The 56,881-nt window shown below is 57.9% G+C and carries 55 protein-coding genes (2 of these 55 only partly in view); 18 read left to right on the top strand and 37 right to left on the bottom strand.

Annotation, left to right across the window (positions count from 1 at the left end; translation table 11 throughout):
• From AC2FH0_RS19310 to AC2FH0_RS19330, 5 genes are all read right to left on the bottom strand, one after another.
• Positions 1-741: the 5' portion of a pirin family protein gene (locus AC2FH0_RS19310; RefSeq protein WP_496692860.1), read on the bottom strand. Its footprint begins 222 nt before the window's first position; the window shows 741 of its 963 coding nt (coding positions 1-741); the start codon lies at positions 739-741; its stop codon lies off the left edge, out of view.
• Positions 742-1,050: 309 nt separating this feature from the next.
• Positions 1,051-1,392: a 5-carboxymethyl-2-hydroxymuconate Delta-isomerase gene (locus tag AC2FH0_RS19315; protein WP_496790125.1), complete on the bottom strand. Its 342-nt coding sequence runs from the start codon at positions 1,390-1,392 to the stop codon at positions 1,051-1,053.
• Between the two features lie 57 nt (positions 1,393-1,449).
• The gene (argF, locus tag AC2FH0_RS19320) at positions 1,450-2,376 is read right to left on the bottom strand and encodes an ornithine carbamoyltransferase (RefSeq protein WP_271950442.1); all 927 of its coding nucleotides are present in this window, start codon (positions 2,374-2,376) and stop codon (positions 1,450-1,452) included.
• Between the two features lie 28 nt (positions 2,377-2,404).
• A complete protein-coding gene (locus AC2FH0_RS19325) occupies positions 2,405-3,592 on the bottom strand; it encodes an aspartate aminotransferase family protein (protein ID WP_496790126.1) in 1,188 nt (395 codons plus the stop codon).
• A 239-nt stretch (positions 3,593-3,831) separates the two neighbouring features.
• Positions 3,832-4,092, bottom strand: coding sequence for a zinc ribbon domain-containing protein (locus tag AC2FH0_RS19330; protein WP_496790128.1), 261 nt, complete (start codon positions 4,090-4,092; stop codon positions 3,832-3,834).
• A 58-nt stretch (positions 4,093-4,150) separates the two neighbouring features.
• Here AC2FH0_RS19330 and AC2FH0_RS19335 point away from each other — a divergent pair, with 58 nt between their 5' ends.
• Together AC2FH0_RS19335 and AC2FH0_RS19340 are read left to right on the top strand one after the other, a co-directional pair.
• Positions 4,151-4,528 carry a MerR family transcriptional regulator gene (locus tag AC2FH0_RS19335; protein WP_496692864.1) on the top strand — a complete coding sequence of 126 codons (378 nt, stop codon included), beginning with the start codon at positions 4,151-4,153 and terminating at the stop codon, positions 4,526-4,528.
• Positions 4,529-4,575: 47 nt separating this feature from the next.
• A complete protein-coding gene (locus tag AC2FH0_RS19340) occupies positions 4,576-5,469 on the top strand; it encodes a DMT family transporter (protein ID WP_496790130.1) in 894 nt (297 codons plus the stop codon).
• On the opposite strand, the gene AC2FH0_RS19345 is transcribed toward AC2FH0_RS19340, so the two are convergent.
• Entirely contained in the window at positions 5,451-6,254 is an 804-nt protein-coding gene (locus AC2FH0_RS19345; protein ID WP_142638062.1) for an ABC transporter permease, read from the bottom strand. The two genes, AC2FH0_RS19340 and AC2FH0_RS19345, sit on opposite strands and share 19 nt — an antisense overlap.
• Before the next feature lie 126 nt (positions 6,255-6,380).
• Between AC2FH0_RS19345 and AC2FH0_RS19350 the strand changes: the two genes are divergently transcribed.
• Complete coding sequence (locus AC2FH0_RS19350) at positions 6,381-6,956, top strand: GcrA family cell cycle regulator (RefSeq protein WP_142638060.1); 576 nt, start codon at positions 6,381-6,383, stop codon at positions 6,954-6,956.
• Positions 6,957-7,057: 101 nt separating this feature from the next.
• Here AC2FH0_RS19350 and AC2FH0_RS19355 read toward each other — a convergent pair whose 3' ends face one another.
• The 3 genes from AC2FH0_RS19355 to AC2FH0_RS19365 form a co-directional block, all read right to left on the bottom strand.
• A complete protein-coding gene (locus AC2FH0_RS19355; RefSeq protein ID WP_496790131.1) occupies positions 7,058-8,146 on the bottom strand; it encodes a Hint domain-containing protein in 1,089 nt (362 codons plus the stop codon).
• Positions 8,147-8,270: 124 nt separating this feature from the next.
• Complete coding sequence (locus tag AC2FH0_RS19360) at positions 8,271-9,347, bottom strand: T6SS phospholipase effector Tle1-like catalytic domain-containing protein (RefSeq protein ID WP_496790132.1); 1,077 nt, start codon at positions 9,345-9,347, stop codon at positions 8,271-8,273.
• Positions 9,325-11,616 carry a xanthine dehydrogenase family protein molybdopterin-binding subunit gene (locus AC2FH0_RS19365; RefSeq protein WP_496790134.1) on the bottom strand — a complete coding sequence of 764 codons (2,292 nt, stop codon included), beginning with the start codon at positions 11,614-11,616 and terminating at the stop codon, positions 9,325-9,327. Before AC2FH0_RS19365 ends, AC2FH0_RS19360 begins: the two co-directional genes overlap by 23 nt.
• A gap of 142 nt (positions 11,617-11,758) precedes the next feature.
• Here AC2FH0_RS19365 and AC2FH0_RS19370 point away from each other — a divergent pair, with 142 nt between their 5' ends.
• Entirely contained in the window at positions 11,759-14,857 is a 3,099-nt protein-coding gene (locus AC2FH0_RS19370) for a valine--tRNA ligase (protein ID WP_496790135.1), read from the top strand.
• A 143-nt stretch (positions 14,858-15,000) separates the two neighbouring features.
• Complete coding sequence (locus AC2FH0_RS19375) at positions 15,001-16,164, top strand: benzoate/H(+) symporter BenE family transporter (RefSeq protein WP_496790136.1); 1,164 nt, start codon at positions 15,001-15,003, stop codon at positions 16,162-16,164.
• A 205-nt stretch (positions 16,165-16,369) separates the two neighbouring features.
• On the opposite strand, the gene AC2FH0_RS19380 is transcribed toward AC2FH0_RS19375, so the two are convergent.
• Together AC2FH0_RS19380 and AC2FH0_RS19385 are read right to left on the bottom strand one after the other, a co-directional pair.
• The gene (locus AC2FH0_RS19380) at positions 16,370-17,152 is read right to left on the bottom strand and encodes a crotonase/enoyl-CoA hydratase family protein (RefSeq protein WP_142638050.1); all 783 of its coding nucleotides are present in this window, start codon (positions 17,150-17,152) and stop codon (positions 16,370-16,372) included.
• Between the two features lie 66 nt (positions 17,153-17,218).
• Complete coding sequence (locus tag AC2FH0_RS19385) at positions 17,219-18,289, bottom strand: SMP-30/gluconolactonase/LRE family protein (RefSeq protein ID WP_496790138.1); 1,071 nt, start codon at positions 18,287-18,289, stop codon at positions 17,219-17,221.
• A 93-nt stretch (positions 18,290-18,382) separates the two neighbouring features.
• Here AC2FH0_RS19385 and AC2FH0_RS19390 point away from each other — a divergent pair, with 93 nt between their 5' ends.
• On the top strand, positions 18,383-19,498 hold the full coding sequence (locus tag AC2FH0_RS19390) for a pyridoxal phosphate-dependent aminotransferase (RefSeq protein WP_496692872.1): 1,116 nt from the start codon (positions 18,383-18,385) through the stop codon (positions 19,496-19,498).
• 126 nt (positions 19,499-19,624) lie between these two features.
• Here AC2FH0_RS19390 and AC2FH0_RS19395 read toward each other — a convergent pair whose 3' ends face one another.
• The 6 genes from AC2FH0_RS19395 to AC2FH0_RS19420 all read right to left on the bottom strand — a co-directional run bounded on the left by AC2FH0_RS19395 (position 19,625) and on the right by AC2FH0_RS19420 (position 28,424).
• Positions 19,625-20,815, bottom strand: a complete 1,191-nt coding sequence (locus AC2FH0_RS19395; protein WP_496790139.1) for a pyridoxal-phosphate-dependent aminotransferase family protein — start codon at positions 20,813-20,815, stop codon at positions 19,625-19,627.
• A gap of 50 nt (positions 20,816-20,865) precedes the next feature.
• Complete coding sequence (locus AC2FH0_RS19400; RefSeq protein WP_142638043.1) at positions 20,866-21,498, bottom strand: bifunctional 4-hydroxy-2-oxoglutarate aldolase/2-dehydro-3-deoxy-phosphogluconate aldolase; 633 nt, start codon at positions 21,496-21,498, stop codon at positions 20,866-20,868.
• Between the two features lie 5 nt (positions 21,499-21,503).
• Positions 21,504-23,309 carry a phosphogluconate dehydratase gene (edd, locus tag AC2FH0_RS19405; RefSeq protein WP_496692874.1) on the bottom strand — a complete coding sequence of 602 codons (1,806 nt, stop codon included), beginning with the start codon at positions 23,307-23,309 and terminating at the stop codon, positions 21,504-21,506.
• 2 nt (positions 23,310-23,311) lie between these two features.
• Positions 23,312-24,757: a glucose-6-phosphate dehydrogenase gene (gene zwf / locus AC2FH0_RS19410; protein ID WP_496790140.1), complete on the bottom strand. Its 1,446-nt coding sequence runs from the start codon at positions 24,755-24,757 to the stop codon at positions 23,312-23,314.
• Positions 24,758-24,895: 138 nt separating this feature from the next.
• Complete coding sequence (ptsP, locus tag AC2FH0_RS19415; protein ID WP_496692875.1) at positions 24,896-27,139, bottom strand: phosphoenolpyruvate--protein phosphotransferase; 2,244 nt, start codon at positions 27,137-27,139, stop codon at positions 24,896-24,898.
• 46 nt (positions 27,140-27,185) lie between these two features.
• Positions 27,186-28,424 (bottom strand): aspartate kinase, encoded by a 1,239-nt coding sequence (locus tag AC2FH0_RS19420; protein ID WP_496692876.1) that lies wholly within the window; start codon positions 28,422-28,424, stop codon positions 27,186-27,188.
• A gap of 164 nt (positions 28,425-28,588) precedes the next feature.
• On the opposite strand from AC2FH0_RS19420, the gene AC2FH0_RS19425 reads away from it, so the two are divergent.
• Positions 28,589-28,945 (top strand): hypothetical protein, encoded by a 357-nt coding sequence (locus tag AC2FH0_RS19425; protein WP_142638033.1) that lies wholly within the window; start codon positions 28,589-28,591, stop codon positions 28,943-28,945.
• Here AC2FH0_RS19425 and AC2FH0_RS19430 read toward each other — a convergent pair.
• The 5 genes from AC2FH0_RS19430 to AC2FH0_RS19450 all read right to left on the bottom strand — a co-directional run bounded on the left by AC2FH0_RS19430 (position 28,939) and on the right by AC2FH0_RS19450 (position 31,968).
• A complete protein-coding gene (locus AC2FH0_RS19430) occupies positions 28,939-29,577 on the bottom strand; it encodes an SDR family NAD(P)-dependent oxidoreductase (RefSeq protein ID WP_496709770.1) in 639 nt (212 codons plus the stop codon). The genes AC2FH0_RS19425 and AC2FH0_RS19430 overlap by 7 nt on opposite strands.
• A 3-nt stretch (positions 29,578-29,580) precedes the next feature.
• Positions 29,581-30,036, bottom strand: a complete 456-nt coding sequence (locus AC2FH0_RS19435; RefSeq protein WP_271950473.1) for a DUF1178 family protein — start codon at positions 30,034-30,036, stop codon at positions 29,581-29,583.
• A gap of 70 nt (positions 30,037-30,106) precedes the next feature.
• Entirely contained in the window at positions 30,107-30,565 is a 459-nt protein-coding gene (locus AC2FH0_RS19440; protein ID WP_496692878.1) for an NUDIX hydrolase, read from the bottom strand.
• 96 nt (positions 30,566-30,661) lie between these two features.
• Positions 30,662-31,420 carry an EcsC family protein gene (locus tag AC2FH0_RS19445; protein WP_496703329.1) on the bottom strand — a complete coding sequence of 253 codons (759 nt, stop codon included), beginning with the start codon at positions 31,418-31,420 and terminating at the stop codon, positions 30,662-30,664.
• Positions 31,421-31,473: 53 nt separating this feature from the next.
• A complete protein-coding gene (locus tag AC2FH0_RS19450; RefSeq protein ID WP_271950478.1) occupies positions 31,474-31,968 on the bottom strand; it encodes a GNAT family N-acetyltransferase in 495 nt (164 codons plus the stop codon).
• A 71-nt stretch (positions 31,969-32,039) separates the two neighbouring features.
• Between AC2FH0_RS19450 and AC2FH0_RS19455 the strand changes: the two genes are divergently transcribed.
• Together AC2FH0_RS19455 and AC2FH0_RS19460 are read left to right on the top strand one after the other, a co-directional pair.
• Positions 32,040-32,645: a flavin reductase family protein gene (locus tag AC2FH0_RS19455; RefSeq protein WP_142638022.1), complete on the top strand. Its 606-nt coding sequence runs from the start codon at positions 32,040-32,042 to the stop codon at positions 32,643-32,645.
• Positions 32,645-33,283 (top strand): CatB-related O-acetyltransferase, encoded by a 639-nt coding sequence (locus AC2FH0_RS19460; RefSeq protein WP_271950482.1) that lies wholly within the window; start codon positions 32,645-32,647, stop codon positions 33,281-33,283. The genes AC2FH0_RS19455 and AC2FH0_RS19460 overlap by 1 nt, the downstream gene beginning before the upstream one ends.
• Positions 33,284-33,314: 31 nt before the next feature.
• Here AC2FH0_RS19460 and AC2FH0_RS19465 read toward each other — a convergent pair whose 3' ends face one another.
• Positions 33,315-34,949, bottom strand: a complete 1,635-nt coding sequence (locus AC2FH0_RS19465; protein WP_142638018.1) for a SulP family inorganic anion transporter — start codon at positions 34,947-34,949, stop codon at positions 33,315-33,317.
• A 302-nt stretch (positions 34,950-35,251) separates the two neighbouring features.
• Here AC2FH0_RS19465 and AC2FH0_RS19470 point away from each other — a divergent pair, with 302 nt between their 5' ends.
• The 3 genes from AC2FH0_RS19470 (at position 35,252) to AC2FH0_RS19480 (ending at position 37,921) form a co-directional block, all read left to right on the top strand.
• A complete protein-coding gene (locus AC2FH0_RS19470) occupies positions 35,252-36,124 on the top strand; it encodes an S-methyl-5'-thioadenosine phosphorylase (protein ID WP_496790141.1) in 873 nt (290 codons plus the stop codon).
• Positions 36,125-36,223: 99 nt separating this feature from the next.
• Positions 36,224-37,240: a DUF418 domain-containing protein gene (locus tag AC2FH0_RS19475; RefSeq protein WP_496709766.1), complete on the top strand. Its 1,017-nt coding sequence runs from the start codon at positions 36,224-36,226 to the stop codon at positions 37,238-37,240.
• 51 nt (positions 37,241-37,291) lie between these two features.
• On the top strand, positions 37,292-37,921 hold the full coding sequence (locus tag AC2FH0_RS19480) for a LysE family translocator (RefSeq protein WP_496704002.1): 630 nt from the start codon (positions 37,292-37,294) through the stop codon (positions 37,919-37,921).
• Positions 37,922-37,925: 4 nt separating this feature from the next.
• Here AC2FH0_RS19480 and AC2FH0_RS19485 read toward each other — a convergent pair whose 3' ends face one another.
• Positions 37,926-38,099 carry a hypothetical protein gene (locus tag AC2FH0_RS19485; protein WP_281995766.1) on the bottom strand — a complete coding sequence of 58 codons (174 nt, stop codon included), beginning with the start codon at positions 38,097-38,099 and terminating at the stop codon, positions 37,926-37,928.
• A gap of 312 nt (positions 38,100-38,411) precedes the next feature.
• On the opposite strand from AC2FH0_RS19485, the gene AC2FH0_RS19490 reads away from it, so the two are divergent.
• A complete protein-coding gene (locus AC2FH0_RS19490; RefSeq protein ID WP_142638010.1) occupies positions 38,412-38,951 on the top strand; it encodes an adenine phosphoribosyltransferase in 540 nt (179 codons plus the stop codon).
• A 12-nt stretch (positions 38,952-38,963) separates the two neighbouring features.
• Here AC2FH0_RS19490 and AC2FH0_RS19495 read toward each other — a convergent pair whose 3' ends face one another.
• The 12 genes from AC2FH0_RS19495 to coxB form a co-directional block, all read right to left on the bottom strand.
• Complete coding sequence (locus tag AC2FH0_RS19495; RefSeq protein WP_496790143.1) at positions 38,964-40,379, bottom strand: FAD-binding oxidoreductase; 1,416 nt, start codon at positions 40,377-40,379, stop codon at positions 38,964-38,966.
• A 38-nt stretch (positions 40,380-40,417) separates the two neighbouring features.
• The gene (locus AC2FH0_RS19500) at positions 40,418-41,236 is read right to left on the bottom strand and encodes an MBL fold metallo-hydrolase (RefSeq protein WP_496790144.1); all 819 of its coding nucleotides are present in this window, start codon (positions 41,234-41,236) and stop codon (positions 40,418-40,420) included.
• A gap of 75 nt (positions 41,237-41,311) precedes the next feature.
• Positions 41,312-41,938 (bottom strand): imm11 family protein, encoded by a 627-nt coding sequence (locus AC2FH0_RS19505; protein ID WP_496790146.1) that lies wholly within the window; start codon positions 41,936-41,938, stop codon positions 41,312-41,314.
• Between the two features lie 4 nt (positions 41,939-41,942).
• Positions 41,943-42,527: a GNAT family N-acetyltransferase gene (locus AC2FH0_RS19510; RefSeq protein WP_496707621.1), complete on the bottom strand. Its 585-nt coding sequence runs from the start codon at positions 42,525-42,527 to the stop codon at positions 41,943-41,945.
• The gene (locus AC2FH0_RS19515; protein ID WP_142638002.1) at positions 42,527-43,789 is read right to left on the bottom strand and encodes a M16 family metallopeptidase; all 1,263 of its coding nucleotides are present in this window, start codon (positions 43,787-43,789) and stop codon (positions 42,527-42,529) included. The genes AC2FH0_RS19510 and AC2FH0_RS19515 overlap by 1 nt, the downstream gene beginning before the upstream one ends.
• Positions 43,786-45,174 carry a threonine synthase gene (gene thrC, locus AC2FH0_RS19520; protein ID WP_496790147.1) on the bottom strand — a complete coding sequence of 463 codons (1,389 nt, stop codon included), beginning with the start codon at positions 45,172-45,174 and terminating at the stop codon, positions 43,786-43,788. The genes AC2FH0_RS19515 and thrC overlap by 4 nt, the downstream gene beginning before the upstream one ends.
• The gene (locus tag AC2FH0_RS19525) at positions 45,171-45,848 is read right to left on the bottom strand and encodes an SURF1 family protein (RefSeq protein ID WP_496703998.1); all 678 of its coding nucleotides are present in this window, start codon (positions 45,846-45,848) and stop codon (positions 45,171-45,173) included. Before AC2FH0_RS19525 ends, thrC begins: the two co-directional genes overlap by 4 nt.
• Positions 45,849-46,003: 155 nt before the next feature.
• The gene (locus tag AC2FH0_RS19530; RefSeq protein WP_142637996.1) at positions 46,004-46,819 is read right to left on the bottom strand and encodes a cytochrome c oxidase subunit 3; all 816 of its coding nucleotides are present in this window, start codon (positions 46,817-46,819) and stop codon (positions 46,004-46,006) included.
• A gap of 22 nt (positions 46,820-46,841) precedes the next feature.
• Positions 46,842-47,417: a cytochrome c oxidase assembly protein gene (locus tag AC2FH0_RS19535; RefSeq protein ID WP_496703997.1), complete on the bottom strand. Its 576-nt coding sequence runs from the start codon at positions 47,415-47,417 to the stop codon at positions 46,842-46,844.
• The gene (locus AC2FH0_RS19540; RefSeq protein WP_185956706.1) at positions 47,417-47,578 is read right to left on the bottom strand and encodes a cytochrome c oxidase system small membrane protein; all 162 of its coding nucleotides are present in this window, start codon (positions 47,576-47,578) and stop codon (positions 47,417-47,419) included. Before AC2FH0_RS19540 ends, AC2FH0_RS19535 begins: the two co-directional genes overlap by 1 nt.
• Positions 47,575-48,531 carry a heme o synthase gene (gene cyoE, locus AC2FH0_RS19545; RefSeq protein ID WP_496790149.1) on the bottom strand — a complete coding sequence of 319 codons (957 nt, stop codon included), beginning with the start codon at positions 48,529-48,531 and terminating at the stop codon, positions 47,575-47,577. Before cyoE ends, AC2FH0_RS19540 begins: the two co-directional genes overlap by 4 nt.
• An 87-nt stretch (positions 48,532-48,618) precedes the next feature.
• A complete protein-coding gene (coxB, locus tag AC2FH0_RS19550; protein WP_496790150.1) occupies positions 48,619-49,530 on the bottom strand; it encodes a cytochrome c oxidase subunit II in 912 nt (303 codons plus the stop codon).
• A gap of 176 nt (positions 49,531-49,706) precedes the next feature.
• Between coxB and tldD the strand changes: the two genes are divergently transcribed.
• From tldD to AC2FH0_RS19575, 5 genes are all read left to right on the top strand, one after another.
• Complete coding sequence (gene tldD / locus AC2FH0_RS19555; protein WP_142637988.1) at positions 49,707-51,128, top strand: metalloprotease TldD; 1,422 nt, start codon at positions 49,707-49,709, stop codon at positions 51,126-51,128.
• Positions 51,129-51,367: 239 nt separating this feature from the next.
• Entirely contained in the window at positions 51,368-52,498 is a 1,131-nt protein-coding gene (gene dprA, locus AC2FH0_RS19560; protein WP_271950505.1) for a DNA-processing protein DprA, read from the top strand.
• A gap of 150 nt (positions 52,499-52,648) precedes the next feature.
• Complete coding sequence (gene topA, locus AC2FH0_RS19565) at positions 52,649-55,282, top strand: type I DNA topoisomerase (RefSeq protein WP_496790152.1); 2,634 nt, start codon at positions 52,649-52,651, stop codon at positions 55,280-55,282.
• Between the two features lie 91 nt (positions 55,283-55,373).
• On the top strand, positions 55,374-56,078 hold the full coding sequence (locus tag AC2FH0_RS19570) for a CoA transferase subunit A (protein ID WP_496790154.1): 705 nt from the start codon (positions 55,374-55,376) through the stop codon (positions 56,076-56,078).
• Complete coding sequence (locus AC2FH0_RS19575) at positions 56,078-56,704, top strand: 3-oxoacid CoA-transferase subunit B (protein ID WP_142637980.1); 627 nt, start codon at positions 56,078-56,080, stop codon at positions 56,702-56,704. The genes AC2FH0_RS19570 and AC2FH0_RS19575 overlap by 1 nt, the downstream gene beginning before the upstream one ends.
• Before the next feature lie 43 nt (positions 56,705-56,747).
• Here AC2FH0_RS19575 and AC2FH0_RS19580 read toward each other — a convergent pair whose 3' ends face one another.
• Positions 56,748-56,881: the end of a lytic transglycosylase domain-containing protein gene (locus tag AC2FH0_RS19580; RefSeq protein WP_496692894.1), read on the bottom strand. The gene runs 733 nt beyond the window's last position; 134 of the gene's 867 nt are visible here — the last part of the coding sequence; the start codon falls outside the window, past its right edge — the gene reads right to left on this strand; it ends in the stop codon at positions 56,748-56,750.

Raw genomic sequence — 56,881 nt, forward strand, 5'->3', positions numbered from 1 at the left:
TTGCGGCCCTGCCTGAACGGAAAGGCGATCCCTTGGCCGAAACACCATCATACGACCTTGGGTGAACTGATCCCCGGCGATCTCAACCGTTCCTTCCGTCACATAAACACCGCGGTCTTCTTGATCATCAGGCAAAGGAAAAGAGGCCCCAGGGGCAAGCTGCACGTCCAGATAGAAGGTTTCAGACAGTGTCGTGACCGGGCTGCTTTCACCATAAGCCGAGCCAAGGATTAGACGAGCGCTGACCCCAGCATCCTGAATATGGGGTAGCGCAGATTGTTTATGATGTTCGAAGTCCGGTGCAATATCTTCCTGTTCCTCTGGGAGCGCGATCCAGGTCTGAATGCCAAAAAGACTGTGTCTTTTGCTGCGCGTTTCCTTGCTGGTGCGTTCAGAATGGGTTACGCCGCGTCCTGCAATCATCCAGTTGACCTCACCGGGATAGATCATCTGATGGGTGCCCAAACTATCACGATGCTCAAATTCCCCTTTATACAGGTAGGTGACCGTGCCCAACCCGATATGAGGGTGTGGCCGAACGTCTATACCGCCTTCTGTGATGAATTCTGCAGGGCCGACCTGGTCAAAGAAAATGAACGGGCCAACAAGCTGTCGTTTGACCGAGGGTAGCGCGCGGCGCACCTCGAACCCACCCAGATCACGTGCGCGAGGAATGATCAGTGCCTCTAAAGACGGGTTCTCAGTCAAACGATCGGGGTTGTGAGACGGGTTCCAGCTCATTCCAGTTTCTCCCTTTTTCGGCAGGCAACGGTTCGCCCCTGCAAGATGCAGGCCGCTGCACCTGAAAGAAACCTCAATAATTGCACAACTCCGGTGGAATTTTGTCCGTTATGACATATCATTAATGTTATTACATAACAATTCTAACAGAAATTCCACCTGAGAAAAGAACCATCCAAACAGCTCGCTACCCGATCACCTGTTTGACAGGGAATGCAGGGCATTTTTGCTGCCCTGCAAAGGAATGTTGCTTACGACTAAAGAAGGTGTCAGTCGCCGTGCTTCAGATAAACAAATTGCCAAACACAATCACGCCAGGCGTTTGGCATAAGACGCACGGTTCAGTTCGACCTCTTGCACCGTGATGCTGCCAACCTCGGGCATGGCAACAGTCAGAACATCCAAAACGGTAGCGTTCAATTCAGCTCGCGTGGCCTCATCCCGGCCCTGCATCAATAAAAGCGTCGCATGGAGAAAGGTCTGCGGTTCGGTCCCGATCCGAAAATAGGTGACCGGGTTGGCCCGGATCTTAAGGGCCGATGCATCAAACTCAGCATGTTCAGAAAGCACCGCAAACAACTTCTCGCAGACCGCATGGAAATCATGTTTCTCTTCAAGGCCCTGAGAGAATTCGAGGACTATATGGGGCATTGTGCACTCCGGAAATCATGAGAGAGCACGCGGCTCTCTCTTGCCATTTTCATGTGTTCAGACGCCCAGACACCAACGCATAACGGCCTTCTGGGCGTGCAGTCGGTTTTCGGCCTCGTCAAAAATGACCGAGTTCGGCCCATCCATGACATCGGATGTCGCTTCTTCTTCGCGGTGCGCAGGAAGGCAATGCATGAACAGCGCATCGGGTTTGGCATGGGCCATCAATTCGGCGTTTACCTGATAAGGACGCAGCAGGTTGTGGCGCCGTTCCTTCGCGGATTGAGAGTCGTGCATCGAAACCCAGGTATCGGCGACAACCAGATCGGCCCCATCTACAGCCTTGTAGGGGTCCCGTTCCACAACAATCTTGGACCCTTTTTGACGGGCAAAACCCATGAAATCCTCTTCGGGGTCGAATTGCGCCGGGCCCGTAAAAGTCAGATCAAACCCGAACTGGCCCGCCGCGTGAAGGAACGAGGCACACACATTGTTACCATCGCCAGTCCAAACGACTTTCTTCCCAGCGATCGGGCCACGGTGCTCTTCGAACGTCAGAACATCGGCCATGATTTGGCAAGGATGGGTGCGATCGGTCAGGCCGTTGATCACCGGCACGTCCGAGTATTCCGCCATCTCGGTCAGGATGGTTTCGTCAAAGGTCCGGATCATGATCATATCGACATAGCGCGACAGCACGCGGGCAGTGTCAGCGATGGTTTCGCCGTGGCCCAACTGCATGTCCTTGCCCGAAAGGACCATCGTCTGACCACCCATCTGGCGCACGCCCACATCAAAGGACACGCGCGTCCGGGTTGACGGTTTTTCAAAGATCAGGGCGACCATGCGGTCTTTGAGTGCCAATTCGTCATCCGGTGCCGCCTTTGGCTGCCCCAGACGCGCCTGCTTCATGGCAGCAGCCTGGTCGATCATGCCCCGCAAAGCGGCGGCATTGGTTTTGTGAATGTCGAGGAAGTGCTTCATGTCGTTTCGCTTTTCTAATCGGGTGGGCTCAGGCAGACGCCAGATTGCTTTCGACCTGCGCGGCCGTTTTCTCCAGACGAATAACCGCCTGTGCAATGTCGTCCTCTGTGAGGGTCAAAGACGGCAATAGGCGGATCACATTGTCAGCGGCGGGAACGGTGATGAGGCCGTTATCATATCCCGCATTCACCACGTCCAAGTTGGTCGCCTTGCATTTCAGACCCAGCATGAGCCCTGCGCCGCGCACCTCTTCGAACACGTCCGGATGATTTGCAATCAATCCTTCGAGCTTCTGGCGCAACATGCCCGCCTTGCGATTGACCCCGTCCAGAAAGGCGGGGGTTGCAACCTGGTCGATCACCGCGCAGCCCACCGCGCAACCGAGAGGGTTGCCGCCATAGGTCGACCCGTGCGTACCTGCCGTCATGCCGCTGGCCGCGTCTTCGGTGGCCAGCACCGCACCCAGAGGGAACCCTCCACCGATGCCCTTGGCGACCATCATGATGTCAGGCGTGATGCCTGCCCATTCATGGGCAAAAAGTTTACCGGTACGCCCAACGCCGCATTGGACCTCGTCGAGGATCAGCAACAGGCCATTGTCGTCGCAGATTTGACGCAGCGCTTTGAGCTCGGCATCAGGGACGGGGCGAATACCGCCCTCGCCCTGAATGGGTTCGATCAAGATCGCCGCGGTCTTGTCCGAGATCGCATTGGTGACACCGTCAAGATCACCAAATGTCAGGTGTACAAAGCCGGGCAGCAGCGGGCCAAAGCCTTTGGTCATCTTCTCGGACCCCGCAGCGGCGATGCCTGCCGAGGACCGACCGTGAAACGAACCGTCAAAGGTGATGATGTCGACCCGATCGGGCTGATCTTTATCGTAGAAATATTTGCGTGCCATTTTCACAGCTAGCTCGCAGGCTTCCGTGCCTGAATTGGTAAAGAACACCGTGTCGGCAAAGGTATGTTCAACCAGCTTATCAGCCAGCGCCTGCTGCTGAGGGATGTTATAAAGGTTCGACACATGCCACAGCGCGTGGGCCTGTTCCGTCAGCGCGTTCACCAGCGCCGGATGCGCATGGCCCAGTGCATTCACCGCAATCCCCGCGCCCATATCCAGAAAACGTCGGCCATCCGCTTCGGTCAGCCAAGCGCCTTCGCCCTTCACAAAGGTCAGGGGCGCACGATTATAGGTCGGCAGAACGGACGGGATCATCGGATCATCCTTTTCGATATGTTGAGCCCCGTGAGTGATACACGAGAGCCATGTTCGTCAACTGATTTGGTGGGAGATGCGCCGATTTGGGCGGCGCAAAAGGATCAAACGGGCCGGTTACGCGGCAAAGCGTCGGCGTCGAAGTCGCAGGATATCAGCGTGTTTGATCATGGGTGCCGTATAGCGGCGATGCTTTGTGATGAAAAGCGTTTTGTTTCTTTGGTCAGAAGGGCTGGTTTTCAGGCGTCGCTCCACCGGTCCAGCTTGCCCATGCCGCGCGTAAAAGCCCAGGCCAGAATACGGGGCATGCCCTTGTTCACCAGCGCATCCAGACAATGGGACTGAAATTCCTCGAACGAGGCATCGGGATGTCGAAACGCACCGTCCGCATAACAGAGTGAACAATACCGCGTGCTGCGGGTTCCGTCCGCTTCGCTGCCGCCCCCTTCGGTATCCTTGCTAAGAGGCATGCCGCAGCTTTGACATTTGAATCCCATCATCTTTCCCCTTGCAGGCTTTGACCACGAGCCATAAGATCAAAACCATAGAGTATAGTCAATGGTTTTACATATGCGTATCGGAGAACTGTCCCGCCGAAGCGGGCTGCCCCGCGACACATTGCGGTTTTACGAGCGGCACGGATTGATTGCCTCGCGCCCCGGGCCAGAAGCGACAAACAGCTATCGCGACTATCCGGATGACACGCTGATCACGCTGGAACAGATCGGCGATGCACAGGCGGCGGGGATCAGTATCGCGCAACTTGCAACCCTGCTGGGGCAACTTGGTGCGGCTGATCCCGAAAGCTTTGACGGCGTAGCATTTCTTCAGGAACGGATCGAAGAGGTTGAGGCGCGGATCGAGCGCGCAAATCGTTTTCTGGACAGCTTGCGACAGGCCAAACAGGCTCTTGCTACACCGTCGGGACAGCCCTGACCGTTTTACCCCTTGCCTTTCGTCCACCCGTACATCACCGCTTACGCATGTTCGTTCCCAAAGCGCATAACCCGCCCGTTGCGGCACTGTTGATTTTTGTCGCCAGTGCATTCCTTGCGGCAACCACCCTGCTGGCCAAAGCTTTGGGGACAGATACGCTAGGTGCTCCTTTGCATCCAATGCAGATCAGCCACGGGCGGTTTCTATTCGCCTTCCTGGTCATCGTTTCGGCAGTGGGCATCATGCGCCCTAAACTGCGGCGGCCCCATTGGGGGCTGCATATCGGTAGGACAAGCTTTGGCTGGCTGGGAATCACGCTGATGTTTGCATCGGTCGCGTTCATACCGATGGCGGATGCGACGGCGATTTCGTTCTTGAACCCGGTCTTTGCGATGGTTCTGGCCATTCCCTTGCTGAAAGAAGGCGTCGGTCCCTGGCGCTGGCTGGCGGCGGCGGTGGCCCTGATCGGGGCAATGGTTCTGCTGCGCCCGACACCTGCGAGCTTCCAACCTGCGGCGTTACTGGCGCTGGCGGCGGCGGTCGTCATCGGGATGGAGCTGATCTTTATCAAAAAGCTGTCAGGGCGAGAGAGCCCGATCCAAATTCTATTGGTGAACAACGCGATGGGCCTGACCATCGCATCAGTCGCGGTGAGTTTCGTGTTTCAGATGCCCAACCCAGCGCAATGGGCAGCCCTTGCGGGGATCGGCGCATTGATGGCTTGCGCACAGGCCTGTTTCGTTAACGGCATGGCGCGGGCAGATGCGTCTTTCGTAGCGCCGATAAGCTATGCGACACTGCTGTTCGCTGCGCTATATGATTTTGCGATATTCGATGTGGTCCCCGACGCGGTCAGCCTAATTGGATCTGCCATCATCTTGGCCGGAGGGCTGATTCTTGTGTGGCGCGAGGCGCGGCACCGTCAGGCCTTGAGCCGATAGCCCGTTCGCAGCATCTGCCAGGTCAGTGCACCGACCACCAGTGTTGCAGCCGTGCAGATCAACATCCCAAGGTAGGGCGAGCTGTCCGAAACCCCAATCATACCATAGCGCAGCCCGTCGATCAGATAGAAAACCGGGTTGGCGTGGCTTAGCCGGTACAAAACCGGCGGCAAAGCTTCGACCGAGTAAAAGGTGCCAGAAAGAAACGCCAAAGGCGTGACGATGAAGTTGGTAATCGCAGCCATCTGGTCGAACTTATTGGCGAATATCCCGGCAAAAAGGCCCAGCGCGCCCATAAAGGCCCCTCCCAGCACTACAAAGATCATGGCGATCAGTGGGTTCTGCGGGACAATACCCAGCACCAGCGCCAGCGCGGTTGCAACGACAACAGCGATCAGAAAGCCGCGGGCAATGCCGCCCGCAAGGTATCCCAGCAGAATCTCCAACGGCGAAAGCGGCGGCATAAGGGTATCGACGATGTTGCCCTGTACTTTCGAGATCACCATCGAGGACGACGTATTGGCAAACGCATTCTGGATCACCGTCATCATCATGATGCCCGGCGCCAGAAAGGTCAAAAATGGCACGCCCATCACATCAGACCGGCTGGGCCCGATAGCGATGTTGAAGATCAGCAGAAACAGCCCCGCAGTCACCAGCGGTGCCAAAAGTGTCTGCGTCCACACCGCCATAAACCGCAAAGTTTCCCGCCGGGCCAGCGTATAGAGACCCATCCAGTTCACCGCACCAAAGCGGCGTGCCTCCTGATCCATGAGATTCTGCATGATCTGCCCTCTACCTGATTCGAAGACCGCTTGTAACTCGGACCGCAGTGTTTAAAATAGGGGGCTGAGACGAATTCCCAAGGCGGCCCGAATCCGGGGCCGCTTTCCGCTTTTGAAAGGCAAATGATGTCCTGGACTGACGAGCGTGTAGAGCTGCTTAAAAAGATGTGGGGCGAGGGCCAGTCGGCCAGCCAGATCGCCAAGGAACTGGGCGGTGTGACCCGCAATGCGGTTATCGGCAAAGTCCACCGGCTGGGCCTGTCGAATCGCGCAACCGGCGCGACCCCCGCCAAGGCTGAGCCAAAGGAAAAACCAGCGCCCGCGCCCAAGGCCGAGGCCAAGCCCAAACCCACGCCCAAGACGGAACCGGCACGTCCAGCCGCAGCGCCGGCAGCCGAGGCCAAGCCCGCTGTTCCGGCCCGCCGTCAGATCATCCCGGCTGGTCAACCGCTGCCGCCGCAACCTTCAGCGAACGAGATCAGCCCCGAGGCGCTGGCCAAGGTCAACGAGGTTGAGAAGAAAGCCAAAAAGCTGACGCTGATGGAACTGACCGAGAAGACCTGCAAATGGCCCGTCGGCGACCCCGCGACCGAGGATTTCTGGTTTTGCGGTCTGCCCGTTGAGGCAGGCAAACCTTATTGCGAAGCGCATGTGGGTGTGGCGTTCCAGCCTATGAGCTCACGTCGCGACCGGCGGCGGTAAGGCTTTGACGACGGCAGGCACCTAGCAACAGAACGCGGTGCCCGCAGCAGGCCGGAATGTAGGCAATACACCTGTTTTGGCTCTGCGTCATCTAAGAGCGATCACACTGGAATCGAAGAAGAGTTGTAATCTGCCAAAAGCGGCCGCCGGTTCCGTGCATGCCGAGCGATCAATCGCTTTTGCCGCCCCCCCTCTGGGATTTTGTAGCTGGTCTTTTGCATCGGGGTTTCGACAAGATCGGGGAACAGCGTAAAAAGCTCTTCCATGGCTGCTGCCGGTAGAGATTTCAGTGCTTCATCGCCAAGCAAAAGGCTCTCGGTCGGGGCGCCATCTGCATAAATTACCTCATGTTCAGAAAACACCAGGTGGAAATAAGTAACTTCTGTAATTCTGTCGTCGACGTATATCCCCGGAAGCTCGACCAACTTTATAGCTGAGACCAGAACCTCGGGGCACTCAAACATGCGCTTAACGATCGCCGAGGATATCAGCATCCGGTGCTGACGGGACACGAGCAGGTCGCGTCTGGGCAGGCCCTGCCCTAGCGCGCCAGCGCAAATGCGTACTGGGTAAAGCTTGGGATTGCGGCGCAAATCCCGCACACTGACATGTCGCCGAATGATTTGTGACAAAGGCTGCGTGCAACCATGATCCGTCAAGACACGATCACCTTGCTTCAAACTCTCGATCAGGACAGGGCCCTGATCGGTCGCAATCAACGTTCCTGCCGTAAGGCACGGTATGGTGCCCGGTGTCGGAGTGGTGTTCACCGAATAGGTTCCACCATCGTCGGTGGAAATAAGTGAATCTCCCGCCCCGGCCTCGCCGATAACCGTCGAGCTCATCCCATTGGCGGGGCCAGCTGTCGCCGTTATCGGGCCGGGGCTGGGGGGATCGCTGAAAGAGCTGAACTGATAAACCGTTGACCCGTCGGATAAAGAGATACCATTCGTTTTACCGAGCCCGGTAAAGGTGGCGGAACTGGCTGAATCAATTACATAGACGTCCCGGCCTGCGACTGTCGTCGGGGTGATCCCATCAAGCGTGTTAGTGCTGCGGATAGATCCGTCAGAGTTGTAGATCGTAACAACAAGCCCAGAAACATCTGCACCCGCGTCAACAGCGACCTCGATAAAGTCCTGTGGTGGGCCTCCAAGGTACTTGAGTTCGGAAAAATATGGGTCTGCCATATGTCAATTCGCCTTTGTGTTCGGCGTGAGTATGATGATCCGATACTTGTTTCAATATATGAGTACTAGGGTCTCACTAACCAGTAAATGTTCCCAGTGATTTTTGTTCGCAGCTGGAACCGAATTACTGCGCTGGATGCGATGGCAAATCCAACATCGGCACCCAACCGGGCAGTTCGTTTGGCGAAACCGAGACATGCAGCCGCTCGGATCGGTCCCGGCCTACTTTGCGGTGCTTGCGCAGTAGGAAAATCTTACCCCAACCGCGCCATGTGCCGACCGAACGCGCATGAGGGTCGATCACAAAGCGGTCTCTCCATCCCTCCGGCAATGGCAGGCCGTGCAGCTCTGCCTTGTCCAGCATCCAAACCAGCGAGATGTTGCTAAGGGGGCGGGCTTCTTCAAACCCGTTCAACTGGCCACCCACATCGCCATGGGTGCCTCGGAACCAGACTTGCTCGATATGGCCTTTAAAATCGGGGGTACATTTCCACAGGACCGGCTCGAATACCTCGCGCGTTTCATCCAGCGCCATCGCGTGGTAGCCGTGGCGCGTAGCAGGACCAAGCTGATGGTTGTGGAAGGCGTGGCGATCCTCGGCCCAACGCCAAAGCAGCGGTAGACGCAAGCCCAGCGCTTTTACTGTATCCCACACGCCGATCATTTCGATTGCAACATCTTCATGGCAGAACTGCCGGCGAAACGCAGCGGCAGCGCTACCATTGGCATTGCATTCATAGTGGCGGTAGGCCTGTTTGATATTCCTAACGGTCGCGTGCTCGGCCTTGAGCAGGCCAATCATGTCGATAACACCCGCAAGGCTGCGCACACCGTAGGCCCCACGTGAGTAGCCGATGAAATAGATACGGTCGCCGGGCTTATACCGCGAGGCCAGATATCCATAGGCCCGGCGTATCTGGCGATTGATCCCCCGCCCCATCATCACATCCAACGAGGACTTCCAGCTTTCCCATTGCACACCGGCCTCATAGAAGACGGATACCTTGCTTCCCATCTCGCAGCACAGCCGCAGCGCCTGCCCCGCATGAGTTTCATATCCGGGCTCAAGCGTCGACATGGTGCCGTCTAGAATGATGACATGGCTGACAGGTTCACGATGGCGCGTTTCGGCCGAATGCTCGGATCGCAGCGGCCGTCCAAGCCACCCCAGTACCTTTCTACTCAGCTGCGACAGTTGCATCGTTCAGCAGTTCCCATACTTTGTGCGGCGTAAAAGGCATATCGGCCTGCCGCACCCCGTGATCCCAGAGCGCATCCTGAACCGCATTTGCCACTGCAGCCAGCGCGCCCACGGTGCCGGCCTCTCCGCATCCTTTCATTCCCAACGGGTTAGAGGTTGACGGTACCGGCGCCGAGGTAAACTTAATCATGGGTATCTCGGTTGCGCGGGGCAAGGCGTAATCCATCAACGATGCCGTGAGCAGTTGCCCCTGCGCATCATGGACAACATGTTCGGACAGCGCCTGACCTATGCCTTGTGCGACACCACCATGAACTTGCCCCTCGGCCAGCATCGCATTGATAAGATTACCGAAATCATCGACCACAGTATAGCGGTCTACCCATGTTTCGCCGGTACAAGGGTCAATCACGATTTCGGCAACATGTGCCCCGTTGGGATAGCTACGGTCGTCCAGCGTGATGCTTGCCTGATGCTGCAACAAATCAACGCGCCCGTCGGCACGGGCCATATCCGCGGCCTCGGTCAAAGTGGGCGTCAGGTTTGATCCCGGCGCGCGGAAGGTTTCAAAATCAAAGCGCACGTCGCTTTCCTCCACCCCCATCTTATCTGCGAGATAGGGCGTGAATGCGGCAACCATGACGTCGATCGTGGCAAGCGTCGCGGTACTTTGCACCGTAACTGATCGCGATCCCCCGGTTCCCCCACCATTCGGAAGCTGGTCGCTGTCACCTTGAACTACGGTGATGCAATCCAGGGGAACCCCGGTTTGGTCAGACAGGAACTGAGCATAGACCGTTTCGTGCCCCTGCCCGTTGGATTGGGTTCCGACAAAAAGTTTCAAGGTGCCATCCTCAACGAACTCGATCTTTGCGTTCTCGGAAGGGTCGCCCAAAATACTTTCGATATAGTAACAAATCCCCTGCCCGCGGAACAAACCGCGTTCAGCATCGGCGATCTTGCGGGCGGCAAAGCCGCTGGACTGTCTTTGGCTTTGGGACAGAACCATGTCGAAATCGCCGACATCATACGTTTCGCCGGTCGCGGTCTTGTAGGGAAATGCCTCAGGCCGGATGAAATTCTTGCGCCTCAACTCCCAGGGATCTACGCCCAGTTCTCGGGCCGCGCGGTCGATAGCGCGTTCAAGGACATATATGGCCTCGGGTCGCCCTGCGCCGCGATAGGCGTCAACCTGCGTTGTATTGGTAAAGAACCCCTCGACCCGCAGATAGGTGGTTTGCACATCATAGGCGCCCATCAGCACCTTGCTGAAAAGGTTGGTTTGTATCGCCTGCCCGAAATGGCTGTTATAGGCGCCGAGATTCACCCTGCTGTGCACCCGATAGGCGATGATCCGGTGATCGCTGTCAAATGCCAGCTCGGCCAGCGAAGACAGGTCGCGGCCATGGTGATCGGACAACATTGCCTCGGAACGGTCAGACATCCAGTGAACAGGCTGGCCCAACTTCATCGCAGCTACGGCCACACAGAAATATTCGGGATAGGGCATGACCTTCATGCCGAACCCGCCACCGACATCCGGGGTCGTGACGCGGATATCTTCGGGGTTGAGTCGCAACTTTTGCGCCAGCTGACCACGCATGGCCCAAACCCCCTGCCCGCCATAGGAAAAGTGCAACCGCCCATCAACCCAATGCGCCTGACAGCCCCGCGGTTCAATCGACGTGATGATCACTCGATTGTCTTCCACATTCAGTGCAACGGTATGAGCCGCCTGCTGAAACGCAGCAATAGTTGCCGCCTCATCGCCCAGCGCCCAGTCAAATGCCCGATTATCCGGAGTTTCCGCGTGCAGCGTTTCTCCGCCCGCACACACGTCCAGTTTTACGGGCAAGTCTGAGGTTTCGACCCAGATCAGCTCGGCCGCATCGCGGGCCTGTAAGGCGGTGTCGGCAATGACTACAGCGACGGGTTCTCCGACAAACCGTATGCGATCCGCGGCCAGCATATGCCGGTCCGGCGCAGCGGCTTTCGAACCGTCTCGGTTATTCAGGATGGCCGCATTCATACACGTGTCGATCCCGGCGGCCTTCAGGTCGTCCAGCGTCATGATCAGCCGCACCCCTTCGGCCGCGCGCGCGTCATCCAGATCCAGCGCCCCAATCACCCCATGCGCCACCTGAGATCGCACGAATACCGCATGCAAAGCCCCGTGCGGCAGGACATCGTCCATAAAATGCCCCTGCCCGGTCAGAAACCGCTGGTCCTCGGTCCGTTTGACGGGCTGGCTTTTGCCAAACTTTTCCACCGCGCACTCCTGTCTGTGCCTCTAGGCGACATTAGGCTGCGATGCATCATTGTCCATAGCCCCGGCGCTTGGCCCTTTCCCTTTTGCTATCCTTTCGATATTGCAAGCGCTAACCCGAATTTGTTGACGCAGGACGCATCCAATGGCGATGGAAAAGACATTCAACGCGGCCGAGGCCGAGGCCCGCATTTACGAGGCTTGGGAACAGACTGGAGCCTTCAAGGCAGGCGCGAACAGATCGCGCGATGAAAGCTTTACCATCATGATCCCGCCGCCCAACGTGACGGGGGCGCTGCATGTGGGACACGCGTTCAATAACACGCTGCAGGATATCCTGACCCGCTGGCACCGGATGCGCGGCTTCGACACGCTTTGGCAACCCGGTCAGGACCACGCGGGCATCGCCACGCAGATGCAGGTTGAAAAGATGCTGGCGGCGCAGGGCAACGAAGGGCGGCGTGAACTCGGGCGCGAGAAGTTCCTTGAGAAAGTCTGGGAATGGAAGGGTGAATACGGCGGCACGATCATTGAACAGCTCAAGCGTCTTGGCGCCAGCTGCGATTGGTCGCGCAACGCGTTTACCATGGCAGGTGCACCGGGTGACCCGCGCACAGGGCATGAGAATTCTGCAAATTTCCACGATGCCGTCATCAAGGTCTTCGTAGAAATGTACGAAAAGGGCCTGATCTATCGCGGCAAGCGTCTGGTCAACTGGGACCCGCATTTTGAGACCGCAATCTCGGATCTTGAGGTCGAGAATATCGAAGTCGCGGGCCATATGTGGCACTTCAAGTACCCGCTGGCGGGTGGTGAGACCTATACGTATGTCGAAAAGGATGAGGACGGGAATATCGTGCTTGAGGAACAGCGCGACTATATCTCAATCGCCACGACACGGCCCGAAACAATGCTGGGCGATGGCGCGGTTGCGGTTCATCCGTCAGATGAGCGGTATGCGCCAATCATCGGCAAACTCTGTGAAATTCCCGTTGGACCGAAAGAGCATCGTCGCCAGATTCCGATCATTACTGATGACTATCCCGATCCCGATTTCGGCTCGGGCGCGGTGAAGATCACCGGCGCGCATGATTTCAACGACAACATGGTCGCCAAGCGTGGCGGTATTCCGATGTACCGTCTGATGGACACGCGTGGCGCAATGCGGGCCGATGGCGCGCCTTACGCCGAGGAAGCGGGCAAAGCGCAGGAATACGCACGCGGCAAAGCATTCACCGAGAATGAGATCGACGCAATCAACCTGATCCCCGATCACCTGCGGGGACTGGACCGGTTCGAGGCGCGCGCCAAGGTGGTCGAAGAGATCACCGCCGACGGTCTGGCCGTCATGACCCGCGCTGACAACCCAGTTCTGGGCACCAAACTGGGTGAAGATGACGATCCGGCCGCTCTGGTACCGCTGGTCGAGAGCAAACCGATCATGCAGCCCTTTGGCGACCGCTCGAAGGTGGTCATCGAGCCGATGTTCACTGACCAGTGGTTCGTTGACGCCGAAAAGGTCGTCGGCCCTGCGCTGGATGCGGTTAAGGATGGCACGGTCAAGATCATCCCCGAGTCCGGTGAGAAGACTTATTACCACTGGCTGGAAAACATCGAGCCCTGGTGCATCTCGCGCCAGCTGTGGTGGGGGCATCAGATTCCGGTTTGGTATGGACCGGGTCTTCGGGCTAAAGGGCACAACAAAAAGACGCGAGAGGTTCATTGGAGCTATGAGCCTCAAAACCTCCGTATGTATTGTGCCGCGAACTTCGAAGAAGCTGCTCGGATGTGCGCTGAAGAGCACCGAGATGTCGATGGGGCACTGATCTACGACGTCTTCGAAGCTGGATCGTTCAAAGATGCGCAAGATAGTCTTGTCAATTTCTCGGACAACGCGCCAGAGCGCGGACGAATTGGCCTTATCCGCGACCCCGACGTCCTCGACACCTGGTTCTCGTCCGGCCTCTGGCCCATCGGTACGCTAGGCTGGCCCGAACAGACCGAGGAGCTGGAGCGCTACTTCCCCACGGACGTTCTGATCACTGGCTTTGACATCCTGTTCTTCTGGGTCGCCCGGATGATGATGATGCAACTGGCGGTGGTCGATCAGATCCCGTTCCACACCGTCTACCTGCACCAGCTCGTCCGCGACGAGAAGGGCAAGAAGATGTCCAAGACCACCGGCAACGTCATCGACCCGCTGGAGATCGTGGACGAATTCGGCGCCGACGCGCTGCGCTTTACCAATGCCTCGATGGCGGCGATTGGCGGCGTGTTGAAACTGTCTCGCGAACGCATCACCGGCTATCGCAACTTTGGTACAAAACTTTGGAACGCTGTTCGCTTTGCCGAGATGAACGAGGTCTTCACCGACGCCGTACCGCAACTAGACGTCGCTGATCTGAAACCCAAGGCCGCCGTAAACCGTTGGATCATAGGCGAAACTGCCCGCGTGCGGGAAGAGGTCGACGCGGCGTTGGAAAGCTATCGCTTCAACGAAGCGGCGAACGGGCTTTACGCCTTTGTCTGGGGCAAGGTCTGCGACTGGTATGTGGAACTGTCCAAACCCCTGCTGCAGGGTGACGATGCCGAAGCACAGGCCGAGACCCGCGCTACCATGCGCTGGGTTCTGGACCAGTCCATGGTCTTGCTGCACCCAATCATGCCCTTCGTTACCGAGGAACTGTGGGGCCTGACAGGCACGCGCGCCAAGATGGTCGTACACGCCGACTGGCCGACTTACGGCACCGAACTGGTCGACCCAGAGGCTGATCGCGAAATGAACTGGGTGATTTCGGTGATCGAGAACACGCGCTCAGCTCGTGCGCAGATGCGGGTTCCGGCGGGCCTTTATGTACCGATGCTGGTGACAGAGATTGACGCGCATGGCCAAGCTGCATGGGACCGTAACGAGGCGCTGATCAAGCGGCTCGCGCGGATCGACAGCCTGACCAAAGTGGATGCATTTCCCAAGGGAACGATCTCGATTGCCGCGCCGGGTGCGACGTTCGGTTTGCCGCTGGCAGATATCATCGATATCGGCGCCGAAAAGGAACGACTGGAAAAGGCAAAGGGCAAACTTGCCAAGGAACTGGGTGGTTTGCGCGGTCGTCTGAACAATCCGAAATTTGTGGCCTCGGCCCCGGAAGAGGTTGTTGCCGAAGCCAAAGCCAACCTCGCCGCCCGTGAAGAGGAAGAGGTGAAACTGAACGAGGCGCTAGCACGTCTGGCCGAAATCGCCTGATCTTCGTCTACTCCAAGCCGTTCTAGATACCAGACCCCGCCACGCCCGCGTTGGCGGGGTTTTCGTTCCCCGGCCCGGATTTCGCCCTGTTCACCTCCGCTTACGATTGCTAGCAAGTGCGGGTTGATAACGCTGAGGGCAGGATGACACGCGCATTTCCACCGATGCAGACCATCTCAACCGGATTGGTTGTGGCCATCGTCGGCTTTTTCAGCTCATTCCCCATTGTACTGCAGGGGCTGGATGCGATGGGTGCGTCACCGGAGGAGGCCGCATCGGGCCTGATGACCGCCGCCATCGCCATGGGGCTGGCCGCCATCGTGCTGAGCTTGCGCTACAAGTTGCCGATCAGTGTCGCCTGGTCCACGCCGGGTGTCGCGCTGTTGGCTGTATCCGCCACACCTGTCGAGGGATTCTCAGGAGCTATCGGTGCGTTCCTGTGCGCTGGCGCTTTGACGGTTGTGGCTGGGTTGTGGAAGCCGCTGGGAAGGTTGGCAGCTGCAATCCCGACCACGTTAGCGCAGGCAATGCTTGCCGGGGTTCTGATGCCTCTATGTATCCTCCCGTTCAAGGCGGCCGTCGAGATTCCGTGGCAGGCGCTACCCGTAATCCTGACATGGTTCATCGCGGGGCGGTTCAACCGGCTGTTTGCGGTTCCCGCGGCAGTGATCGCAGCAGCCATTATAGTCATCCTGAACGCCGGAGATACAACGATCATGCCCGAGCGTCTGATTGCGGCACCGATCTGGGCCATGCCTACATTCTCGCTGGCCTCGGCCATAGGGATCGGAATGCCGCTGTTCATCGTCACCATGGCGACACAGAACATCCCCGGCATCGCGGTGATGCGCAGCTTTGGCTTTACGCCCGTGCCGGGCAAATTGTTCTCGGCCGTCGGAGGGGCCAGCCTGTTGTCCGCCCCGTTCGGAGCCCCCGCCACCTGCCTTGCCGCCATCACCGCCGCGATGTGCTCAAATCAGGACAGTCATCCCGATCCTGCGCTGCGCTATTGGTCGGCCATCATGGGTGGCGTATTCTATTGCCTGTTTGGTGTTTTTGCCGTGGCCATCACCGGATTTGCCGCCCATGCAGATCCGTTGCTGATGGGGACGCTGGCCGGGGTCGCACTGATCGGTGTGCTGGCAAATGCGATCCACGCTGCGCTGGAGGTTGTGGCCGAGCGTGAGGCGGCGATCCTGACTTTTGCTATCACTGCGTCCGGTATCACAGTCTTCGGGCTGGGGGCCGCGGTCTGGGGTTTGCTGGCTGGTGGCATTGCCTATCTGGTGACTAACTGGCTGCGATAGCCGCTTTGCCTTGAGGCCACAGCCAAAGTAAAACCGGCCAAAATTTGGATCATTGGGAACTCTGGTGGTACGCCGGATCAAGAAAGCACAGACCTAGGTCCAACCCAGAGAATTCATTTCAAGTAACGCTGGATCAGATGCGCAAAGCCTACACCCCACTGCCTGACGTGCAGGTCCGCGATGCGCATCGGGATTCATGTGGTGACTACTTGAACTTGGGCTTACGGCCCTGCATCTGCGCCATGACAACCTCCATCTGATCGGGTTTGCCGATCAGCTCCACCTGTTCGGCAGATTCGGCCAGCAGAACGTCGGCTCGCGAACGGTTTTCGGCCACGTCGATCAGGCGCTTGGCGGCACGGATGGCTGAAGGGCTTTGGCCTGCGATGTCTTCAGCCAGAGCCAGCGCCTCGGTCAGAGGATCGTCCGAGAGTTTCGTGACCAGCCCCCAATCAGCCGCCTGCGGCGCGCCTATTGGACGTGCAGTATACGTCAGCAAGCGCAGGACGTCCGAGCGCACAAGCTCGGGCAGCAGAACCATGCCGCCCATGTCGGGAATGATACCCCATTTCATCTCCATCACCGCCAATTTCGCCTCGGGCTGGGCAATGCGGATATCCGCGCCCAGTGCGATTTGCAGTCCGCCACCATAGGCCACACCCTGAATGGCACAGATGACTGGAACGGGGACACGGCGCCAGATCAAGGCAAGCTCCTGCATTTCGTTGGCGTCGTCATGGCTGCGGTTCATCAGCCATTCGGTTGGGTCCTTGTGGGCCATGCTGGCGAAGCTGGCCATGTCGAGACCGGCGCAGAAGCTTTTACCCTCACCCGACAGCACCACGGCGCGGGCGCCGGAGACCGCCACCTCTTGCCCGGCGGACAGGATCGCCTTGATCATGGCTTCGTCCAGCGCGTTCATCTTGTCGCCACGGGTTAGCGTGACATGGGCGATATGGTCTTTGTATTCGATGGAAACGCGAGACATTGGTCCCTCCGGAAATCAGTGTTGCGTCAACCATGCCAGCAAGACGAGGACAGTGCCACCACGACGTCAGGGCAAATCAGCGACGGGCATCCGGCCATACCACGGCGAATCCAGCGTCATGACATAGAACAGGTCACCAACGACCTGACCCGCCGTGGTGATGCCCAGCCGCCCGCCGGGGTCCTGCAAGGTTTGCAGGATTGAGCCATCCCCGTCGAATTGGACGATCATGCCGCGATGAATCGGCGCCGGTCGCACCAAAGGACCCAGCCGCCAGATCACCTTGCGCAAAAAGGGATAGGGCATCAAAGCTTCACTCGGCACCCGCGGGCTGGCGAAGGCCATCCAATAAGTGCCGTCGCCCTGCGCCGTGAGGTTATCGGGGTATCCCGGCAGGTTTTCCATCAACACCTCGCGCTGCCCAGCACTCGGCCCAGTTAGCCAGAGCTTGTGCACCCGCGCACGGCCAGTTTCGGCGATCAGCAGAAAATCCGTCTGCGGGGAAAGCGCTACACCATTGGTATAGACAAAGCCCTCGGCCACCTTTTTTGTTGTGCCATCAGGGGAATAGCGGGCCACGTATCCCGTATCCGACTGCTCCCAGATGGTCAGGACCGAGGTGGCTTTGGTACCGCCCATGGTTTCGGGATCGAACCGATCAGACGAGTTCGAGAAATAGACCGTACCGTCCGGAGCCACGTCCAACTGATTGGCATAGACCACCGGAGACCCGCCAATCTCAGACACAAGGGATACCAGCGTGCCGGGCCCGGTCCAGCGCATCAGCCCCCGGTAGCTATCTGCGATATATAGCGCGCCGTCCGGCCCAGCTTGCAGACCCAAAGGGCGCCCACCCAGGTCGTCGATCTTGACCGGGCTGTCGCCGTCGATCCGATAAAGCGCGCCGGACATGGATGTCGTGTAGATCGTGCCATCCGGCATGATCGCGATGTCTTCCGGGCCTTCCTCCCCATCCGGCAAAGAGATCAGTTCGAGGCTGTCCAAAGCGTTGTTCTCGGCAAACACGCCGGTAAAGCCCGGAGCTTCGGGCGGCTCCCAGGCCACTGGGTCCACGCCAACAGGCCAAAATATCAAATAGGCAAGCCCCACTAAAGCCAAACCAATCGCGATGCGCATGGACACTCCTTTGTTTTTGTTGATGCCAGACTGTGGGCACTGTGCAGGCAAAGCAAGGTTGCCTGTCGGATGACCTTGCGTTTATCTGTCTGCATGACCAATCCACGCTATACCCCGCTTGCCCAATCTCTTCCTGCTTCTGTGCCTTTTGTCGGCCCTGAAACACAGGAACGACAGCGCGGTGCACCATTTGTGGCCCGTCTGGGTGCGAATGAGAATGTCTTTGGCCCTTCGCCGCGCGCTATTGAGGCCATGCGGCAGGCAACTGGCGATATCTGGATGTATGCTGATCCAGAAAACCACAACCTGCGCCACGCCCTGGCTGAGTACCACTCCGTCTCACCCGAAAATATCGTGGTTGGCGAAGGCATTGATGGGTTGCTGGGCTATCTGGTGCGCCTGCTGGTTGGGCAAGGAGATACGGTTGTGACCTCGGACGGGGCCTATCCGACCTTCAACTATCACGTCGCCGGGTTTGGCGGGGTGATACACACGGTTCCTTATCGCGACGATCACGAAGACCCTCAGGCACTCTTTACCAAGGCCGCAGAGGTCGAGGCTAAGCTGGTCTATCTGGCCAATCCTGACAACCCTATGGGCAGCTGGCATTCGGGCACTGATATCGTGGCTGTATTGGATGCGCTGCCCGATGGCTGTTTGCTGGTTCTGGACGAGGCATATGTGGAATGCGCCCCCGACGGGACTGCAGCGCCGGTTGCCGCAGATGACCCGCGTGTGATCCGGATGCGCACGTTTTCCAAAGTGTACGGAATGGCCGGCGCGCGTGTCGGCTATGCCATTGGGGCGCCAGGCCTGATCTCGGCGTTCAACAAGGTGCGCAACCATTTCGGTATGAACAAGGCTGCACAAGCAGGCGCGTTGGCTGCGCTGCAGGATGAAGTTTGGCTGTTACAAATCCGTGCCCGCATCTCAGATGCGCGCGAGAGGATCAACGCGATAGCGTTGGAGAACGGGCTGCACCCTTTACCCTCAGCCACCAATTTCGTGGCCATTGATTGCGGTCAGGATGGGGTGTTTGCCAAGGCTGTTCTGGAGTCGCTGGTGGCGCAGGGGGTTTTCGTTCGGATGCCCTTTGCCGCGCCTCAGAACAGGTGCATTCGAGTGAGCTGCGGCGATGCCTCCAATCTAGGGGCTTTTGCCGCCTCTTTGCCAAAAGCGCTTGCTGACGCCCGGGCGCTGAACGTCTGAAGCTCTCGCTTATGGCCATCGGGACGGGGGGGCTGTCTGCCCCCATCGCGCCGTTTGCGCGATTCCCCCCGAAAGTATTTTGAGTCAGATGAAGATACAGATTAGCACTGAGATCGGGGGCTGGTCTCAGGTCACAAGCGCGGTGGCGGCGGCTTCTAACGCACCCGTGCCGCGCGGAATATCAAGGGCGGCCATGGCAGTTTCCACGCCGCCAAGCATCGCCAAGACCATCTGTGCATTGATGTGTCCCATATGGCCCAGGCGAAAACAGCCGTCCCAATCTTCCATCCCGAGGCCTATTCCCAAAGTCAGGCCCAGCGATTGTTCGGTATAGGATCGCAATGGTGTTCCGAGCCCTCCACTCAGGCGCAGCGCGGTGACCGCATGACTTCGGTCGGCGCGGTCAGCTACGTTCAACGACAGCGCACCGCCCTGTGCCCAGATTTCGCAGGCGGTCCAAATTGCCTGAGCGAGGCGTTGATGGCGCGCCCAGACATTTTCAATCCCTTCCGCGTGGATCAGGTCGAGCGCGGCCCGCAGCCCATAGAGATGATGGGTCGGTGCGGTACCATCGAAGTATTGGTAGAATAGCTCGGGATTGGCTCGTGGTTGCCAGTCCCAATACCGGGAAACACGCGGCATTGCTGCCCGTTTTGCCTGCGCCTTGTCGTTGAAGAATACAAACCCCATGCCCGGTGGGGTCATCAGCCCTTTTTGACAGGCGGTAACAGTCACGTCGACACCCCAGGCATCCATCTCGAATTGCTCACATCCCAGCGAGGCGATGCAGTCCGCCATCACCAGCCCCGGGTGACCCAAATCATCCAACAACGCGCGCAGCGCCGGGAGGTTGTTGCGAATTGAGCTCGAGGTATCCACGTGAACTGCAAGTATAGCCTTGATATCATGCGACGAATCAGCACGTAGCACCTCGGCAATGCGATCGAAATCCCAGACCGTGCTGGTTCCGAAATCAATCACATCCACCTTGGCGCCGATCCCTTCGGCCATTTCGGCCCATCCATGGGTAAACCGCCCCGATGCGGGTGCAAGCACTGTCTCACCTGGCGCGATGGTGTTCGACAGTGCCGCCTCCCACGTGCCATGGCCGTTGGCAATGTAGATGGCCACGTTATGGGCCGTGCGGGCAACGCGACGCAGATCGCGGATCAGATCGGGCATCATCTCGATCAATTCGCCGTCGTAGATATTAGGTGACGGTCGGTGCATCGCCTGCAGCACTGCGTCAGGCATGACCGAGGGGCCTGGAATAGCCAGATACTCGCGCCCACGCGCGAGGGAGATTGGATGTGTCATGGGATCAACCTGTTTGAATTGGCCCTACCCTAACGTGGCCAATTTCGGCGTCAATCCATCAGCTTGGCGGCATCCCGGGCAAGCGTTTCGATCCCGGACCAGTTGCCTTCTGCGACCATCTGTTTGGGTGCTACCCAGCTGCCACCCGCACAGATCACGTTGGACAAAGACAGGTAATCTCGGGCATTTGAAGGCGATACACCGCCCGTTGGGCAGAAGGTGATTTGCGGCAAGGGCGCGCCGATAGCCTTGAGCGCAGGCGCCCCGCCCGAGGCCTCGGCCGGGAAGAACTTCAGCATGTCATAGCCTTTTTCCAGCAGGGCCATCGCCTCGGTGGCGGTTGCGGCGCCGGGCAGCAGGGGCAGGTCTTGGGCTTCGCATGCGGCGATCAGGGCGTCAGTGGCACCGGGCGAGACGCCAAACTGCGCGCCAGCCTCTTTCGCGGCGCGCACGTCATCAGGCGTGATCAATGTACCCGCCCCGACGACGCCACCGGGAACCTGCGCCATCGCCCGGATCGCATCGAGCGCAGCCGGGGTGCGCAAGGTGACTTCGAGCGCAGGAAGACCGCCCGCGACCAGAGCTTCGGCCAGAGGTCGTGCGCTGGCGGCGTCGTCAATTACAAGAACCGGGACAATCGGGGCAAGGGCACAGATTTCACGGGTGCGTTGTGTTTTGGACATAGGTCTTACACTCCGAAGATGCTGGCGCCGGTATCCGCGGTGCCGACAGCGTTGCGAAACGCGCCGAACAGATCGCGCCCGACACCATGTTGGTTGGCAGAAAGGTCAGCCGTGGCCGGAGTGCGATCTAGCACACCTGGGGTGAGGATTTCGAGCGCGCCGTTTATGGCATCCACGCGCAGAATGTCGCCATCCTGCAAATAGGCGATCGCACCGCCATCCAGAGCCTCGGGGCAAATATGAATGGCAGCGGGAACCTTGCCGGAGGCGCCGGACATACGGCCATCGGTCACCAGCGCCACCTTTTGCCCCCGGCCCTGAAGGATCGACAGCATCGGCGTCAATGAATGCAATTCGGGCATGCCATTCGCTTTGGGTCCCTGAAAGCGCACAACGACGATGACGTCATCCGTGAACTCTCCGGCTTTGAACGCCGCCTTGACCGCATCCTGAGTTTGGAACACCCGCACCGGGGCCTCGACCACCTGATGCTCGGGGGCAACCGCCGAAACCTTCATCACTCCGGTACCCAGATTGCCGCTGAGCCGCGAGAGACCTCCTGTAGGTTGGAACGGGTCTTTGGCGGGGCGCAATATCTTGTCATTCAGGCTTTGGCCTGCGCCGTCCTCCCAGGTCAGGTCGCCGTCTTTCAGCTTGGGTTCTTTGGTATAATTGTGCAACCCCTGCCCCGCGACGGTCAGCGTGTCGGGGTGCAGCAACCCGTCTTCGAGCAGCGTGCCAATGCAATAGCCCAGCCCGCCCGCGGCGTGGAAATGGTTCACATCGGCCAGTCCGTTGGGATAGACTCGCGCGACCAGTGGCACCACGGCGGAGATTTCGGAAAAATCCTGCCAATCCAGCACGATACCGCCCGCGCGCGCCATCGCGATCAGGTGGATCAGCAGGTTTGTCGACCCGCCAGTGGCCATCAGACCAACGATGCCGTTCACAAAGGCACGTTCGTCAAGTATCTGGCAGACCGGCGCATAGTTGTTGCCCAGCGCACTGAGCGACAGAGCACGGCGCGCACCTTCTTCTGTCAGCGCATCGCGCAGCGGTGTGTTTGGATTGACAAAGCTGGATCCCGGAAGGTGCAGGCCCATGAACTCCATCAGCATCTGGTTGGTATTAGCGGTGCCATAAAAGGTGCAGGTGCCGGGGCCATGATAGGCGGCCATCTCGGCGGCCATGAGCTCGGCGCGGGTGATCTCTCCGGCGGCGAATTTCTGGCGGATCTTGGCCTTTTCGTCATTTGGCAAACCGCTGGTCATCGGGCCTGCGGGCAGAAATACAGCTGGCAGATGGCCGAACGCCTGCGCGCCGATCACAAGGCCGGGCACGATCTTGTCGCAGACCCCCAGAAACACGGCGGCGTCATAAGTGTTGTGGCTCAGCGCCACGCCTGTAGCCAATGCGATCACATCGCGCGAGAACAGCGACAGTTCCATCCCCGCCTCGCCCTGCGTGACGCCGTCACACATTGCCGGTACGCCACCTGCCACTTGCGCGGTTCCACCTGCGGTGCGGATCGCATCGCGGATCAGGCCGGGATAGCGCTCGAACGGCTGATGGGCTGACAGCATGTCGTTATAGGCGGTGACGATGCCCAGATTGCCCGCCGTACCAGTGGCCATCGATTGTTGGTCATCGCCTGCGCCGGCATAGGCGTGGGCCTGACCGCTGCAGGACAGATGCGCCCGCGCCGGGCCTTTGGACCGGGCCTGTTCCATCCGCTCAAGATGCGGGCCGCGCAAATCGGCGCTGCGCGCTATAATCCGTTGCGTGACGTCGGTGATAACTGAATTAACCATGTCTAACCTCCGATCTGACGCCAGCGGCGCCCGTCGCGATGCATCAGCATCAGAGCTTCTTCGGGCCCGGAACTGCCCTGATCATATTTCGATGGCCGGTCGCCCCGGTTTTCCCAACCCTGAATAATAGGGTCAACCCAAGCCCAGGCGGCTTCGGCCTCGTCGCCACGCATGAACAGGGTCTGGTCACCGCGGATCACATCCATCACCAGCCGTTCATAAGCGTCCTGAGCCCGCGCATCTGCGCCCAGCGCCTCGGCAAAACTCATATCCAGCGACACATCCGACAGCCGGAATCCGCCCGGACCGGGATCTTTGATGGTGGTGCGCAGGGTGATCCCTTCGTCCGGTTGCAGACGGATCACCAGCACATTTCCATGCAATGGCCCTACATTGGGGAAGATAGTGTGTGGAGGATCCTTGAAGTAGACGGCGATTTCCGACTCGCGCGCACGCAAACGTTTTCCGGTGCGCAGATAAAAAGGCACCCCAGCCCAACGCCAGTTACCCAAATGAACCTTTAGCGCAATATAGCTTTCTGTCCGGCTTGCAGGGTTGCCGACATGGTCCAGATACCCGTCACCGCCCTCGCCCGTGCGGTATTGACCGCGGGCGATATCCGCAGGCATCACCGGCTCAAGCGCCTCGATCACTTTGACCTTTTCATCGCGAACCGCGTTGGGAGAGAACTTGGACGGCGGCTCCATCGCTGTCAGGCACAGCAGCTGTACCAAGTGGTTCTGGATCATATCCCGCATTGCACCCGACTGATCGTAATAGGCCCCACGCCCCTCGACGCCGACGGTTTCAGCCACGGTGATCTGGACGTGGTCGACATGTGTTGCGTTCCACAACGGCTCGAACAGGGAATTGGCAAAGCGCAGGGCCATCAGGTTCTGCACGGTCTCTTTGCCCAAATAGTGGTCGATCCTATAGATCTGATGTTCTTCGAAACAGGCGCGCAGCCCTTCGTTCAGCGCCTTGGCCGAGGCCAGATCATGACCAAACGGCTTTTCCACAACGATACGACTGTCAGGCGTTGCAAGATCGTGATCGTTCAGCCGTTTCGCAATGCCCGAGAACAAGTTTGGGCCGACAGAAAGGTAAAACGCTCGCACAACGTCTGGGCGCAATGACTTGGCCAGATTGTCCCAGCCCGCATCACCCAAGGCATCAACCTGTACATATTCCACGCGTGACAGAAAGCGGTCCAGAACGTCTTTTTTGAATTCCGGCGCGAACTCTTTCATCGAGGCGCGTATCTGATCCCGAAACGCGTCGCTATCAATGGCGGATCGGGCAGACCCGATAATCCGGGCTTCGTCTGGCATCTGGCCGACTTCGAAACGATGACACAAACCCGGCAGGATTTTTCGCTGCGCCAGATCACCGGTCGCGCCAAACAGCACCAGATCGAACGGGTTAACGGGAATTACGCGTGAAACCATCGTCGGGCTCCTTCAATCCTCTGCTGAACCACAATAGCACTTAAAGCTGACAGCGCCGGTGAATTGGAAATGTTATCGCTAACATTCCCCATTTCCTTAGGCAAAGCGAGAAAAGAAAGCAAGGGTGGATTTGACGCACTACCCCTGGCTGCGTAACCATTCCATCACAGCTGGTCGCACGGATTGCTCTCCGCGATGACGAGCGTCCGATATGATCTTGCGCACTGCTTGCAGATCTGCCCGCAACAATACGCTTTTGACCGGCCCAATCGACGCCGGGCGCATCGACAACGTCCGGATTCCCATCGCGGCCAGACACAGCGCCTCGACCGGGCGTCCTGCGTCTTCACCGCAGAAGCTGAGCGGCGTATCCGAGATGTTGCAGCGTTCTACGATCCGTTCGATAAAAGTCAGGAAACTGACATTCAGCGAGTCATAGCGGCGGCGGACCAACTCGTTTTCACGGTCGGCAGCAAAGAAGAACTGTTTCAGATCATTGCCACCAATTGAAATGAAATCGACTTCGTCAAAAAACTTCTGCGGTGCAAAAGCGAGTGAGGGTGTTTCCAACATCGCTCCGACTTCAATACTTTCAGGCAGGGCATGGCCCAGACGTTTCTCGCGGTCGATGGTCTTATTCACTTCCCATCGCGCTTCATAATACTCTTCGGCTTGTGCCACGAATGGGAACATGACTGTCAACGGACGACCATTGGCGGCCCGGATCAGAGCCTGCAGCTGCATCCGCATCACGCCGCGCTTATCCAGGCCAACCCGAATTGCGCGCCAGCCTAAGGCCGGGTTCGGCTCCTCGATATGTTTCATGTAGGGCAGAACTTTGTCGGACCCGATATCCAGCGTGCGAAATACCACGCGCTTTTTATCGGCCGCATCCAGAACCCGCTGATATTGCGTCACAAGCTCGGAACGCTTGGGCATCTTATTCCGGATCAGGAACTGCAGCTCGGTACGAAACAGGCCCACGCCTTCGGCACCGGAATTGTTCAGCGAAGGCAGGTCCGCCATCAGACCCGCGTTCATCACCAGATTGATCCGCTCTCCATCCCGCGTCACCGTTGGCGTTTCGCGGATCGAGGCATAGCGTTTCTGCGCCTTGGCCTGCATCGCGACCTTATCACGGAACGCGCTGACCACGGTATCTTCTGGTCTGAGCTGCACAGTGCCCTGATCGCCATCAACCAGAATATGGTCTCCGTTCAGGGCCTCGGTCGTAATGCGCCCAACATGGACCACCAGTGGTATGGCCAAAGCACGGGCAACAATGGTGGCATGGCTTCCGACCGAGCCCTCTTCGAGCACGATGCCTTTCAAGGACCGGCCATATTCCAGCAGGTCACCTGGACCGATATTCCGGGCAACCAGGATTGGGTCCGGTGGCAGGTCGGCACTGTTTGTCTGCCCCTGCCCGGTCAAAATGCGCAGCAGACGGTTGCTGAGATCGTCCAAATCCGCCAATCGCTCGCGCAGATAGGGGTCGGAGACTTGGCTCATGCGCGCGCGCGCCTGGGATTGTTCCTTTTCCACCGCAGCTTCGGCGCTAAGCCCAAGTGCAATGTCCTCTTCCATTCGGCGCATCCAGCCCTTGGAGTTGGCGAACATGCGATAGGCTTCCAGAACCTGAAGCTGTTCCTTGTCGCCGTTCTTGGATATCTCGAGCATCTTGTCGACACCGACGCGCAATTCTTCGACCGCCTCGGTCAGACGCTCCTGTTCGCGGTGCGGGTCATCGGCAATCGGGTTGGTAACAACAACGCGCGGTTCGTGCAGCCAGACATGGCCTTCGGCCGAGCCCTCTTGTGCAGGGCCGCCTGTAAACTGAACCGGTTGCTGGTGGCGTGGCGACAGGGCCGCGCCCTCGCCAACGAATGCTCCCAGTTCAGCCATTTCGGCCAGAACCATTGCAACCACTTCCAGCGCATAAACTTCATCCGCAGAATATTCGCGCGCGTTGCGGGACTGAACAACCAGAACGCCAAGCTTTTCACCCAGCCGCTGAATCGGCACACCCAGAAAAGACGAGAAACGCTCCTCGCCCGTTTCCGGCATATAGCGAAAGCCCTTGGCTGACGGCGCATCGGGTGTATTCACGATTTTGCCGGATTTCGCGACGCGCCCCACCAGTCCTTCGCCCATGCGCATACGGGTCTTATGAACAGCCTCGGGCGACAGGCCTTCGGTCGCACAAAGTTCCAGGGTTTCTTCGTCGCGGAACAGATAGATCGAGCAGACCTCGGCCCGGATACTGTCTGCGATCAGGTGAGTGATCCGGTCAAGACGTTCCTGACCCGCAGCTTCGCTCGCCATCTCTTCACGCAGCCGCACCAGCAGCTTACGGGATTCTGTTTCAGTGCCGTCTGCCATAGCCCAACCAGTCTAAGGTTTCAGGCGTGAACCTTGGCTGAATTGCTCAGGCCGCCTTGTCCAATTCAAAGGCATCATGCAGTGCCTGAACCGCAAGTTCCATGTATTTCCTGTCCACCAAGACGGAAATTTTTATCTCAGAGGTTGTAATGACCTTGATGTTGATACCCTCATCCGAGAGTATCTTGAACATTTTTGCCGCAACACCCGATTGCGAACGCATTCCAATCCCGACCACAGAAACCTTGCAGACATCATTATCTGCGACCAGGTCGGCATAGTTCAGCTCTCCTCGGTCTTTCACAGCCAACAGCGCCTTTTCGGCGCGCGCCACCTGATCCGTGGGGCAGGAAAAGGTCATATCCGTGCGCCCTTCGTCCGAGATGTTCTGAACGATCATATCCACATTCACGCCCGCGTCGCTAAGCGCCGTGAAGATGATCGAGGCGATACCGGGGCGGTCCGCCACGGAAACGACGGTCATCTTGGCCTCGTCACGAGAATAGGCCACACCGGCCACAACATTGGATTCCATGATATCCTCCTCGTCGCAGACCAGCGTACCGGCCTCGTCGGATTGTTCTTCAAAACTTGAGAGAACGCGCAATTTCACTTTATATCGCATCGCCAGCTCAACCGAGCGGGTTTGCAGCACCTTAGCCCCAAGCGAGGCCAGTTCCAGCATTTCTTCGAATGAGATCCGATCCAGCTTACGCGCTTTTTGGCAGATGCGCGGGTCGGTCGTGTAAACGCCGTCGACATCGGTATAGATGTCGCAGCGCTCGGCCCCGAATGCAGCAGCAAAGGCCACGGCAGTGGTATCCGACCCGCCACGGCCCAGTGTCGTGATACGGCCTTCGGGGCTGAGACCCTGGAAACCCGCCACAACGGCCACTTTCATACCCTCGCCGAATTTCTGGTTCAGGTTGTCGGTCGGGATATCCTCGATCCGGGCCTGGCTGTGGGCGCTGGTGGTCAGCAACGGCACCTGCCAGCCCTGCCAACTGCGGGCTGGTATGTCCATCTCTTGCAATGTCAGCGCCATAAGGCCGGCGGTGACGTTTTCCCCCGAAGACACCACGGCGTCATATTCGCGCGCATCAAACAGTGGCGAGGTTTCGTTGACCCAGCCCACCAGCTCGTTGGTCTTGCCCGACATGGCCGAGACGATGACGATCACGTCATAACCCTTGGCCACCTCAACGCCGATGCGCTTTGCAGCACGGCGGATACGGTCCAGATTTGCGACGGATGTGCCGCCGAATTTCATCACGAGTACGGGCATGGGGGCTGATGTCTCCGCGCCTTGGAATTCAGATCCCGTGCGTCTTATGCGAGGGGGGCCGCAAGAGCAAGAGTGCAATACCGCATCAGTCGGGGCCTAGCATCGCTTTACAACCGCGTATGACGGTGTAAGCCTGACGCATCAAATTCACTACGAGGTATTCAATGCACCGTCTTGCCCTTGTCCTTGCCCTATTTTCCACACCTGCGGCGGCGCAAGTCGCCTCGCTGACCGGCACCGACGGTCAAAACGCCTTGGGGAAGGTGCCCTGTGCGACCAGCCCAGGCGAGGCGATGCGCACTTGCAACGCCGAAATGCGGCGCCGTGACGACGGCAGCTCTACGCTTGCGGTTGCGATGGGAAATGGCGAAGTCCGCAACATCTATTTCACCGATGGCATCCCGGATTCAACAAATTCGGCAGCTAAGATCACCTATGAAAACCGAGGCGATGTTATGGTGATTTTCGTTGATCCCGGTGAGGTATATGAGATCCCTAAAGTCGCTCTTGCCCGTCAGTAAGGGTGCGACTGGCCTTCATAGGTTTCAAAGCACCCAGTACTTTCAAGTGACAGAGTATCGAAACGGTTGATCAGGCCCTGAACAGCCTTATCAACCGTGATATCAGCCCCGGTCCCACCCATATCCGTCTGAACCCAGCCGGGATGGTAAATGCCTACTGAAATGCCGTCGCCGCGCAGGTCCACAGCCAGATTGCGCCCCAGATTCAGAACAGCAGCCTTGGACGAGCGGTAGATATAGCTGCCACCAGGCGCCCGCGTGTGCGAGGCCATCTGCGAGGATAAAATCGCAATCTTGCCCTGTGCTGCGCGCAGATTGGGCAACAAGGCCTGAACTGTCAGAAAGACCCCGGTCACATTGGCAGCGAAACTCTTCGCCCACATTTCGGCGGGGTAGCCATCGATGGTTTGGGATTTATCCAGATATACACCGGCATTGCAGACCAGCAGATCAACAGGGCGCATTGCCAGTTTTTCCGCCATCGCTTGATGTTGTTTCGGGTCTGTTACATCCAGCGCCACCTCCGCGCTGCCATCCCGAGCCGTGCCCGTTACGTCGCATCCTTGCGCACGATACCTGTCCGCCAGAACCTTTCCGATCCCCCGCCCAGCACCGGTGATAACAACATGCATCGGCTAGTTCGTCTTGCGCGAAGGTACGAAAGGCAGCGGCGCAACAGGTACGCCGTCATCGATCAATGCCCTGGCTTCTTCTGGCTTGGCCTCGCCATAGATCGCACGTTCCGGCGCGTCGCCCAAATGAATCTTACGGGCCTCTTTGGCAAAATCCTTGCCAACGTAATCCGAGTTGTCCTCGACTTTGCGCCGCAGCTCGGAAAGGGCTTTCTCGACATCAACGCTTGGCGTTGCCATGTTGACGACCTCATCCCGAGATGCCGGGACCGTGGTACGAGATTCGACCGTACGTCCGGGGCGGACACGCGGGGTCATGATTGCTTTTTCAACTTGCGGATCACCGCACACAGCGCATGTCACCATGCCCGCGGCGGCAAGTTTGTCGTAAGCGGCGGCTGATTGAAACCAACTGTCAAAGCTGTGACCGCTATTACATTTCAACGCATATTGAATCATGTTCTGTCCAAATGTCGGATGCCAAATAGATACCAACCACTATTGCAATGGCAAGCCCCTGAGGGGGACATCAGTGATACAAATGCTCTACATTGCGTAACAATGATGCAAGATCGGGCGAATTAACCCGAGAGGCGGCATGTCCCAGCGAAAACCACCTGCGCTTGCGCTCTTGCCATTCAGGGTATCGCGCGGCCAGGGATTTGACCACCAGCGGATAGACATCGACCAGATAAACCGCTGATCCTTTCTTGTACCTCCGCTTGTAATGCAGGAACTGCCCAAAGGCATTTGGAGTGCAAGTACCGGTCACACCCGCCTCTTCCCAGGCTTCCTGACTGGCTGTCCCGGAGGGTGAGAGGCCTTCGATCAAATTCCCCTTGGGTATTATCCAACGACCGGAACCACGCGTCGTAATAAGCAACACCTCTGGCGTGCCGCGTTGGACACGATAGCACAGAGCTGCCGATTGCCGTACGACTCGTACAGTGCCCGCTTGATGCAGGTTGAGTTGCCTTTGCTCGATCACGTCCTGCTGCCTCTCCAGGGAACGTTTTATCCGCCTGCCCGGTGCGCTTTTGCGCTTATTTATCGGACCTGCGCCTGAAGAATGCCATATGAAGCGTTATTTTTCAATCCCTTGCATCCGCGCCTCAAGTTTGCGGACCAGAACCTCATGCGGGATATCGGCATCTACCGACAGCCGCCTGAGGCCAAAGTGGACGCGGGCAATCTGTTGGTAATAGCGGGTATAGACGTAATTCGTCCCGCCACCGGCAATGGCGCCCAACACAGGCACGGATTGCGCAGCCAGTTTTTGCCCCAAAACCACCGCCAGTTTCGGGGCAACGGCAGATATCAGCTTTTGCAAAGCTGGGCCTGTCAGGGTCAGACGCGCCGAAAAGAAACCCAGATCCGCGCCGTCATCGAAAGACATCGGACCAGCGGCTGACAATACCCGGACACAGTCGAATTTGACACCAACCTCTGAAGGGTCAAACCCTTCGCGCGCCGCAGCGCCCTGAATTGAACGCAGCAGCATGGTCGTGGTTGCCGGTAACTCCATCAATGCGGTCGGAACGCCACCGATACCGCCTGCAGCTCCCATGGCTGTCGTCAGGGCCGTATTGACCCATGGCAACTGATCGGGCACCGCCCTACGCGACCCTTCAGCCGCGTTCATAGCAATCCAAAGCGCCTTTTCTGTCGCCCCGGTTAGGGCTTCGCGCACAGATGGCGGCAGCTGTTCAAGCAATGACTCTGCCGAGCCACCGACACTGTTCAACAACTTGACGCCCGGCCCTCCGGCGGATTGGTAATATCCGGCCAAACGGTCCAGTTCCGCTTCGGCATTGAGTTTTCCGACAAGAACCAAGTCCTGCATAAGTACCCTCCTGCCCCTAGAACATCGGCACTTACCGCAGCGGTTTCAATAGCTCAGCGGCTCCAGCGAGTTACCAGACCAGTTATTCCGTCCCATCCGCCGGGTATCAGGTCTACGCCCAGAACCCGATCCGGGTTGGTTGGCGGGGGCATCTCGACCCCGGTCAGACGGGTGAATCCAAACCGAGCATAATAGGGTGCATCCCCGACCAACATGACCCTGTCCCAACCCTTGGTTCGCCCGGCCCGCAATCCTTCGTGGATCAAAAATCCACCCAGTCCTTCACCTTGATGGGTCGGGTGGACGGCCACAGGGCCCAAAAGCAGCGCGTCCTGATCGCCAACATGCACGGGCCAGAATCTTATTGCACCGGCCAGGATATCCTGCCCGTCCCGCACCACTTGTGACAAGCCTGACATTGGCGGAACATCATCGCGCAGGCGATACGAAGACAGCGCTTCGCGCCCGGGCGCAAAGCACAAATCGTACAAAGCCTCGACTTCCCACCAATCGTCCGGCTCCTCCGGCCTGATCACAAATTGCTGCACCCTGCCCTCTTTTCCTAGCTGGAATTCGCCCTAGCACTTCGTTACGCCTTGGGCAAACGCTTGGAGACCTTATGTTCTATCGCCCAGAAGACGGCCACGGCCTGCCACACAATCCGTTCAACGCCATTATCACCCCGCGCCCGATCGGCTGGATATCAACCCGTGGCGCGGATGGGACCAACAACCTCGCGCCCTATTCGTTCTTTAATGGTGTGGCCTACACACCCCCGCAGGTCATGTTTGCCTCGACCGGAACCAAGGCCGATCAGGACGGTGGAAAGGACAGCATCGCCAATATCGAGGCAACAGGCGTATTCTGCGTGAACGTTGTCGCCCACGCCCACCGCGACGCAATGAACGCCAGTTCAGCCGCGCTGCCCAAACATGTCGACGAGTTCAAACACGCCGGCCTTACCGCAATCGAATGCGAGACCATCCCCTGCGCCCGTGTCGAAGGTGCCCCAGCCGCATTGGAATGCAAGCTCACGCAGATCGTGACCCTGCCCGGACAGGCGAACCGGGTTGTGTTCGGCGAAGTGACAGGAGTGCATCTGCACGACGACCATATGCGGGATGGCAAATTCGATGTGACGTCTTTCAAACCACTGGCACGGCTTGGCTACCGGGATTATTCGGTCGCGTCCGAGCTGTTCAGCCTTTCAAGACCGGATGACTAATGCCTTTACCTGACGCATCGCGCCGATACCCAATCACATTGCCTGACGGCTCGGACCACCCGGGAACGGTCTTCCTGTCTCAGGCTATTGACCACCCCAGAATAGAAGCCGGTGAATATAGCTATGCGTCGGATTTCGACGCACCAGAGGATTGGGCGCAACGCCTTGCCCCTTATCTGTTCCCGTTTTCCCGCGAAAAACTTGTCTTGGGTAGATTCTGTCAAATCGCCCACGGCGTCCGGTTCATCACTTCATCGGCCAATCACGCCATGAGCGGGGCGACATGCTATCCTTTTCCCGTTTTCGATCCCGAAAAGCTGTTGGAATATCAACCTGACAGGCGCGATACCGTGATCGGAAATGACGTTTGGATCGCATACGGTGCCTTGATCATGCCTGGCGCTAAAATCGGAGATGGCGCCATTATCGGTGCAGGATCCGTCGTGCGCGGAACAGTACCGCCTTATGCAATCGTGACAGGCAATCCTGCAGAAGTACGACGGTATCGGTTTGAGGCCGGTACAATCGACCGGCTGCTTGCTTTGAAGTGGTGGGATTGGCCAACTGATCTGATTACCGAAGCCGAAAGTGCTCTGCTGTCCGGAAACGTCGATATGCTGGAGCGTTTAGCCCCCTAAAAAAGGCGGCCCATTTGGCCGCCTTTCACAATCAGTGCCCACCCAGAATGCCGGTGCGAACAGAATAATCGACCGCCAGCGCGTAATCGGGGTCATCGTCGCTGTCGACCATCAAATGGCCTGCCTTGTTCAGCAGTTTGTGACAGTCACGACTGAGGTGGCGTAGCATAACGCGCTTTCCTGCGGCTTCATACTTCGAAGCGATGTTCTCGATGGCCTGCAATGCCGACTGATCCACCACACGGCTTTCGGCGAAATCGACAATCACGGTTTCCGGGTCGTTTGAAACGTCGAATATCTCAACAAATCCCTCGGATGAACCAAAGAACAGCGGCCCTTGAATCTCGTAGACCTTTGCGCCTTTTTCCGTCAGTGAATCGCGGGTGATTGCATGGATACGCTTGGCGTTATTCCAAGCATAAGCCAGGGCCGAGACGATCACACCAACAACAACCGCTACCGCCAGGTCCTCCATCACGGTCACGACAGTCACCAGCACGATGACAAACGCGTCCATCAAGGGCACTTTGCGCATGATCTTGAACGAATTCCAGGCGAAGGTCCCGATCACCACCATGAACATGACCCCGACCAAAGCGGCCAATGGAATCTGCTCAATCAGCGGGGAGGCGAACAGGATGAATACCAACAGGAACAGCGCCGCTGCGATACCGGCAATGCGCGTGCGCCCACCTGATTTCACGTTGATCATGGACTGACCTATCATGGCACAGCCGCCCATGCCTCCGAAAAAGCCAGTGGCCACATTGGCAAACCCTTGGGCGATACATTCTTGCGAGGCACCACCACGTTTGCCGGTGATTTCGCCAACAAGGTTCAGGGTCAGAAGCGACTCGATCAGGCCAATCGCTGCCAATATGACGGCGTATGGCAGGATGATCTCAAACGTCTCCCAGTTCAGCGGCACCATCGGGATGTGGAACGGCGGCAAGCCACCTTCGATCGAGGCAAGATCGCCCACCCGTGGGACGTCCAGTCCAAAGCCAATCACCAATGCTGCGACGACCATGATCCCTGCCAAAGGCGCCGGGACAATGCGTGTAATGCGCGGCACGATAAGGATCACCGCCATAGTCAGGCCGACCAGACCCAACATGGTAAAAAGCTGAATACCGGAAAGCCATTCGCCACCGCTCATGCCATGGCCCGTGTTTTCCATGCTGCCGGGAACTTTGAACTGGCCCATCTGGGCCAGAAAAATCACGATGGCCAATCCGTTCACAAACCCCAGCATCACTGGATGTGGTACCAGCCTGATAAAACGCCCCCAGTGCATCGCCCCTGCGATCAGCTGCAGTATTCCCATCAAAACCACTGTAGCGAAGAGGTATTCGACCCCATGTTCTGCCACCAAGGCAACCATCACCACGGCCAGCGCCCCAGTTGCGCCCGAAATCATACCCGGACGGCCACCAATCAGTGCAGTAATCAGCCCCACCATGAACGCAGCATACAAACCAACCAAAGGATGCACGCCCGCGACAAACGCAAAGGCCACCGCCTCAGGGACCAAAGCAAGTGCAACCGTCAGGCCGGACAGCAGCTCGATCCGAAGGCGCGAGACGGTCAGGCCCTCATCCGGAACCCAACGAAGATCAGGTTTGGCGATACGATTGGCAAAGCTTGCCAGCATAGCTCGGGGCATAGGGCGTCCTGTTGGTTTATGGGTTCGCGCGAAAAAGGGACTTCTATCTGTGAACCGGTTTTTGAGCCACCGCATCAGGCGGGAGGCTGATATGCGCAGCACGCATAGCACATATCTCGCGAATAGGTGAATTGATGTCGGTTCGTTGCCGTCACACCTTGGCTTGACGCTCTGCCTGGCTCGGATAGCAACGACCCGAATCCCTGCGAAAAAAGTGATAGAACCACCGGGCGATCACCCTTGTCAAACCATGCAGCGCAGCGCACAAATCGCTGAACAGGCACCAAAATCGGAGAAGACCAATGACCCAGACCAAGATTGCCGTCATCGGCGGATCAGGCATTTACGACATCGACGGATTGGAGAATGCGCAATGGGTCTCGGTTGAAACGCCTTGGGGTAAGCCTTCGGACCAAATACTGACCGGCGCGCTGAACGGCATCGAGATGGCGTTCCTGCCTCGCCACGGGCGTGGCCACATTCATTCGCCGACGGACGTACCCTATCGCGCCAACATCGACGCGCTGAAACGTCTGGGGGTTACGGATGTGATCTCGGTCTCGGCCTGCGGATCGTTCCGCGAGCATATGGCGCCCGGCGATTTCGTTGTCGTTGACCAGTTCATCGACCGTACCTTAGCGCGGGACAAAAGCTTTTTCAGCTCCGGCTGCGTGGCCCACGTCAGTGTCGCCCACCCGACCTGCCCACGTTTGTCAGATGCTTGTGAGACTGCTGGCAAGGCCGCCGGCATCACCATTCATCGCGGCGGCACCTATCTGGCCATGGAGGGGCCGCAGTTCTCGACACTGGCGGAATCCAAAATGTACCGCGAGCATTGGGGCTGCGATGTGATCGGAATGACCAACATGCCCGAGGCTAAACTCGCCCGAGAGGCCGAGCTTTGTTATGCCTCGATCGCCATGGTCACCGATTACGACAGTTGGCACCCGGACCATGGCGAGGTCGACGTGACCGCCATTATCGCCACCCTGACCGGGAACGCCGAAAAAGGCCGAGCGCTGGTCAAGGGCTTGCCAGAGTTGCTGGGGGCAGAGCGCCTGCCCTGCCCGCACGGGTGTGACCGGGCGCTGGAATACGCGATCCTTACCGCGCCAGAAAAACGTGATCCGGCGCTGCTGGCGAAACTGGACGCAGTCGCGGGGCGGGTGCTCTAGCGATTGGTATCAACCCTATTCCGGTCGGCCGCATCAGTACTTAACCGAAAGGCAGCCTTTTAAGTTCGGTACGGGCGGCAGGGAACGAAGAGGATAGGAATGAAACGGCTCGAGGCCCTGGACGCCGCACGCTTTCTGGCATTTTGCGGCATGGTGCTGGTGAACTTTCGCATCGCGGCGCAGGTCAAACCGACAGATGACTGGGCATCGGCGCTTGTCGATGCACTGGAAGGTCGTGCTGCTGCATTGTTTGTCATTCTGGCCGGGATCGGTATTAGCCTGTCCAGCCCTTCTGCTGGAATTCTGTCACGACGGGCTGCATTTCTGTTCGTACTTGGCCTGATCAATATGACCATGTTTGAGGCCGATATCCTGCATTTCTATGCATTGTATTTTGTTGTCGGCGCGGCGTTTCTGTCCTCGTCCATCTTTGGTTTGTGGCTTGGCGCATGCAGTGTCGTTGTCCTGGCTGTTCTCGCCAATCTTATCTTTGACTATGATCAGGGATGGGACTGGGTTTCCCTGACCCATACCGACCTGTGGACGATACCGGGCTTTGTACGAAACTTGCTGTTCAATGGTTGGCACCCCGTTCTACCTTGGGCAGCGTTCTTGCTGATCGGTATGGCGATTGGGCGATCGCAACTACAGACGGTCTGTGTTCAGCACCGGTTGATCATGTGGGGATTTGGCGCAGCCGTTCTGGCCCTGTTTCCGCAAAAGCTGACAACCGATCCTGACCTGGCCGCCTATCTGGGCACTCAATCCATCCCTCCGGGGCCGTTTTACATTTTGGCCGGGGCTGGAACCGCCTGTGTGGTGATCGGCCTGTTGCTAAAGCTCTGGCCGCGGATTCAAGGGCTGGGCGCCGCGATGGCGCTGACTGCGCCTGGGCGGCAAAGCCTGACGCTGTATATCGCACATATCGTGATTGGGATGGGCATTCTGGACGAGGCCGACCTGCTGGACGGATCGCTCAGCGCGCCACAGATCGTTGGCTACGCCTTGGGTTTCTGCGTGCTGTCCTCAGGATTTGCTCTGCTATGGTTCCTGCGCTTCAGACGCGGACCACTTGAGGCGTTGATGCACCGTGTGACGCGCCCATCGGGGGCTTGACGTTTGCCCGTCACCAAAGCTTGATACCCGCGTATCATAATCGGAGATCACATGCCCTTTGACATCTGGCTGGCTTTTGTGGCTGCATCCACCGCTTTGCTACTGATCCCCGGCCCCACTGTTCTGCTGGTGCTCAGCTATGCGCTCTCCAAAGGCCGCAGCGTTGCCGTAGCCTCGGCCACCGGGGTGGCGGTTGGCGATTTGGTGGCCATGACGGCCTCATTGCTGGGATTGGGGGCGTTGGTGCTGGCCTCAGCTACGTTGTTTTCTGTCCTAAAGTGGGTCGGCGCGGCCTATCTGGTCTGGCTGGGCATCAAGTTACTGCGCAGCGCACCGTCGGCGGGGCTGCAGGCGGTTGAACCCGGCGCAGATATCACTGCGCGAGGCGTCTTTGGTCACGCGGCCGCTGTAACCGCCCTGAACCCCAAATCGATTGCGTTCTTTATCGCCTTCGTGCCGCAATTCCTGCGCCCAACTGAACCTTTGGGCCCTCAATTCGCGATCCTGATAGGCACCTTCGTCGGGTTGGCCTGGTTGAATGCATTGGCCTATGCCCTTTTGGCAGATCGGCTGCGCCATATGATCGGCCGCGCAAGCACCATTCGCGCATTGACGCGTTTCGGGGGATTGACCCTGATCGGTATGGGGATCGCCACATCAATCCTGCGTCGCCCGGCCTGAGGGCCTATTCTGCAGTGTGATCATTCATAAATCCGCGAATAAACCGCCTGATTTCTCGCGCCGCCGACGTGTCGAGTTCCCTGCACAGCTCTACAAAAGCATCGCGCTCGCCACGATCCAGCCGCAGAACCAGCTGGCTGTCCTTTTTGGCTGAAACCTTACGATCTGTCCCTGACATGCACTTTGTCTCCAAAAGACTTCAGAAGGAATGAAACGTATATACTAAGTATATAGAAAACATATGATGGGCAGCTAACAACCTTGCGGAATCTTTGCAAGTAGCCTGTGTTCAATTCAGGTAATTCTTTTTCGGAACCAACGCATTGGCTAAAAAAGACGACGTCTTGGGAAACCTATCTGGTTTTTTCGGTGAGATAGGCAATCGCACGTTCTAGGAAGATTGCAAGCCAGCACATTCATTCTGTTCTTGCATGACCGTCCCCGATAGGCCAAACAACCCAGCGTGTTTTGACGCCAGAAGGGGATGGTCATGTCAAGAAACAAGTCGGTCAAGGATTACATCCGAACCATCGTCGACTTTCCGCACGAAGGGATCATGTTTCGGGATGTCACCACCTTGTTTGCGGACCCGCGCGGGTTTCGTATGGCGATTGACCAAATGTTGCACCCCTATGCTGGCGAACAGATCGACAAGGTCGTGGGACTTGAGGCGCGCGGTTTCATATTGGGCGGCGCCATCGCACATCAGCTGAGCGTCGGTTTCGTCCCCATCCGCAAAAAGGGCAAGCTGCCCGGCACAACAATCAGCCAGGATTACACGCTGGAATATGGCGAGGCCATTGTCGAGATCCACGATGATGCCATTCAGCCGGGTGAGAAAATTCTGGTCGTGGATGACCTGCTGGCCACCGGAGGCACCGCCGCCGCCGGGATCAAACTGATCGAACGGCTGGGCGGCGAGATCGTGTCATGTTCCTTCATCATTGACCTGCCAGAACTGGGCGGGCGCAAGGTTCTGGAAGAGATGGGCATGGATGTTCATGTCCTGTGCGAATTCGAAGGACTCTGACGGATCCCGCACTTACAATCGCAGGACCGCGCCGGGATTCATGATCCCTTTGGGGTCCAGCGCCGATTTGATCGCCTGCATCGCACTCAGTTTGGCCGGATCGCCATATCGTTCCAAATCATCGGTCTTTAATCGCCCGATACCGTGCTCGGCGCTGACCGACCCCTGGAACTCATGCACAAGGTCATGAACGGCCCTTTTTACCTTCGCACTTTCGGCGTCATACTCTGACCGGGAATGCCCGTTTGGCGGAAACACATTGTAATGTAGGTTCCCGTCGCCCAGATGCCCGAAGCAGTTCACCCGATACGGACCAAGCGCGGCCACAACATCTGCACCACGCCGGATAAATTCTGGGATGGCCGAGATCGGCACCGAGATATCGTGGCTTGAGACCGACCCGATCAGCCGGTTTGCATCCGGAATACGCTCGCGCACGGCCCACATGTCCTGCCGCTGCGCCTCGCTTTGTGCAATCACCGCATCGGTGACCAGCCCACGTGCGTCAGCGGCCTCGTACAGCACCTCAAACGCGGTTTCAGGTGATTGTCCCATCGACAAGCCAATCTCGATCAGTACAGACCATTCGGGCGGCTCGGCAAAAGCCTGCCGCGTCTCTGGCAGAACCTCACTCAGGAACAAAAGCCCCTGTTGGTGAATCAGTTCAAATGCGCTGACGCTGTCCCCCATGAGGTCCCGCGCCAGCGCCAGCAAATCAACCGCCGCTTCGGCAGAGGTGACCTGAACCATGGCCGTTCCAACCGCCTCAGGACGGGGAAACAGCTTGAGTGCCGCCGCAGTGATGATCCCTAGCGTCCCTTCGGCCCCAATCAAAAGATTGCGCAGATCATACCCGGTATTGTCCTTTCGCAACCGGCTGAGCCCATGCCAGATTTCGCCGCTTGGTAGAACCGCCTCAAGGCCCAGACACAGGTCACGGGCGTTTCCATAGCGCAACACGTTTACCCCCCCTGCATTTGTCGACAGGTTCCCTCCGATCCTACATGACCCCTGTGAGGCAAGGGAAAGTGGAAATAACCGGTTCGCGCCTTCGGCAGCCGCCTGCACATCTGCAAGGATTACACCACCTTCTGCAATCATGACATTCTCTGTCGGATAGACAGCCCGGATCGCTGTCATCCGCTCTAGCGAGATCAGCAAAGGCGCAGGCCCGTCCGACGTCACCTGACCGCCAACCACACCGGTGCCGCCCCCATATGGCACCACCGGGACCGATGCCTCGGCAGCCAATCGGATCAGAACCGCCACCTCCTCGGCCGTTCTGGGCACAGCAAGCACCCCCGCCTGCCCGGAAATCCGACGGCGCGGCTCCTCGAGATATCGCGCGGTGACCGGTCGCAGCACTTCATCCGGCAAGGCGGCGCGAATTGACTGGGCGAATTGATCGTCTGCGGGATTCAGGGTCATGCCCATTCCTTGCCCAAGGCAACGGGTCCCGACAAGCCCTATTCCAACTCGATCAGGTATTGCGGCTCTAACACAACCACCGTTGGCCGGTCCGGAAGTGAGCGCAGGGATACGGTGATTTCCGACACGCCATCGCGTTCAACAGGGAAATCCCCCCTGATATCCGCCAGAAACCGATCCAGCGAATAGTCCGAAAACCAATGCATCGGAATGATGACCGAACTCTTCAACCGTTTCAGAACTGTAATCATTTCGGGCAGCGGCATGGTCGTCCCACCATCCACCGCTGCCATAACAACATCCAACCGTCCAAGGGCCGCAAATTGCGCGTCCGACGGAATGTGGTGCAGATGACCCAGATGCCCAATGCACAACCCGGCAACCTCAAACACAAAGATCGAATTGCCACGTTCTTCGACCCCGCCATAGACGGACCGGATATCGGTCGAGACATTGCGCACCAACATCTCTTCCAGATCCAGATGATGTTCGATCCCCTCCCCGAACACGCCCCACCCTTCCAGCACATGCGGAATGGCAGGATCGGGATGCGCGGTCCAATGGGTGCCATGGGCGTGGTTCATCGTCACCACATCGGGAATCAGACTGGCCCCGCCGATGAACCCGGTGAAATCCGTCACGGCGTTCAACCCGCCCTGCGTCTGGATCAGAAAAGACGCATGGGCGATATAGTTGATCCGGACGGAATACTCCGGTACCGGATCCTGCCAGGCTGCTTTGTGCAGGTATTCGATCCCCGGTGACGCATCCGCAATGGCGATGCAATGGCTTGGCCGCCGCTCCTGTGCCACAGCCCCGCCCGAGATCACCAAAAATGCCAAAACCACCCAGCGCATGACGTGATTGTAGCGCAGAGCAACGTTGAGTCACGACTGCAAAGTTAAATTGAACTTTCCGCGGGTTCAAGTGCCTTAAACCACGATGCACTTACGCAGCTTGAACGGGCGTGAGACCTTCGCCGCACGCAAGGCCTGTGCCAATGCGTCGCTCACAAAAAACGCGTCTCGCATTTGTGTGTCGATCCAGTTGTCGGGCCCATCCAACGCAGACACGCTCACGGCGATGTCCTTGTCTTGCATTGCGCCGGGCGGCTGCCAGATATCATAATTTGGGTAAGGCTTTGTGATGCGCGGTGATTGATCAGTCAGCACTGCTGTTTTTTGCGCCCCAAAGTTCAAGCAGAAATACTCGCCCTCAACCGGTGTGGTGCGATCGTGTTGAAACAGTTTGACTGGATAGAGATTTCCGTCACCAAGGTCGAATTGACGCAGAACAGACGCACATGCGGAAGACACGGTCCAAGTCCCTCCAGCATTAAATAGGTCGGGCTGTTTCTTTTCCTTTTTGTCCTTGTATTCCGCGTACATTTCCTTGGGAAAGCGATTTTCCGGCAAGGGCTCACCAATGTTGTTCCGCTTCATAGCATCGACAGCAAGTTCGTTGTCTTTGAGATAGTTATCTTGATCAAACCCTTTGATACTAGAGGTGCTTACCATCGCACGGCTGATCCAAATCATTGGCTGTTTCGCCCGCGCCATGGTCCTACCCTGCGTCTGTCTTGCCGCGCCGGTCCGACCGCAGACAGGCATATAACACATGCGTTCGCCAGCGCCCGTCAATCTGCAGATAGGACTGCGCCACGCCTTCGTACTTAAAGCCCGAGCTTTCCAGCAACCCACGCGAAGGTTTGTTTTCGGGCAAGCACGCCGCCTCGATCCGGCTTAGGTCCAACCGCGTGAAGGCATGATGGACCACCGCGCCAATAGCCTCACGCATATACCCGTTGCGAGCAAAAGCCTGACCGGTCCAATAGCCCAAGGTCCCAGCCTGTGCTGGGCCACGGCGCACATTGTCCAGCGTGATCGCACCAACCAGCAGATCATCAGAGCGCCGGAACAGGAACAACGGAATCGCCGTCCCGCTCGCAACCGAGCGCTGCGCCCAGTAGACCCGGTTGGTAAATGACTTCCGGCTCAGATGATCCGAAGCCCAGATCGGCTCCCACTGGGTCAGAAAGTCTTTGGACGAGCGCCGCAGCGCTGCCCAGTCATTAAAGTCGGAGTGCACGGGAGGGCGCAAGCTGAGCCGCTCGGTTTCAAGTTTCAGCTTGCGTCTGCCCAGAAGCATCACGCCGCGCGCCTCTCCTGCAAGTCCGCGAGTGTAGGTGCACCTGATACCGGACCATACAGCGCCAGCGCCGCTGGCGCTTGTGCTGCTATCTGCTCAGCAAAGCTGCGGACATCTTCGGTGCTGACCGCGTCAATCTTGGCAACAGTATCCTCAAGCGACGGCACCCGTCCCCAGATCTGCACCAGACGCGCCAGACGCTCGGCTCGGTTGGAGGGGCTTTCCAGCCCCATCAGCATTCCGGCCTTCATTTGCGCACGAGCACGGGCGACCTCTTCGGGGCTCATATCCTCGGCGGCACGTTTCATTTCGTCAATGGTGATCGTCGCCAACTCACCGATCTGATCCGCAGATGTGCCCGCGTAGATCGTGGTTGTCCCGGTGTCGGCATAGGCGCCGGCCTGGGCAAAGATCGTATAGCAAAGCCCGCGTGTTTCCCGCACTTCCTGAAACAAGCGCGAAGACATACCCCCGCCCAGCGCGGTCGAATAAATCTGCGCGGTATAGATCGCGTCGTCGCGATAGCCAGGGCTTTCCAGCGCCAAAGCGAAATGAGCTTGCTCCAGTTCTTTTTCCTGCCGCGCCTCACCACCGGTAAATCGGGCCACTTCAGGGATCAAACCCTTGCGTGGTTGCAGGTGACCAAACATCTCTTCGGCCGTTTTCATCAGTGCATCGTGATCCACCGCACCAGCAGCGGATAGGATCATCTGTTCAGGGCCATAATGCTCGGCCACGAAACCCGACAGATCCTCGCGCGAGAATGCGCTGACGCGTTCAGTGGGGCCAAGTATGGTCCGGCCCAGGGGCTGGTCGTGATAGCTCTGCTCTTGCAGCCAGTCAAAGATTACATCGTCGGGCGTGTCATAGGCCTGACCGATTTCCTGTAGGATCACACCGCGTTCGACCTCAATCTCGCGCGGATCGAAGATCGGGTTCAGGACGATGTCACCGATGACATCCATCGCCAGCGCCACATCGTCTTTTAGAACGCGCGCATAATAGGCCGTCACCTCGCGCGAAGTATAGGCGTTGATATACCCGCCCACATCCTCGATCGCTTCGGCAATTTGCAGCGCGGATCGCCGTTTGGTTCCCTTGAACGCCATATGCTCAAGGAAATGGGCTATGCCATTTTGTTCGATCCGCTCATTGCGCGCACCGGCGGTTACCCAGATGCCTATGGCCGCAGATTGCAGCCCCGGCATATGTTCACTGACGATACGGAAGCCGTTCTTCAGTTGGTCTTGTCTGACAGTCACTCGGCGATATGCCCTTTGATATGATCCTCAAGGGCGCCCAGATCATTGGCGATGCGGGTCACCCGTTCCGGACGTTCATACAGATCAGACATGCGAGAGGGAAGAGGCGGATGTACGCCACTCGCCTTCTCGACCGCAGCCGGGAACTTGGCCGGGTGTGCGGTCGCCAAAGTGATCATCGGGACGTTCGCGTCGCGGTGCTCCTCGGCAACTTTGATACCCACGGCAGTATGGGGGCAGACCAGTTCGGTGCTGAGGGCCAGCGTGGCTGTGATCGTCGCCAGTGTTTCCTCTTCGGACACGCGGCCCGAGTCGAAGCTTTCGCGCAACGCTTCCATCGCGCCTTGGCTGACATTGAAGCCGCCCGTCATCAGCTCGTCCATCAGCTGAGCCACAGAATTGCCATCCTCGTCATAGGCATAATACAGCGCCCGTTCAAAGTTCGAGCTGACCTGAATATCCATCGAAGGGCTGATCGAAGGGATCGTGTCTCCCTTGAAATACCCTTCGCCTGCCAGACACCGATGCAGAATGTCATTCTGGTTGGTCGCCACTACCAACCGGTCAATCGGCAAGCCCATGCGTTTGGCCAGATAGCCCGCAAAGATGTCCCCGAAATTACCCGTAGGCACGGTAAAGCTGACCTTGCGATGTGGCGCGCCAAGGCTGACCGCGGCTGAGAAGTAATAGACGATCTGTGCCAGCACGCGGGCAAAGTTGATCGAGTTCACCCCGGCCAGTTTCACACCGTCACGGAAGTCGAAATCGTTGAACATATCTTTCAGCGCGGCCTGACAGTCGTCAAAGTCACCGTCGACGGCCAGAGCATGCACATTGCTGTCCGAAGGTGTGGTCATCTGACGACGCTGCACCTCGGAAACGCGGCCATGCGGATACAGGATAAACACGTCTACCGCATCCAGCCCCCGGAACGCCTCAATCGCGGCAGAACCGGTATCACCGCTGGTCGCGCCCACGATAGTCACCCGATCCCCGCGACGCTTTAGCGCTACCTGGAACAACTGACCGATTAGCTGCATGGCGAAGTCTTTGAAGGCCAGTGTCGGGCCGTGAAACAACTCCAGCAGGAAGTGGTTCTCGTTCAACTGCTTCAACGGTGCGCGGGCGTCATGGCCGAACCCTTTATAGGCGCGGGCAATGATCTGTTTGAACTCATCTTCCCCAAATGATCCGCTGACATAGGGCCACATCACACGAAAGGCGATCTCCTCATAGGACAGGCCGGCCAAAGCAGCGATGTCATCCTGGCTCATCACCGGGATCTCGGCGGGCAGATACAGGCCGCCGTCGCGGGCCAGCCCGGTCAGCATCGCCTCTTCAAAACTCAGTTCGGGCGCCTGCCCGCGGGTTGAGACATATTTCATTGCGCTTCACTTTCTGATGGGGCGCGACCGCGCCACAGGAAATAACCAGTCATCGCAGCCCAGACCAAAGCCAGGCCAAACCATGTGATCGCGTATCCCAGATGATCATTCGGGATGCCCGCAGTGTCCACTGGCAGAGGGGTCACATTCGGATCGGTTTGGGACCGTGCGATCAGCAGAACCGGGTCGGTTCCCAGAGCTGCGGCAAGAGCGGGAACATCGCGGGCAAACCAGATATTAGCAGACAAATCGGGTTCGGGCGTATAGCCGTCGATCTCATCCGGCCAGTGCAGATTGCCCGTCAGTTCGATCTGCCCGGTTTGTCTTTCAACCTGTTTGGCAGTGGTTGGGATAAAACCGCGATCGACCAGAATAGTCCGGTCGCCAGTATCGAAAGCTTGGATAACTCGATAGCCAGCGCCTACTTGTTTCACCGAAACCAGAACATGGATTTCACCCGGCTGCATCTCACCCTGGACGAAAACCGGTAAGTACTTGTCCCGTGTCTCGGAAGGCTGCTGCGGCAGGGAAACAGGTTCGGCGGAGATCCGGTCGTTAATCTCGGCCAACACGTCTTGTTTCCACCCAAGCCGCTGTACCTGCCAGACGCCCAGCGACACAAGTACGCCCAGACCGGCGAGCCCGAAGATCAGCAGGAAAGTTATGCGGCGCATGGCGGGGTCAAACCTTGTTGCAGAAACCGGCGTCTTGTTAAGGGCGGTGTGAACTGAATTGCAACCACCCATTTGTATCGGGTGCAATCTTGCACCCTGATAGAGAAAAAGCCGCCCTTGGGGGCGGCTTTTGCAATTTTGTTACCGGTCCGGCGTCAGATCAAAGGGGCTTGTCCCCAGATATAGACTGCGAAGAACAGGAACAGCCAGACAACGTCAACAAAGTGCCAGTACCAGGCCGCGGCCTCGAAACCAACGTGCTTTTCCGGCGTGAAATCACCCTTCAGTGCCCGGATCAAACAGACCGACAAGAAGATGGTGCCGATAATCACGTGGAAGCCGTGAAAGCCGGTTGCCATGAAGAAGTTCGAATAGAACTGATCACCACCGAATTTCCAGCCCTCATGGGCCAGCAATTCGTAGTACTCAAAGCCCTGCAGAGCGGTAAAGGCGATGCCCAAAACGATACCGATAGCGAGGCCGTTGATCAGCGCCTTGCGGTCATTGTCATGCACCAGCGCGTGGTGCGCCCAGGTGATGGCACAGCCCGAAAGCAGCAGGACCAGCGTGTTGATCAGCGGCAAGTGGAACGGGTCAACCGCGTGGATATCCGGCTGGATGTACTCGGTGCCCGCATAGTCGTACATCGGGTACATGCGGTGTTTGAAGAACGACCAGAACCAGGCGAAGAAGAACATCACCTCGGACATCACGAACAGGATGAACCCATAGCGCAGGCCAATGCGCACGACCGGCGTGTGATCGCCTACACGGCTTTCGGCCACCACTTCGGACCACCAGGCGAACATGGTGTAAAGAACCGCGACAAGACCGGCCCAGAACATGTAGGAGGTGACGCCGTGCATCCAGAGGACGGCTCCGAACAACATCACAAAGCCGCCCGCAGCGCCGATCAGTGGCCAGATCGAAGGGGTCAGAATGTGGTAATCATGATTTTTTGCGTGTGCCATCAGCGTCCCTCACCTACAGGCGTTAGTTCTTGTTTGTATCACCCTGAACATCAAGGGCGGCATAGCCCTCGGGCAGGTCAATTTCGTAGAATGTATACGACAGAGTGATCGTATGCACATATTTGGCTTCCAGATCCTCGACCATTTCGGGATCGACGAAAAAGCTCACCGGCATCTGAACCCGTTCTCCGGGTTGCAACACCTGTTCTTCAAAACAGAAACAGGCGATCTTCTGGAAATACCCACCGGCCGAATAAGGCGCAACGTTGTAAGACGCCTGACCGGCAATTGGGCGGTCCGTGGGGTTATATGCCTCATAGAAGGCCAGGCCCGTTTCGCCGATGCGGATTTCCATCTGGCGCTCGACCGGCTTAAATTCCCAGGCCATGTCTTTCGCCTTTGAGGCGTCAAAGCGAACGGTAACAGTGCGCTCAAGGATGTCCTCTGGCGCGGCTTCAGCCACTCCGGTTGTGCCGCCATACCCGGTGACCCGGCAAAACCAGTCGTAAAACGGCACCGAAGCCCAGGCGAGGCTGCCCATCAGAACAACAACGCCGACGGTTTGCACGACGGTTTTTTGCGGCCCTGTGAGCGCCATCAGTTCTGCACCTCTTGCATGGCCCTGTTAAAATCGGTCCCTGAGACTTTGACGATCGTCAGCCCAAAGATCAGCACGATGAATGCAGCAAGCGTCAGGCCAACCCCCAGATTTCGGCTGAACCGACGTTGATGCAACTCATGGCTTTTGCGCAGGCTCATGCCCAGCCTCCCAGCCCGTAAGGCTTCAGCAGTGCTTCGGCAAGGATCGCGCCGAAATGCAGGAAAAGATACAGCAGCGAGAGCTTGAAAAAGCCACGCTCAACTTTGAAGTTATCAGCCTCGGAGTCATCCTCGGTCCGACGCGAGATTGCCCATGCTCCGCGCAGGAACAACGCGTTCAGTACAATAGCGACGGTCAGATAGACCGGACCGCCGATTGCCGAAAAGCCGGTTCCAATCGCAAGCGCTGCCAGCAGAACGGTGTAGACCAGAATATGCCAGCGCGTCGCCCGCCGACCATGGGTTACCGTCAACATTGGCACACCCGCATCGTCGTAATCCGACCGCATAAACAGGGCCAGCGCCCAGAAATGCGGCGGCGTCCACATGAAGGTGAGGGCAAACATCAGCCAAGGTTCGACGGACATGGATCCGGTTGCAGCGACCCAGCCGATAACCGGCGGGAAAGCCCCAGCTGCGCCGCCAATCACGATGTTCTGTGGCGTCGAGCGCTTGAGCCACATCGTGTAGACAACGACATAGAAGAAGATGGTGAAGCCCAGAAAGGCTCCGGCGAACCAGTTGGTTGCAAGACCCAACATGATCACCGACAGGCCGGACAGTGCCAGGCCCAAGGCCATCGCTTCGCCCTCTTGTACCTTGCCCGACGGTATGGGGCGACCTTTGGTGCGCTTCATAACGCGGTCGATATCTGCATCCCACCACATGTTCAGCGCGCCGGATGCGCCACCTCCGATGGCAATGAACAATATCGCGCAGAACCCAACGAACGGATGTACCGGTACCGGCGCTGCCAGCAGACCAACAAGCGCCGTGAATACAACCAGCGACATCACGCGCGGCTTCAGCAGGGCGAAGTAATCGCCAAAGCTGGCCTCATTCGCATACGCTTGGGCGGTCGTTTGGCTTGCATTGATGCTTGCGTCGCTCATCTCGGGTCCTTTTGGGGCGAAGGCTGTGCGATCTCTCGCACAGCCTGCATCTTGTAGCAGGCGGGACGCATCCCGCCCTTACTGAAATCAGTTCGAAGCGACCTGATAGTTCTGCGGCAGGCCCGCATACTCGTCGATCGCACCTTTCAGCCACGCGTCATACGCCTCTTGGCTGACAACTTTGACAGTGATCGGCATATAGGCATGGTCTTTGCCGCACAGTTCCGAACACTGGCCGAAATAGATGCCTTCCTTTTCGGCCTCAAACCACAGCTCAGCCAGGCGTCCGGGTACACCGTCCTGCTTCACACCGAAGGACGGAATGGTCCAGGAATGGATCACGTCGGACGCAGTAACTTGCATCACGATGACCTTTCCAACCGGGACAACTACCGCTGTGTCGGTGGCCAGCAGCCACTCATCGTCGCTATACCCTGCGTCTGCCAGCTTGGCCCGCATCGCGTCATCCAGGACAAACGCCGTCACGTCCGCATCGGCGGGGCGGGTACCTTCGTCCAACGTGGCCGGATGGCCAAGCAGATAGCTGTCGAATGCAAAATCGTGATCGACATACTCATATGTCCAATACCACTGGTTGCCGACAACCTTGATAACGACATCACCTTCGGGAATTTCCTGCTGCTTGAACAGAACCGGCAGAGAGAAAGCACCGATGAATACTAGAATCAGAATCGGACCCAACGTCCAGACGATCTCGACCGGAGTATAGTGCGAGAATCGCGCCGGGGTCGGGTTGACGCGTTGGTTATAACGCATGATGCAGTAAATCAGCAGGCCCGCAACGAATATGCAGATCGCGGTAATAATCACCAGAATCATATTATCCAGGCGATGAATCCCCTCGGCAAGGCTTGTGGCTGCGGGCTGGAATCCTATGCCGCCGTCAACCGGCTGACCGATAATCTCAAGCTCCTGAGCCATGGCGGGAAGGCTGGAGAGGGCTGTCATAAGCCCCGAAAGCTTCAAAGCGTTCTTCATTTTCTGTCCTGATCGTTTGATCTTTGCGTCCCTGGCGAAAAGGTGTGAATCGGCCACACCTCACCCGTTGTCTTTGGCCGCGTTAAAAACCATATTCCTGCGGGTAGATAAAGCAAAATGCTTGCGTCAAACAGACGCTATTTTTGATCTGGATCAAACTCGAAAGGTCCCAAGAGATGCCCAACGACCCGTTTCGCCCGTTTGAAAGCGCTCTTCCACATGACGAAGCGCTTGCAGTACTGCAATCCGCCACCGCCGGGGCCGAGGACGGAGAACTGTACGTTGAACGCCGGAAATCCGAGTCTCTGGTCTTTGATGACGGGCGCTTGCGCACCGCTTCTTATGACGCGTCCGAAGGTTTCGGCCTGCGCGCCGTACAGGGCGAAGTGGCAGGCTATGCGCATTCAACGGACGTCTCGATTCCTGCCCTGAAACGGGCCGCCGAGACCGCGCGGCTGGCGGTCGGTGATGGTGGCGGAACGCTAGCTGATGCCCCCCGGGCCACCAACAAGCGCCTCTATACAGACGAAGACCCGATCGAATCTGCCAGTTTTCCCGTCAAGATCGAAACATTGCGCGAGATTGACGCCTTTGCCCGTGATCTTGATCCGCGTGTAGTACAGGTCAGTGCTACTATTGCTGCTGCGGTGCAGGAGGTTGAGATTCTTCGCCCTGACGGCATTCTGGTCCGCGATGTCCGCCCCATGACCCGGTTGAATATCTCGGTCATCGTGGAACAGAACGGCCGTCGTGAGAGCGGCTCGACCGGTGGAGGTGGCCGGATCGGCCTGGACGGGCTGATCGACCCAACCGACTGGCAGGATAAAGCCCGCGAGGCCCTTCGCATCGCCATGGTCAACCTCGAGGCTGTTCCCGCCCCTGCGGGCGTGATGGAGGTCGCACTGGGCCCTGGCTGGCCTGGCATCTTGCTGCACGAAGCAATTGGCCACGGCCTTGAAGGGGATTTCAACCGCAAGGGCAGTTCCGCCTTTGCCGGGCTGATGGGTCAACAGATCGCCTCCAAAGGCGTCACGGTCGTTGATGACGGCACAATCGCCGACCGGCGCGGATCAATCAGCGTCGATGATGAGGGCACACCCAGTTCGCGCACGGTGCTGATCGAAGACGGCATCCTGACCGGATATATGCAGGATCGCCAGAACGCCCGTCTGATGGGTGTTGCGCCAACCGGGAATGGGCGGCGTCAAAGCTATGCCCATAAACCAATGCCACGGATGACAAATACAATCATGCTGGGTGGCGATGCCGATCCCGCCGCTTTGGTAGCCGATATAAAGGATGGCATCTGGGCCGTAGGCTTTGGCGGCGGTCAGGTGGATATCACCAACGGCAAATTTGTGTTTTCCTGTACCGAGGCATACCGGGTTGAAAACGGCAAAATCGGCGCGCCGGTCAAAGGGGCAACATTGATTGGCGATGGCCCCTCTGCCCTCAAACGCGTTCGCGGGTTGGGCAACGACATGGCCTTGGATCCGGGAATGGGCACGTGTGGCAAGGATGGCCAATGGGTGCCCGTGGGCGTCGGTCAACCTACGGTCCTGATGGATGGGCTGACGATTGGAGGATCGGCGGCCTAAGTAGAATCGGTCACTGCTTCCAAAGCGCAGGGTTAACGCCCCGCTTTGGATATGCATTGATACTTTGCGGAGAGGCGTTTTCCGACTTCCGACTCGGCTGTATTTTTTGCCGTTGTTTTTCAACAACCTACGCAACTGAGACAACCGAGACTCGAAATATATCCGGAAAATTTGACGGGATTCACACGCTGTTAACCCTGGCAGCCGTAAACCAGTTCTGCAATCAGACGGAGCAACGGATGACCGAAGAGCAGCTTTCTTCCAATCACCCCACACTCCCACCCACCACGGAAGAGGATCGGTTTTCCTGGCTTCGTCTGTTGCGTTCTCGCAAAGTGGGCCCGGCGACGTTTCGGCGGCTGCTTCGCGAACATGGCTCGGCGCAGAATGCGCTGGCCGCGCTGCCGGAAATGGCACGCGCTGCCGGAATAGAAGGGTATGAAATCTGCCCGCCCGGCGTGATTGAGGCGGAACTCAAGGCCGCAAAAGCTGCCAATGCGCGGCTTTTGTGCCTAGGGTCCGCCGATTTCCCATCCGCTTTACATGATCTGAATGATGCTCCGCCAATGTTGTGGGCAATCGGTGACACCTCTCTTTTACAGCGCCCCTCGGTCGCTATGGTCGGTGCCCGCAACTGCTCATCTCTGGGCGCGCGAATGGCGCGCGGATTGGCGACCGATCTGGGAAAACAGGGTTATGTGATCGTTTCTGGCCTGGCCCGCGGGATTGATACCGCGGCGCACCTAGCCACGGTTGAAACAGGCACCATCGCCGTTATGGCGGGGGGGGTCGACGTGGTTTACCCTGCTGAAAATACCGATCTTGCCGCTGAAATCGCAGGTTCCGGGCTGCGCGTCTCGGAGCAACCCATGGGCGTCACGCCACAGGCGCGCCATTTCCCGCGTCGCAACCGGATCATCTCGGGCCTGGCAAAGGCCGTTATTGTGGTCGAAGCCGCCGCCAAATCCGGCAGCCTGATTACAGCGCGCGACGCCTTGGACCAGGGGCGCGATGTTCTGGCTGTGCCCGGACACCCGTTTGACGCGCGTGCGGCTGGCTGCAACCTGCTGATCCGCGACGGTGCTACTTTGATAAGGTCTGCAGAAGATGTGATCGAAGCGCTACCGCAGCAAGCGAACCTATTCGAACCCCAGCAAATGCTCCAAAAGAATTTACCCCGCACACCATGCTCAACCAATGACCTGGAACGCCTAATTCTGACCCGGCTCGGCCCCTCTCCTATCGCCGAAGACCAGTTGATCCGCGATGTTGAGGCAACGGCGGGTGAAATTGCCCCGGTTTTGGTCGATCTGGAACTGGACGGACGTATTCAACGCCAACCCGGCGGTCTTCTGTCATTGACCGCCTGAGTGTTGGATATCCAATCTTACACATGTATCCCATTGAAATCGCGTATAAATCCTTGCCTTCAAAGGAACGCATTGACAATTCGCTCTTGCCCTACACATCTTGCACACTCATAGAAGGCGCCAATTCCGTCGAGCGAGGTTTCCCCTTAAATGCCTGTAGTTGTTGTAGAATCCCCTGCCAAGGCCAAAACAATCAATAAATATCTTGGCCCGGACTACACGGTTCTGGCGTCTTACGGCCATGTTCGAGATTTGCCGCCCAAAGATGGCTCGGTCGATACCGAGGATGAGTTTGCGATGAAATGGGAGGTCGGGAACGACAGCCGCAAACATGTCAAAGCCATCGCCGACGCGCTGAAAGAAGACAACGCCCTGATCCTCGCCACCGACCCCGATCGTGAGGGTGAAGCGATCAGTTGGCATTTGCAGGAAGCACTGACCAAACGCCGGTCGATCAAAAAGGATACGCCTGTCAGCCGGGTGACCTTCAACGCCATCACTAAGGACGCAGTGACCGAGGCAATGCGAAACCCCCGTCAGGTGGACATGCCACTTGTCGAGGCCTATCTGGCCCGCCGTGCGCTGGATTATCTTGTTGGGTTCAACCTGTCGCCCGTCTTGTGGCGCAAACTGCCTGGTGCAAAATCCGCAGGCCGCGTGCAGTCTGTCTGCCTGCGCCTGATCGTCGAGAGAGAGATGGAAATCGAGGCGTTCAAACCGGTGGAATACTGGTCGGTGCGCGCCCTGTTCGAAACACCCCGTGGTCAGACCTATGAGGCACGCCTGGTCACACTAGCCGGTAAAAAGCTGGACAAGCACGATCTGTCCAACTCAACCCAGGCCGAACTGGCGGTGCAGGCGATCACCAGCCGCGCGCTCAGTGTCACTTCGGTCGAGGCGAAACCCGCCGCTCGAAATCCCAGCGCACCCTTCATGACCTCGACCCTGCAGCAAGAGGCCAGCCGCAAGTTCGGCATGGGTGCGCGTCACGCGATGCAAGTGGCACAGCGCTTGTATGAGGCCGGCTACATTACCTATATGCGAACCGATGGCATCGACATGGCCCCCGAGGCCGTGGCGGCTACGCGCGAGACCATCGCCGACCGCTATGGCGCGGAATATGTGCCGGACAGCCCTCGCATCTATAAGAACAAGGCAAAGAACGCGCAGGAAGCCCACGAATGCATCCGGCCTACGGATATGACCCGCGATGCCAAAGCGCTGAAGGTAACGGACGACGATCAGCGCAAGCTCTATGACCTGATCTGGAAACGCACCATTGCCTGCCAGATGGCCGCTGCCCGGCTGGAACGCACAACTGTCGAAATCGGAAGCGAAGATGGGCAGGTTGGCCTGCGCGCGACCGGTCAGGTGGTGATGTTTGACGGGTTCATGCGTGTCTATGAAGAAGGCCGCGATGATGTCGCCGATGAGGATGACAAACGCCTGCCCCAGATCATGCAGGGCGACCCTGCACGGTTCTCTAAAACCACGTTGCGGGATCAGTTCACCAAAGCGACAAGCGCTGGCACGGACCGGGCCGCGAAAGAGGCCATTCTGTCAGACAATGAATCAGTTCTGGCACTGCAACATCACACTCAACCGCCGCCGCGCTATACCGAGGCGACGTTGGTCAAGCGGATGGAAGAGTTGGGGATCGGGCGACCGTCGACCTATGCCTCGATTGTCACAACGATTCAGGACCGGGAATATGTACGCAAGGACAAGAACCGGCTGATCCCCGAAGAAAAGGGGCGGATCGTCACGATTTTTCTGCTGAACTTCTTCCGTCAGTATGTCGGTTATGAATTCACCGCCAATCTGGAAGAACAGCTGGACGATGTGAGTGCAGGTGATCGGGACTATAAGGATCTGTTGGGCAAATTCTGGCGCGACTTCTCGGCCGCGATTGGCGAGACATCGGAACTGCGCATTTCCGAAGTGCTGGACAAACTGGACGAAGCACTGGCACCGCAGCTCTATCCGCCACGCGAGGATGGATCTGACCCGCGTGTCTGTCCGAAATGCGGCGCAGGCCAGTTGCACCTGAAAACTTCACGCACTGGCGGGTTCGTCGGCTGCGGCAACTATCCCGAATGCACCTATACCCGTCCTATCGCCGGTGAAGGTGCCGAGGGTGAAGAGCGCCTGCTGGGTGAAGATTCGGGTGATGATATCTGGCTGAAGACCGGCCGGTTCGGACCTTATGTTCAACGTGGAGAGCCAACGCCCGAGAACAAGAAACCTCCGCGCGCCTCGCTGCCACGTGGCTGGAGCAAGGATGATATGGATCTGGACAAGGCGCTGACATTGCTATCCCTGCCCCGCCAGATTGGTGAGCACCCCGAGGGCGGTATGATCAGCTCGAATTTCGGGCGGTTCGGACCATATCTGATGCACCAGCTGGCGGACGAGGCCAAACCGGTTTACGCAAACCTCAAAGACCCCAATGACGTGTTCGAGATCGGCATGAACCGCGCGGTCGAATTGCTTGCTGAAAAGCGCTCCAATCCGGGGCGCGGACGCCGGGCTGCGGCCAAAGCGCTGAAAGAACTGGGGGAACATCCCGATGGTGGCGCCATGCAGGTTCTGGATGGGCGCTATGGTCCATATGTGAAGTGGGAAAAGGTCAACGCGACCATTCCCAAAGACATCAAACCCGAGGACGTAACGCAGGAAATGGCCATCGAACTGGTCAATGAGCGCGCGGCCCTCAAAGGGACCAAGAAAAAGGCGGCGCCCAAGAAAAAAGCCGCCAAGAAGACAACCAAGAAGGCCGGTTAGGTAGAAATACCACCCTTCGCCCGGTTTCATTGACTTCCCCGTGACGTGACGGCACAACCTGCCCAACACCATCTCATTGGGGGAGTTTTCCATGAAGAAAATCTATGCCAATGCCAACGAAGCGCTCGATGGCGTGCTTTCGGATGGCATGTTGATCGCCGCCGGCGGGTTTGGCCTGTGCGGGATTCCCGAGCTTCTGCTTGAGGCAATCAAGACCTCGGGTGCCAAAGACCTGACCTTTGCCTCGAACAATGCGGGCGTGGACGATTTCGGTATCGGTATCCTGCTGCAAACGAAGCAGGTCAAAAAGATGATCAGTTCATATGTGGGCGAAAACGCCGAATTCATGCGTCAGTACCTCAGCGGTGAGCTTGAACTGGAATTCAACCCTCAAGGCACCCTGGCCGAACGGATGCGCGCAGGTGGTGCCGGGATCCCGGGTTTCTACACAAAAACGGGCGTAGGCACTGTTATTGCCGATGGGAAAGAACACAAAGACTTCAACGACGAGACCTATATTCTCGAAGAAGGTATTTTTGCAGATCTGGCGATTATCAAGGCGTGGAAAGCCGACGACACCGGCAATCTGGTGTTCCGCAAGACCGCCCGAAACTTCAACGTGCCCGCCGCCACTTGCGGCAAGATCTGTGTGGTCGAAGTTGAAGAGATCGTGCCCCGTGGCTCTTTGGATCCGGACACAATCCACCTGCCCGGCATCTATGTGCACCGCATCATTCAGGGCAATCACGAAAAGCGCATCGAACAGCGCACCACCCGCAAGAAGGAGGACGCATAATGCCCTGGGACCGGAATCAGATGGCCGCCCGCGCGGCGCAAGAGCTGGAAGACGGCATGTATGTAAACCTCGGCATCGGTATCCCGACGCTGGTGGCAAATTATGTTGGCGACAAGGATATCACCCTGCAATCCGAAAACGGAATGCTTGGTATGGGTCCCTTTCCTTTCGAGGGCGACGAAGACCCGGACCTGATCAACGCAGGCAAGCAGACGATCACCGAACTTTCTCGGACTGCTTATTTCGACAGCGCTACGTCTTTCGCCATGATCCGGGGCGGCAAAATCGCCGCGGCAATCCTGGGTGCCATGGAAGTGGATGAAAAAGGCGATCTGGCCAACTGGATGATTCCCGGCAAGCTGGTCAAAGGCATGGGCGGCGCGATGGATTTGGTTGCAGGCGTCGGACGTGTGATCGTGGTTATGGATCACACCAACAAACACGGTGAATCGAAAGTGCTGAAAGAGTGCACCCTGCCGCTGACCGGCAAGGGTGTTGTGGATCGCATCATCACCAATTTTGGAGTTCTGGATGTGGTCGATGGCGGCCTGAAGATCGTAGAGCTCGCAGATGGTGTCAGCGAAGATGAGATGCGCGCCGCGACACAGGCGACGATTGTCGACTGATCAATTCACCTAATGGCAAGGCCCACTTCAGTGTGGGCCTTGGTCAATTAAGAGCCTGAAACACGCACCCGTCAGAAATCAACTCGGGCGGTGTCGAACACAGCGCTCGCGCCACCTGAAAAGCCGCGAGAACCTTGGGCACATAATCCCGTGTTTCCGCATAAGGCGGTACACCAC

Source organism: Ruegeria sp. CDSC051, from assembly GCF_059610665.1.

Coding starts and splice junctions, on each gene's coding strand:
- AC2FH0_RS19315 (WP_496790125.1), bottom strand. CDS start 1,392: ATGCCCCATATAGTCCTCGAATTCTCTCAGGGCCTTGAAGAGAAACAT.
- argF (WP_271950442.1), bottom strand. CDS start 2,376: ATGAAGCACTTCCTCGACATTCACAAAACCAATGCCGCCGCTTTGCGG.
- AC2FH0_RS19325 (WP_496790126.1), bottom strand. CDS start 3,592: ATGATCCCGTCCGTTCTGCCGACCTATAATCGTGCGCCCCTGACCTTT.
- AC2FH0_RS19330 (WP_496790128.1), bottom strand. CDS start 4,092: ATGATGGGATTCAAATGTCAAAGCTGCGGCATGCCTCTTAGCAAGGAT.
- AC2FH0_RS19335 (WP_496692864.1), top strand. CDS start 4,151: ATGGTTTTACATATGCGTATCGGAGAACTGTCCCGCCGAAGCGGGCTG.
- AC2FH0_RS19340 (WP_496790130.1), top strand. CDS start 4,576: ATGTTCGTTCCCAAAGCGCATAACCCGCCCGTTGCGGCACTGTTGATT.
- AC2FH0_RS19345 (WP_142638062.1), bottom strand. CDS start 6,254: ATGCAGAATCTCATGGATCAGGAGGCACGCCGCTTTGGTGCGGTGAAC.
- AC2FH0_RS19350 (WP_142638060.1), top strand. CDS start 6,381: ATGTCCTGGACTGACGAGCGTGTAGAGCTGCTTAAAAAGATGTGGGGC.
- AC2FH0_RS19355 (WP_496790131.1), bottom strand. CDS start 8,146: ATGGCAGACCCATATTTTTCCGAACTCAAGTACCTTGGAGGCCCACCA.
- AC2FH0_RS19360 (WP_496790132.1), bottom strand. CDS start 9,347: ATGCAACTGTCGCAGCTGAGTAGAAAGGTACTGGGGTGGCTTGGACGG.
- AC2FH0_RS19370 (WP_496790135.1), top strand. CDS start 11,759: ATGGCGATGGAAAAGACATTCAACGCGGCCGAGGCCGAGGCCCGCATT.
- AC2FH0_RS19375 (WP_496790136.1), top strand. CDS start 15,001: ATGACACGCGCATTTCCACCGATGCAGACCATCTCAACCGGATTGGTT.
- AC2FH0_RS19380 (WP_142638050.1), bottom strand. CDS start 17,152: ATGTCTCGCGTTTCCATCGAATACAAAGACCATATCGCCCATGTCACG.
- AC2FH0_RS19385 (WP_496790138.1), bottom strand. CDS start 18,289: ATGCGCATCGCGATTGGTTTGGCTTTAGTGGGGCTTGCCTATTTGATA.
- AC2FH0_RS19390 (WP_496692872.1), top strand. CDS start 18,383: ATGACCAATCCACGCTATACCCCGCTTGCCCAATCTCTTCCTGCTTCT.
- AC2FH0_RS19395 (WP_496790139.1), bottom strand. CDS start 20,815: ATGACACATCCAATCTCCCTCGCGCGTGGGCGCGAGTATCTGGCTATT.
- AC2FH0_RS19400 (WP_142638043.1), bottom strand. CDS start 21,498: ATGTCCAAAACACAACGCACCCGTGAAATCTGTGCCCTTGCCCCGATT.
- edd (WP_496692874.1), bottom strand. CDS start 23,309: ATGGTTAATTCAGTTATCACCGACGTCACGCAACGGATTATAGCGCGC.
- zwf (WP_496790140.1), bottom strand. CDS start 24,757: ATGGTTTCACGCGTAATTCCCGTTAACCCGTTCGATCTGGTGCTGTTT.
- ptsP (WP_496692875.1), bottom strand. CDS start 27,139: ATGGCAGACGGCACTGAAACAGAATCCCGTAAGCTGCTGGTGCGGCTG.
- AC2FH0_RS19420 (WP_496692876.1), bottom strand. CDS start 28,424: ATGCCCGTACTCGTGATGAAATTCGGCGGCACATCCGTCGCAAATCTG.
- AC2FH0_RS19425 (WP_142638033.1), top strand. CDS start 28,589: ATGCACCGTCTTGCCCTTGTCCTTGCCCTATTTTCCACACCTGCGGCG.
- AC2FH0_RS19430 (WP_496709770.1), bottom strand. CDS start 29,577: ATGCATGTTGTTATCACCGGTGCTGGGCGGGGGATCGGAAAGGTTCTG.
- AC2FH0_RS19435 (WP_271950473.1), bottom strand. CDS start 30,036: ATGATTCAATATGCGTTGAAATGTAATAGCGGTCACAGCTTTGACAGT.
- AC2FH0_RS19445 (WP_496703329.1), bottom strand. CDS start 31,420: ATGCAGGACTTGGTTCTTGTCGGAAAACTCAATGCCGAAGCGGAACTG.
- AC2FH0_RS19455 (WP_142638022.1), top strand. CDS start 32,040: ATGTTCTATCGCCCAGAAGACGGCCACGGCCTGCCACACAATCCGTTC.
- AC2FH0_RS19460 (WP_271950482.1), top strand. CDS start 32,645: ATGCCTTTACCTGACGCATCGCGCCGATACCCAATCACATTGCCTGAC.
- AC2FH0_RS19465 (WP_142638018.1), bottom strand. CDS start 34,949: ATGCCCCGAGCTATGCTGGCAAGCTTTGCCAATCGTATCGCCAAACCT.
- AC2FH0_RS19470 (WP_496790141.1), top strand. CDS start 35,252: ATGACCCAGACCAAGATTGCCGTCATCGGCGGATCAGGCATTTACGAC.
- AC2FH0_RS19475 (WP_496709766.1), top strand. CDS start 36,224: ATGAAACGGCTCGAGGCCCTGGACGCCGCACGCTTTCTGGCATTTTGC.
- AC2FH0_RS19480 (WP_496704002.1), top strand. CDS start 37,292: ATGCCCTTTGACATCTGGCTGGCTTTTGTGGCTGCATCCACCGCTTTG.
- AC2FH0_RS19485 (WP_281995766.1), bottom strand. CDS start 38,099: ATGTCAGGGACAGATCGTAAGGTTTCAGCCAAAAAGGACAGCCAGCTG.
- AC2FH0_RS19490 (WP_142638010.1), top strand. CDS start 38,412: ATGTCAAGAAACAAGTCGGTCAAGGATTACATCCGAACCATCGTCGAC.
- AC2FH0_RS19495 (WP_496790143.1), bottom strand. CDS start 40,379: ATGACCCTGAATCCCGCAGACGATCAATTCGCCCAGTCAATTCGCGCC.
- AC2FH0_RS19500 (WP_496790144.1), bottom strand. CDS start 41,236: ATGCGCTGGGTGGTTTTGGCATTTTTGGTGATCTCGGGCGGGGCTGTG.
- AC2FH0_RS19505 (WP_496790146.1), bottom strand. CDS start 41,938: ATGGCGCGGGCGAAACAGCCAATGATTTGGATCAGCCGTGCGATGGTA.
- AC2FH0_RS19510 (WP_496707621.1), bottom strand. CDS start 42,527: ATGCTTCTGGGCAGACGCAAGCTGAAACTTGAAACCGAGCGGCTCAGC.
- thrC (WP_496790147.1), bottom strand. CDS start 45,174: ATGAAATATGTCTCAACCCGCGGGCAGGCGCCCGAACTGAGTTTTGAA.
- AC2FH0_RS19525 (WP_496703998.1), bottom strand. CDS start 45,848: ATGCGCCGCATAACTTTCCTGCTGATCTTCGGGCTCGCCGGTCTGGGC.
- AC2FH0_RS19530 (WP_142637996.1), bottom strand. CDS start 46,819: ATGGCACACGCAAAAAATCATGATTACCACATTCTGACCCCTTCGATC.
- AC2FH0_RS19535 (WP_496703997.1), bottom strand. CDS start 47,417: ATGGCGCTCACAGGGCCGCAAAAAACCGTCGTGCAAACCGTCGGCGTT.
- AC2FH0_RS19540 (WP_185956706.1), bottom strand. CDS start 47,578: ATGAGCCTGCGCAAAAGCCATGAGTTGCATCAACGTCGGTTCAGCCGA.
- cyoE (WP_496790149.1), bottom strand. CDS start 48,531: ATGAGCGACGCAAGCATCAATGCAAGCCAAACGACCGCCCAAGCGTAT.
- coxB (WP_496790150.1), bottom strand. CDS start 49,530: ATGAAGAACGCTTTGAAGCTTTCGGGGCTTATGACAGCCCTCTCCAGC.
- tldD (WP_142637988.1), top strand. CDS start 49,707: ATGCCCAACGACCCGTTTCGCCCGTTTGAAAGCGCTCTTCCACATGAC.
- dprA (WP_271950505.1), top strand. CDS start 51,368: ATGACCGAAGAGCAGCTTTCTTCCAATCACCCCACACTCCCACCCACC.
- topA (WP_496790152.1), top strand. CDS start 52,649: ATGCCTGTAGTTGTTGTAGAATCCCCTGCCAAGGCCAAAACAATCAAT.
- AC2FH0_RS19570 (WP_496790154.1), top strand. CDS start 55,374: ATGAAGAAAATCTATGCCAATGCCAACGAAGCGCTCGATGGCGTGCTT.
- AC2FH0_RS19575 (WP_142637980.1), top strand. CDS start 56,078: ATGCCCTGGGACCGGAATCAGATGGCCGCCCGCGCGGCGCAAGAGCTG.